We start from the raw sequence: 55,568 nt of genomic DNA, 5'->3' as shown, positions 1-55,568 counted from the left end.
GGTCGCCCAGGACCGGGCGGGCCCGGCGCAGCGCGTCGCGGATCGCCGCGCACTTGCGCATCCACGTCAGGTCGTCGATGGGCAGCCCGCCGCGTCCGGTGACCACAGAAGCATCGGTTCCGCACAGGGCGGCGACGAGCGTCGCCGCGACCGTGGTCCCCCCGACGCTCACGTCCCCCAGGACCACGAGGTCGGTGCCGGAGTCGGCCTCCTCGTCGGCGATCCGCATCCCGAGCCGCAGGGCCGCGTCGGCCTCCTCGAGGGTGAGCGCGTCCTCGATGTCGATCCGCCCGCTGCCGCGGCGTACGCGGTGGCGGACCACGTCCTCGGGCAGCAGCCCGGGCTCGCAGTCCAGGCCGGCGTCCACGATCCGTACGGTGGCGCCGAGGCGCCCGGCGAGGATCGAGACGGGGCTGTTCCCGTCGAGCACGGAGCGCACCAGCTCGTGCGCACTGCCGGCGGCGCGGGCGGAGACCCCCTCGGCGGCGATCCCGTGGTCGGCGGCGAACAGCACGACGCGGGGCCGCTCGATCGGCCGGACGGGCACCCGTCCCTGCGCGGCGGCCAGCCACTCGGCGAGCTCGTCGAGCCGCCCCAGCGCCCCGGCCGGCACGGCCAGCCGCTCACGGCGTTCCTCGGCGTCACGCCGGACGCCCCCGTCGGGGCGTTCGATCAGATCGGAGAAGTCGTCGAGATTCAGCGTGGTCATCTGCCAGAGCGTACAGCGGGTAAGGCCCTCCCCAAGCCCCGTCCGCGCCGCCCGCCGGGCGGGGTGCGGGGTCAGTCCTTCAGGACCACCGCCTGCCCCGCGACCACCATCAGGACGTGCTCGCACTCGGCGGCCACCAGGTTGTTCAGACGCCCCAGTTCGTCGCGGAAGCGCCGGCCGGACGCGGTCGCGGGAACGATGCCCGAGCCCACCTCGTTGCTGACGGCCACCACCGTGCGGCGGGTCGCCCGCACGGCCGCCACCAGCTCCGCCACCCGCTCCCGGAGCTCCTTCTGCCCCTGCGCCGCCCAGACGGCGTCGTCCCAGGCCCCCGCCCGGTCCATCGCGTCGGTCAGCCACAGCGCCAGACAGTCGATCAGCAGCGGCGGCCCTCCCTCCACCAGCAGGGGCGCCAGCTCGCACGTCTCCACCGTGCGCCAGCTGCCCGGCCGCCGCTCCCGGTGCAGGCCGATCCGCGCCGCCCATTCCGCGTCGCCGTCCCGGGAGCCGCCGGTGGCCACGTAGACCACCTCCGGGAAGCTCCCCAGCCGTCGCTCCGCCTCGAAGGACTTCCCCGAACGGGCCCCGCCGAGCACCAGCGTCCGGCGCGGCAGGTCCGGCACCGCGTGGTACTCGCCCACCGTCACCGTCGTCCCGTCCGGCACCGCCCGCGCACCGGCCGCCGCGCACCGGCGCTCCAGCTCCCGGCCCGGCGGGGTGTCGTGGTCCAGGTGCACGGCGATCACGTCGGTGGTCGGCCCGGCGGCGCCGCTCGCCCGCAGCCGCGCCAGCGCCTCCGGCCGGCCCAGCACGTCCGCGAGGACCATGTCGTACGGGCGCTGCCCGGCGGCGCCGTTCGCTCCGGCCGGCGCCCCGCCGGGCGGGAGGTACAGCAGCCGGCTCCCGTCCGGCCCGGTCACCTCGTACCCGGTGCCCGGCGCGTCCATCGGCACCGCCCGCACCCGGTGCCCGCTGATCACCGCGAGCTCCCGCCCGTCCGGCACCCGCCCGGCGGCCGGCAGCCCCGGCGGCAGCTCGACCGGCGGCCCGTCGTGCGGATGGGTGAGCAGGACCTGCCGTACGCCGGCCAGCGAATGCCCCGCGCGTGCGCCGGCCAGCACCGCCCCGGGGGTCAGGTCGAGCAGCAGCGCCCCGTCGACGAGGAGGGACGTCGCGGCGCGCGACCGGGGGCCGACGGAGACCGCGCAGGCCGCGCAGGGACAGCCGGGGCGGGGCAGTCCTTCGGGTGTGCCGGTGCCGAGCAGAGTGAGTTCCACGAGAAGATCCTCCCGCGTCGCCGGGACTGGTGCGCGCCCGGCTACTCTGCGGGCAGACTCAAGACGCACAGCGTGCGAGCAGCGGACGAGCAACGGAGGCGGACATGGCGTGGACGTGGCGGTTCGAGAAGGCCGACGGCACCGAGACGAGCCCGGCGGTCGAGCCGGAGGAGTTCACCACGCAGGGCGACGCGGAGTCGTGGATCGGCGAGGTCTGGAAGGAGCTGCTGGAAGGCGGCACCGAGCAGGTGAAGCTGTCCGACGACAACGGCACCGAGCTGTACACGATGAGCCTGCGTGAGGCTCTGAACGCCTGAGCGGCGGCTGCCGATGCAGGAAGCCCGGACCCCGTACGGGGTCCGGGCTTCTCCGGTCGAGGTGCCGGGGGCGGGTCAGCCCCGTACGCCGCACAGGTGCAGCAGCGCCGCGACCCCGCGGTACGGATCGGTCCGCCCGGCGCGTTCCTCGGCGGACAGCAGCCGCTCCAGCTCCTCGTCCGGGGGAAGTTTCTCCCCGGCCTCGGTCCCGTCGGTGAAGACGCGCACCCCGTACCAGGCCTGCAGCGGTGCGCCGATCCCGGACAGGGTGGCCGTGAGCCCGGCCAGCCGGTCGGCCCGTACGTCCAGGCCCAGCCGGTTCGTGTAGTCGATGCTGTCGAAGGCGGCCAGAGCGGCCTGCCAGTCGGCGTCCAGTCCGGGCCGCATCGCGAGGGCGTCGCCGTTGCGCACCAGCAGGGACAGCAGTCCGCCGGGCGCCAGCATCCGGGCCAGCCCGGCGAGCATGGCGTCCGGCTCGGGCACGTACATCAGCACGCCGTGGCACAGCACCACGTCGAAGCTGCCCGGCAGGAAGTGCGCGCCGGTCTCGCGGCCGTCGCCCTCCATGAGCCGGACCCGGTCCCGGATCCCGGCCGGCTCGGCCGCCAGCGCCTCCTGGGCGACGGCGAGCATCTCCGGGTCCTGCTCCAGTCCGGTGACCTTGTGCCCGGCGCGGGCGAGACGCAGCGCCTGGGTGCCCTGGCCCATGCCTACGTCCAGGACGCGCAGCCGCTGCCCGACCGGGAAGCGGTGCGCGATCTGTTCGTCGACCTGCCGGCCCACGAGTTCCTGGCGGACGGCGTTGCGCAGTCCGCCCAAGCCCTCGAGCCACAGCCTGGCGCCCCCCGCGAAGCCGTCTCCCGACGCTCCGGGCTTCCCTCCGCTCAGGGTCGCTCCCCGCGCTTGACCTGCGGCTTCGGCAGGCGCAGCCGGCGCATCTGGAGGGTGCGCATCAGGCCGTACGCGATGGCGCCGCGGCGCGGCTCGTCGGGGAAGCGCTCGGCGAGGGCCTTGCGCATGCGGAAGCCCATGCCGATCGAGTCGACGATGATCAGCGCGATCACGGCCAGCCACAGGAGCAGCGCGATGTTCTGGATCGAGGGCACCCGCACCATGCTCAGCACCAGGATGATCACTGCCAGCGGCAGGAACATTTCGGCGACGGAGAAGCGGGAGTCCACGAAGTCGCGGACGAACCGGCGGACGGGGCCCTTGTCGCGGGCGGGCAGATAGCGCTCGTCGCCACTGGCCAGCGCCTCGCGCTGCTTGGCCATCTCCACCCGGCGGCGCTCACGGGCACGCTTGGCGTCCTCCTTGCGGTTGCCGGTCGAGGCCACCACGGCCTTGCGCTGCGACTGGGCCACAGCACGCTTCGGCGTCGGGCGGCCCTTCGGGGCCTGCGGGTCACGGGGCTGCGAGAGGTCGGCGGTCACCTTGTCGGTGGCTGCGGCCTTCTCTTCCTTGGAGGAACGGCTACCAAACACAAAACCCAAGCGTACGTGGTTGAGGGCGGGTACCCCACCCCGGCGGGGAACGATCCGGCAACGGCGGGCGTCTTCCCTGTGCAGGGTTCATGCAGCGGGTCGGGCCTTCCCGGACCCCCCGGCGCCCGTCGGGGGAGCACCTACTCCCTACGTCCGACAAGGGCGGGGGCGGAGTCGTCCTGGAGGAGGAGCGCATCCGTACAGGAACAGTGCGGTAATGGAGACAGGGCCCGTACTGTGGGTTCTGATGGTGGTCGGCCCGGCAGGCCGGGGTGACCGCCATGGCTGGTGACCTGGAGCGAAGTCCGTCAGAAGGGGGCGCGCGAAGCCCATGAGCGGTGTCATGAAGCGTATGGGGATGATCTTCCGCGCGAAGGCGAACAAGGCCCTGGACCGGGCCGAGGACCCGCGCGAGACCCTCGACTACTCGTACCAGAAGCAGTTGGAGCTGCTTCAGAAGGTGCGCCGCGGCGTCGCCGACGTGGCGACCTCCCGCAAGCGCCTGGAGCTGCAGCTGAACCAGCTCCAGGGCCAGTCCGCCAAGCTGGAGGACCAGGGCCGCAAGGCCCTCGCCCTGGGCCGCGAGGACCTGGCCCGCGAGGCGCTGTCCCGGCGTGCCTCGCTGCAGCAGCAGGTCAGCGACCTGGAGGTGCAGCACCAGACCCTGCAGGGCGAGGAGGAGAAGCTGACCCTCGCCGCGCAGCGCCTCCAGGCCAAGGTGGACGCCTTCCGTACGAAGAAGGAGACCATCAAGGCCACGTACACGGCGGCGCAGGCGCAGACCCGGATCGCGGAGTCCTTCTCCGGCATCTCCGAGGAGATGAGCGACGTCGGCCTGGCCATCCAGCGGGCCGAGGACAAGACCGCCCAGCTGCAGGCCCGCGCCGGCGCGATCGACGAGCTGCTGGCCTCCGGCGCCCTCGACGACCAGAGCGGCCTCGGCTCCAAGGACGACATCCAGGCCGAACTGGACCGCCTCTCCGGCGGTACGGACGTGGAGCTGGAGCTCCAGCGGATGAAGGCTGAACTGGCGGGCGGCCCGTCGGCCCAGCAGCAGGCCATCGAGGGCGGCGCCCCCGGCAGCGCCCAGCAGCCGCAGACCCAGCACCGGTTCGACAAGCAGTAGGACGGGGCCCGTCATGATTGTCCGCATCATGGGGGAGGGCCAGGTGCGGGTGGCCGACAGCCACTTCGCCGAGCTCAACAAGCTGGACGACGACCTGCTCGCGGAGATGGAGAGCGGTGACGAGGAGGGCTTCCGGCGCACGCTGGGCGCGCTGCTCGAGGCCGTACGGCGGCTCGGCGAGCCCCTGCCGGACGATGCGCTGGAGCCGTCCGAGCTGATCCTGCCCGCGCAGGACGCCTCGCTCGACGAGGTCAGGGAGATGCTCAGCGACGACGGCCTGATCCCGGGCTGAGCCGCCCGGCGGCAGGACACGGATGTGCCGGCGCCCGGCCGGCCCCCTCGCGGGGGCGGGCCGGGCGCCGCTGCGTGGCGGGCCGTACGGGGGCGTCCGTCAGTGCTTCGTGGGCTTCGTGGGCTTGGAGACCGCCGCCCGCTCCGGATCCGGGGTCCCGCCGATGAAGTTCTCGAACCTGCGGCGCGGGGCCGCCCAGCGCCGGTCGTGGTGGAACGCGCGCAGATTGGCCTTGGCGCGGGCCCGCGGGCGTTTCGCGTAGAACCTCTTCGCGTACGGGGAGCCGGGCCGGGCCAGCCGGATCGCCCCGATCAGCGCCACGAAGGGGATGACCGTGCCGAAGAACGCGGTGCGCGCCTTGCCCTTCCACAGGGCGATCAGGGCCAGGAAGAAGTTGGTGGCGGTATTCATGATGATGAGCCCGCGGCTCTGGCGCTCCTCCGCGGTCAGGTCGTTCACGCCGAACGGCAGGAACCCGCCCAGCACCAGCGCCACCAGCGCGGCCGTCAGGACCACGATCTCGACGCTCTTGCGGCCCTGTTCGCTCCAGTAGACGTCGTCGAGGTGCAGGATCAGCGCGAACTCGTCCAGCACCAGGCCGGCGCCCAGCCCGAAGATGACGGCGGAGAGCAGCGCGCCGAAGCCGTAGCGGCCGCTGCCGACGGCCCCGAACCCGCCGATGATCACGAGGACGACCCCCGGCACCACGTGGTGGATGTGCACGCCGCCCGGGGTGATGTTCTTGAACGGTCCCCGCCCGGCCCGGATCAGCCGGGTGATCACGCGGGTGATCAGGAACGACAGGACGAACGAGAGCAGGGCGAGGAGCAGCGGGAGTTTGCCCGGCTCGACGATGTTCCGGTACCACCAGTGACCCATACCGCCGGCTCCCCTGTCGTGGCAGCTCCCCATTTTTCCCGTATGGGGCAATTTACAGCTCACGGTGAGCAGGTAGCGTTCGCGCCGATGAAAGATTCGTTCGACGACCAGCCCCCCGAGCCGCCCCCGACGCCGCCCGACGAGCGAGCCTCGCTGCGCGACGGCGTGCGCTTCGCTTTCGGCACGCTCACCGTGCTGCCCGCCCGCATCACCCGCTGGGACCGGCCCGCGGCCCGCACCGGCATGGCCTGCGCGCCGCTCGCCGGGCTCGTCGTGGGCGTCCTCGCGGCCGTGCCGGGCGTGCTGCTGCTGGTCCTGGGCGGCGGACCGCTGCTCGCGGCGGCCGTCACCGTCGCCGTACCGGCCGCCCTGACGCGGGCCCTGCACCTCGACGGTCTCGCCGACACCGCCGACGGGCTGGGCAGCGCGAAGCCGGCCGCGGCGGCGCTGCGGATCATGAAGCAGTCCGACATCGGCCCCTTCGGGGTGGTGGCGCTGCTGCTGGTCCTGCTCGTCCAGGCCGGGGCGCTGGCGGACCTCTACGCCGAGAGCTGGGTCCACGGGGCCCTGGCGACGGTCATCGCGGCCGTCACCGCCCGGCTGGCCATGACGCTGGCCTCCCGCGACGGCGTACCGCCGGCCCGCCCCGAGGGGCTGGGGGCAGCCGTCGCCGGGGTGCTCCCCAAGGCCTCGGCCGCCTGGCTCGCCGCACTGGTGGCCGCCTCGGCCGGGGTCGCCGCCCTGCCGGTGGGGCCGGGCGCCGCCGTCCAGTGCGCGGGCGCGGTCCTGATCGCCCTGGCGACGGCGGAGCTGCTGCTCCGCCGGTGCGTACGCCGCTTCGACGGGGTCACGGGCGACGTCTTCGGCGCCCTCGCGGAGATCGCGGGGACCACCGCCCTCGTCGTCCTGGCCCTGGGCTGACCGCCCTTCCCCCGGGAGGGAACACGTAGGGTTCGGGGCGTGGAAGAGACGCCGACGACCATCAGGGTGCTGCTCGCCGACGACCAGGCCCTGCTCCGCAGCGCCTTCAAGGTGCTGGTCGACTCCGAACCCGACATGGAGGTCGTCGGCGAGGCCTCCGACGGCGCCCAGGCCTGCGCGCTCGCCCGGCAGACCCGGCCCGACGTGGTGCTCATGGACATCCGGATGCCCGGCACCGACGGTCTCGCCGCCACCCGCATGATCAGCGCGGACCCCGAACTCGCCGCCGTCCGCGTGGTCATGCTGACGACCTTCGAGGTGGACGAGTACGTCGTGCAGTCCCTGCGGGCCGGCGCCTCCGGGTTCCTCGGCAAGGGCGCCGAGCCCGAGGAGTTGCTCAACGCCATCCGCGTCGCCGCCGCCGGGGAGGCGCTGCTGTCCCCGGCCGCCACCAAAGGGCTCATCGCCACCTTCCTCGCCCAGGGCGGCGGCGCCGACCCCGGCCCCGCCGCCGTGCACGCCGAACGGCTCGCCGCGCTGACCGTCCGGGAGCGCGAGGTCCTCGTCCACGTCGCCGCGGGCCTGTCCAACGACGAGATCGCAGGCAGGCTCGAGGTCAGCCCGCTCACCGTCAAGACCCACGTGAACCGGGCCATGGCCAAACTCGGCGCCCGCGACCGGGCCCAACTGGTGGTCATCGCCTACGAATCGGGACTCGTCCGGCCCCGGGCCGACTGAGCGCCCCCGCGACGTGGAGTACGGCCGCGTACTGCGGACGCGGTATGCGGCGCATAAAGACGCGGCACCTTGGGGCGACGCAGCACCGCCCCTGCGTGCGGAAGGCTGAAGGCCCGCGGCCTTCAGGCCCAGCCCCGCGCACGCCACTGAAGAGAGATCCCACACCCATGTCCTGGCTGTCCCGCTTCAGCCTGGCCCAAAGAGCGCTGATCGGCCTCGTGTCGATCACCGCACTGCTCTTCGGCGCCATAGCCATCCCGCAGCTCAAGCAGCAGCTGCTGCCGTCCATCGAACTGCCGATGGTGTCCGTGCTCGCGCCGTACCAGGGCGCCTCGCCCGACGTGGTGGAGAAGCAGGTCATCGAGCCGATCGAGGCCACCCTCAAGGGCGTCGACGGCATCACCGGCATCACGTCCACCGCCAGCGAGGGCAACGCCCTCATCATGGCCAAGTTCGACTACGGCGACAGCGGCACCAAGCAGCTCGTCGCCGACGTCCAGCAGGCCGTGAACCGGGCCCGAGTACGGCTGCCCGCCGAGGTGGACCCGCAGGTCGTGGCCGGCTCCACCGACGACATCCCGACCGTCGTCCTCGCCGTCACCTCGGACAAGGACCAGCAGGCCCTCGCCGACCAGCTCAGCCGCTCCGTCGTCCCCGTCCTCGAGGACATCGAGGGCGTCGGCCAGGTCACCGTCGACGGGGTCCGGGACCTCCAGATCGCCGTCACCCCCGACAACGCCAAGCTCGCGGCGGCCGGCCTCGACGGCGCCGCCCTCGCACAGGGCCTCCAGGCGGGCGGCGCGACCGTCCCCGCCGGCTCCTTCGACGAGGCGGGCAAGAACCGGACCGTCCGCGTCGGCGGCGGCTACACCTCCCTCGCCCAGCTCGAGGACCTGCGCCTGAGCGCCGGCCCCGGCAAGCCGGCCGTGCGCCTGGCCGACGTCGCCACCGTCAAGCAGGAGCCCGCCAACGCCGTCTCCCTCACCCGCACCAACGGCAAGCCCAGCCTCGCCCTCGTCCTCACCATGGACAAGGACGGCAGCGCCGTCGCGATCTCCGACGCCGTCCGGGACAAGCTGCCCGAGCTGCGCACCGCACTCGGCGCCGGCGCCGAGCTGACCGTCGTCAGCGACCAGGGCCCGCCCGTCGCCAAGTCCATCTCCAGCCTCACCACCGAGGGCCTGCTCGGCCTGCTCTTCGCGGTGATCGTGATCCTGGTCTTCCTGGCCTCGCTGCGCTCGACGCTGGTCACCGCGGTCTCCATCCCGCTGTCCGTGGTCCTCGCGCTGATCGTGCTGTGGACCCGAGACCTGTCGCTCAACATGCTGACCCTCGGCGCGCTCACCATCGCCATCGGCCGGGTCGTCGACGACTCGATCGTGGTCCTGGAGAACATCAAGCGCCACCTCGGCTACGGCGAGGAGCGCGAGGCCGCGATCATCGCCGCGGTCAAGGAGGTCGCCGGCGCGGTCACCTCCTCCACGCTCACCACCGTCGCCGTCTTCCTGCCGATCGCCTTCGTCGGCGGCATGGTCGGCGAGTTCTTCGGCCCGTTCTCCCTCACCGTCGCCGCGGCCCTGCTGGCCTCGCTCATCGTCTCCCTGACGGTCGTGCCGGTGCTGTCGTACTGGTTCCTGCGCGCGCCCGAGGGCGTCGACCCGGCGAACGCCGAGAGCGCGACGAAGGCGCGGCGCGAAGCCGAGGAGAAGGAGGCGAAGAGCCGCCTCCAGCGGTTCTACGTGCGGGCCCTGGGCCTGGTCACCCGCCGCCGGATCGCCACCCTCGCCGTCGCGGTCGTGGTGCTCGTCGCCACCTTCGCCATGACCCCGCTGCTGAAGACCAACTTCTTCGACCAGGGCGAGCAGAGCGTCCTGACGGTCAAGCAGCAACTGCCCCCGGGCACCTCGCTGGCCGCCTCCGACGCCGCCAGCCGGCGGGTCGAGAAGGCCCTGACCGAGGTCAAGGGCGTCAAGGACTACCAGGTCACCGTCGGCTCCTCCGGCTTCCTGGCCGCCTTCGGCGGCGGCACGGGCTCCAACCAGGCCTCGTACCAGGTCACCCTGGAGGACTCCGGCGACTCCGAGGGCGTCAAGAAGCGCATCGAGGACGCCCTCGGCAAGCTCGACGGCATCGGCGACACCAGCATCTCGGCCGGCGGCGGCTTCGGCAGCCAGAACCTCAGCGTGGTCGTCAAGGCGGGGGACGCGGCCGTCCTCGCCAAGGCCGCCGAGCAGGTCCGGGCCGAGGTGGCCACGCTCGACGACGTCACCGACGTACAGAGCGACCTGTCCCAGTCCGTGCCCCGGATCTCGGTCACCGCCACCCCGAAGGCCGCCGAGGCGGGCCTGAACCAGGCCGCGCTCGGCGCGATCGTGGCCCAGGCCGTACGGGGCAACCCGGCGGGCAAGGCCGTACTGGACAACACCGAGCGGGACATCGTCATCAAGTCCGCGCAGCCGGCCACCACCCTGGCCGAACTGCAGGCGCTCCCCGTCGGCCCGGTCAGGCTCGGCGACATCGCCGAGGTCAAGGAGGTCCCCGGCCCGGTCTCGATGACCCGGATCGACGGCGCCCGCGCCGCCACCGTCACCGCGAAGCCGGTGGGCGACAACACCGGCGCGATCGGCGCCGCGCTCCAGACGAAGATCAGCGCACTGGACCTGCCCGAGGGGGCCACGGCCACCATCGGCGGCGTCTCCGAGGACCAGGGCGAGGCCTTCGCCTCGCTGGGTCTGGCCATGCTCGCGGCCATCGCGATCGTGTTCATGCTGCTCGTGGCCACGTTCCGGTCGCTGATCCAGCCGCTGATCCTGCTGGTCTCGATCCCGTTCGCGGCGACCGGCGCGCTCGGCCTGCTGCTCGTGACCGGCACCCCGCTGGGCGTCCCGGCGATGATCGGCATGCTGATGCTGATCGGCATCGTCGTGACCAACGCGATCGTCCTGATCGACCTCGTCAACCAGTACCGGGCCCAGGGCCTCGGCGTCGTCGAAGCCGTCGTCGAGGGCGGCCGGCACCGCCTGCGCCCGATCCTCATGACGGCCCTGGCGACGATCTTCGCGCTGCTCCCGATGGCGCTCGGCGTCACCGGCGAGGGCGGGTTCATCTCGCAGCCGCTCGCGGTGGTGGTGATCGGCGGCCTGGTCAGCTCGACCCTGCTGACGCTGCTCCTGGTGCCGACGCTGTACACGATGATCGAGCTCCGCAAGGAGCGCCGCCGCGCGAAGCACGAGGCCAGGCGCACGGCCCGGCTGACGGTGGTCCCGACCCCGCAGCCCGCGGACGAGGAGTCCCCGGCCACGGTCTGACGCACGGTCCGGCGGACGCCGAAGGGCCGCCCCCTCGATCGAGGGGGCGGCCCTTCGGGCGTACGGGAGGGGTTACGGGAGCGCGAGCATGCGTTCCAGGGCGAGCTTCGCGAAGCTCTCCGTCTCCTTGTCGACCTGGATCTGGTTGACGAGGTTGCCCTCGGCCAGGGACTCCAGGGTCCACACCAGGTGGGGGAGGTCGATGCGGTTCATCGTCGAGCAGAAGCAGACCGTCTTGTCGAGGAAGACGACCTCCTTGTCCTGCGCGGCAAATCGATTCGCCAGGCGGCGGACGAGGTTCAGCTCGGTGCCGATGGCCCACTTGGAGCCGGCCGGGGCCGCCTCCAGCGCCTTGATGATGTACTCCGTCGAGCCTACGTAGTCCGCGGCCGCCACGACCTCGTGCTTGCACTCGGGGTGGACGAGGACGTTCACCCCGGGGATGCGGGCGCGCACGTCGTTGACCGAGTCGACCGAGAACCGGCCGTGCACCGAGCAGTGCCCGCGCCACAGGATCATCTTGGCGTCCCGCAGCTGCTCGGCGGTCAGGCCGCCGTTCGGCTTGTGCGGGTTGTAGAGCACGCAGTCGTCCAGGGACATGCCCATGTCGCGGACGGCGGTGTTGCGGCCCAGGTGCTGGTCCGGCAGGAAGAGCACCTTCTCGCCCTGCTCGAAGGCCCACTCGAGGGCCTTCTTCGCATTGGACGACGTACAGATCGTGCCGCCGTGCTTGCCGGTGAACGCCTTGATGTCGGCCGAGGAGTTCATGTACGAGACGGGGACGGTCACGCCCGCTATGCCCGCATCGGTGAGCACGTCCCAGCACTCGGCGACCTGCTCGGCGGTGGCCATGTCGGCCATCGAGCAGCCGGCCGCGAGGTCGGGCAGGACGACCTTCTGGTCGTCCGAGGTCAGGATGTCCGCGGACTCCGCCATGAAGTGCACGCCGCAGAAGACGATGTACTCGGCCTCCGGCTTGGCGGCCGCGTCCTTGGCCAGCTTGAAGGAGTCACCGGTGACGTCGGCGAACTCGATCACCTCGTCACGCTGGTAGTGGTGGCCGAGGATGAAGACCTTGTCCCCGAGCTTCTCCTTGGCCGCGCGGGCGCGCGCGACCAGGTCCGGGTCCGACGGCGAGGGCAGGTCGCCGGGGCACTCCACCCCGCGCTCGCTCTTGGGGTCGGCCTCACGGCCGAGCAGCAGCAGGGCAAGGGGCGTCGGCTGGACGTCCAAAGGCTGGGCGGTGGTCACGACACGCACCCTTTCTGTTCTGCGACAAGGGGAACTTCTGAAGCAGAGCTTCGACTTCTCGTCTATTTGACGCTATCTATGATAGCTGCTTCACGTCACTTTGACGATGCCGATAGTGTCGATGTGACGAATTCCCCTGAGACGAAGCACTCGGTCCGTCGGGGCCGGCCGCCCACGACGGTGTGCGAGCATGAATATCTAAGACATGCGTCGGGTCCGGAATGAATCCGCGACCCCGCTCGTTGCCATCGACGGCAAGAGTCCGACGTTTCCCTGCCTCCGGCGGGGAGCCGCCCACTTCGGGAGTGAATGCAGATGTCCGTACAGGACGACAAGACCACTGTGAGCGACGGCATCCTCCTGTCCGACGCCGCCGCCGAGAAGGTCAGGACCCTGCTGGAGCAGGAAGGCCGCGATGACCTGGCGCTTCGCGTCGCCGTCCAGCCCGGCGGCTGCTCCGGCCTGCGCTACCAGCTCTTCTTCGACGAGCGCTCCCTCGACGGTGACGTCGTCAAGGACTTCGACGGCGTGAAGGTCGTCACGGACCGGATGAGCTCCCCGTACCTGCACGGCGCCTCGATCGACTTCGTCGACACCATCGAGAAGCAGGGCTTCACGATCGACAACCCCAACGCCACCGGCTCCTGCGCCTGCGGCGACTCGTTCAGCTAAGCCCGTCGTCCGGCCGAGCCCGGAGCGAGACGTACGGCGAAGGGCCCCCGGCACCGAGAGGTGCCGGGGGCCCTTCGCCGTACGGGGCTACTGCCGGGGGAGCGGCTTGCCCGAGGTCACGTCGACCACCTTCCGCTCGCCGAGCGGCTGCTGGAGGGTCGTCGACACCGTCATGTCCTGGGCGAGCATGATGCAGGCCCGGCCCGGCTCGTTCGGGGTGTCTGTGATCTTCACCATGACCGACCCGGCCTCCTCCCGCGCCTCCAGGGCGTAGGTGCTGCACACCCCGCCCCAGAAGTTCACGGTCAGCTTCTTGTCGGCCTCCTTGTACGAGAACCCGGGCACCGTCCGCCCGCCCTTGGGGGCCGAAGGCGCGGTGGAGCCGTTCTCACCGGCCGGCTGGACCACGGTGCGCCCGGGCCCGCCGTTGCTGCCCGCCACCTCGAACAGCCAGGCCGGCACCAGGCCGCGGGCGCCGTCCACCGTCCCCGGGGCCAGCCCGAGCACGGCCCCCTTCACCGTCTCGGTCCGCGGCGGCTTCATCGGGCGCGGCTCCGGGTTGCACGGCAGCGTGTCCGAGGGCCCGACCGGGGTGTCCGGGGTCAGCGGGACCGAGGTCGCGCAGCCGCTCGGCCCCGGGTCCGTGCCGCCGGTCCCGGCCGAGGACCGGTTCAGCCGGGCCAGCGCCTCGACGGCCCCGACCACCGGCTGCTCGGCGGCGCGGACGGGCGCCTTCAGCTCGCCGCTGCCCGCCACCACCTGGGAGTCCGCGCCCACGCTGACCTTCGTGGACCAGCCCTGCGTGGGCAGCCCGTCGATCACCGGGTCGGCGCTCACCACGCGGACGGCGCCCTGGACGAGCCCGGCGTCCAGCTTGGCCCCGCTTTGACCGAGGGCCGCGAGCACCGGGGCGGCGGCGGCCTTGGCGGCCTCCTCGCTCACCGGCGTGCCGCCCTTGGCGCCCGCGCCGTCCGCCTCCTGGGCGCCCTGGGGGAGGGTGGCCGGACCGCAGGTGTCCTTGCCGCGCTTGCAGTCGTCACCGGCGCCGCCCGTCCCCTGGAAGCGGGAGAAGTTCCAGGTGCCGGGCGCCTTGCGGTTCACCGTGAGCCGGGGTCCGGCGCCGTCCGCGCTCTCCCCGGCCTGCCAGACGTCGCCGGTCTGCCGCGGGGTGCCCGGGATGCCGAGGGCCGTCGCGAGCCGGGCCACCTCCTCCGAGGTGACCTCGCCCGTCGCGGCGTAGGCGGGCGCGGTCGCCGGGGCCTCGGGAAGGGCGACGTCCGCCCGGTACGTCACCCCGCCGCCGTGCGGATCCGGCTCGCCGGGGGCGATGCCCGGCCCCGAGGGGCCCGGCGCGACGCGGGGCGCCGAGGCCGCGCGCTCACCCGTACGGCCGCCCGGCGTACCGTCGCCGTAGGCCGTCGACGCCCAGTACGCCGTACCGCCGCCGGCGAGCAGCACGGCGGCCGCGATCGAGCCGATGGCCCAGGCCGGCCGCCGCCGTGTGCCGCGTGATGTGTCGGGTTGTTCGCTGGTCACCGCTTGCTCCTTCGCCCGTACCGCAGTGGCTGATGCGGCTGTGACGGAACAGACGGCGAACCGGTTCCGCAGCTCCGCGAGGAAGCTCGCGGAAGACGCGGCCGGAGGACCGGCCCTACTCGCCGTACTCGGCCGTGGAGGCGATCAGGCGGGCCGAGGCCGGCGGAACGCTGATCCCGTGGATCTGGGAGGGCGCCACCCGGTCCGGCCGGGGGTCCGCCGGGACCGTCCAGTGCGGGGCCATCCTGGCGCAGTCACCCAGCAGCCGGGCGAATCCGGGCTGCGTGTCGGCCGTCTTCTCGGCGTGTGAGCCGTTCGCGGCGCACCCGAAACCATCGGTAGAGGTCATGGGGCACGGTAGGCACGGCGCAGCGGGCGAAGAAAGACCTACTACGGGGTAGTTTCGTGCGGTCGGCCGCGGGGCAGCGACCGGGTAGTTTTGAATGTCCCCCTCGCCGTCCCTCGCAGGAGCGTCCACGCCGTGCGTATCGCCATCACCGGCTCCATCGCCACCGACCACCTCATGACCTTCCCCGGCCGCTTCGCCGACCAGCTCGTCGCGGACCAGCTGCACACGGTCTCCCTCTCCTTCCTCGTCGACAACCTCGACGTACGGCGGGGCGGTGTCGGCCCGAACATCTGCTTCGGCATGGGCCAGCTCGGCATCCGCCCGATCCTGGTCGGTGCGGCCGGGTACGACTTCGACGAGTACCGCGCGTGGCTGGACCGGCACGGCGTCGACACCGACTCCGTGCGGATCTCCGAGGTCCTGCACACCGCGCGCTTCGTGTGCACCACGGACGCCGACCACAACCAGATCGGCTCCTTCTACACGGGCGCGATGAGCGAGGCCCGCCTGATCGAGCTGAAGGCGGTCGCGGACCGGGTGGGCGGGCTCGACCTGGTCCTCATCGGCGCCGACGACCCCGAGGCGATGCTGCGCCACACGGAGGAGTGCCGTACGCGGGGCATCCCGTTCGCGGCGGACTTCTCGCAGCAGATCGCCCGGATGGACGGCGACAACATCCGCACCCTGATGGAGGGCGCGACGTACCTCTTCTCGAACGAGTACGAGAAGGGCCTCATCGAGTCGAAGTCCGGCTGGTCGGACGAGGAGATCCTCGCCAAGGTCGGCACCCGGGTGACGACGCTGGGCTCGCGGGGCGTGCGGATCGAGCGCGTCGGCGAGGAGCCGATCGTGGTCGGCTGCCCCGAGGAGACGGCGAAGATCGACCCGACGGGCGTCGGCGACGCGTTCCGCGCCGGGTTCCTGACCGGTCTGGGCTGGGGCGTGGGGCTGGAGCGGGCCGCACAGATCGGCTGCATGCTGGCCACGCTCGTGATCGAGACGCTGGGCACGCAGGAGTACACGCTGGCGCGTGCGCACTTCATGGAGCGCTTCACGAAGGCCTACGGCGAGGCGGCCGCCTCGGAGGTCCGCGCCCACCTGACCGCGTAGCGGCCGGGGCCCGGGTGGGCCGGCGGGGCCGCATCGGCCCCGCCGGCGTCACACCTGCCGGCGGACCGTGTACGCCACACCCACCGGGCGGGGGGCCTCGCCCAGGTAGGCGTGGCCGCGCATCGTGCACCAGGCCGGGATGTCCAGGCGGGCCACCTCGTCGTCCGACAGGACGGTCACGGTCCCGCCGACCGGGACCGCGGCGATGACCCGGGCGAGCTCGATCACCGGCTGCGGGCAGCGCAGGCCCAGCGCGTCGATCTCCAGTGCGTCCGACACCGGCGCCACGGGCACCGGTTCGGCCACGCCGAGCGTGGCGCGGACCCCCGCCACCACCCCGGGCAGGACGTCCAGGAAGCCGTTGACCTCCTGCGCCGTCGTCCCCGGCGGCAGGGAGACCCGTACGTTCCCCTCCGACAGCACGCCCATCGCCCGGAGCACATGACTCGGGGTCAGCGTGGAGCTGGTGCAGGACGAGCCGGAGGAGACGGAGTAGCCGGCCCGGTCCAACTCGTGCAGCAGCGTCTCGCCGTCGACGTACAGGCAGGAGAACGTGACCAGGTGCGGCAGGCGCCGCTCCGGGTCACCGACCACCTCCACGTCCGGCACCAGCCGCGCCACGCGCCGCCGGATGCGGTCCACCAGGATCCGCAGCCGGGCCGCCTCCGCGTCGGCCTCGGCCCGTACCGCCCGCAGCGAGGCCGCCGCCGCCACGATCGCCGGGAGGTTGGTGAAGCCGGGGGAGCGGCCCGACTCCCTTTCGTCCGCGGGGAATTGGGGCGCGAAGCGGACGCCCTTGCGGACGGCCAGCAGTCCGACTCCCGCCGGGCCGCCCCATTTGTGCGCGCTCGCGGTGAGCACCGACCAGCCGCCCTCGACCGGGCCCCAGCCCAGCGACTGCGCCGCGTCCACCAGCAGCGGCACCCCCGCCGCCGCGCAGACCTCGGCCACTTCCGCCACCGGCTGGACCGTGCCCACCTCGTGGTTGGCCGACTGGAGGCAGGCCAGGGCCGTCGTCGCCTCCAGCGCGGAGGCGTATCCGGCCGGGGACACCGCCCCCGTGCGGTCCACCGGGACCTGCGTCACCGTCCCGCCGGCGGCCTCGTGCGACTCCGCCGCATGGAGGACCGAACTGTGCTCGACCGCTGATACGACCAGATGACCGCCGACGCGCCGGCGCCCGGCGAGGGCCCCCGCGACCCCGGTGTGAACCGCGTGCGTCCCCGAAGGAGTGAACACGAGCTCGTCGGGGCGACAGCCGACCGTCTCCGCCGCCGCCTCGCGCGCCGCGTCCAGCAGCAGCCTCGCGCGCCGGCCCTCCCGGTAGAGCCGGGCGGGGTCCGCCCACCCCTCGTCCAGGGCGGCCTGCAACGCCTGCCGGGCCACGGGGTGCAGCGGAGCGGCGGACGCGGTGTCGAAGTAGGGCATCCGGCCACGCTAACCGGCGGCCGGGAGCGTTCGAGGTCAGGGGCCGTCAGATGCCCTCCGGAGGCCGCCATTCAGGGGGTGTTGGGCCGTCCCCCGTACGGCGGATCCATCCCTTCGGGGGCAGTAGCGGCGCGTTGGGCACCCTCCCCGCGCGACCCCAAATAGCGTCCAGTAGGGTTTGGTCCGCATAAACATCCAAACCCCTGCCTGCGTCAGGGCCGGCGACCGACCCGAATACGGCCGCGGCCGGCCGCGCGGGCCGAGACTCTCGGGAAGGCGCTACGTGAGTCCCTACGGCTCCGACCGCTCGCCGCGGCGCCCGATGCGGCGGAAGCTGCTGCAGGCGCTGACTGCGGGCGCGGTCCTGGCGACCGCCACTGGTTGCTCGTACAACTGGCAAGACTTCCCCCGGCTCGGAATGCCCTATCCGGTCACGGAGGAGGCGCCTCGCATCCTGTCCCTGTGGCAGGGGTCGTGGGCAGCTGCCCTCATCACGGGCATCCTGGTCTGGGGCCTGATCATCTGGAGCGTCATCTTCCACCGGCGCAGCCGGACGAAGGTGGAGGTCCCCCCGCAGACCCGGTACAACATGCCCATCGAGGCGCTGTACACCGTGGTCCCGCTCATCATCGTCTCGGTGCTCTTCTACTTCACCGCGCGTGACGAGTCGAAGCTGCTCGCGCTCACCCCGAAGCCTGCGCACACGATCAACGTGGTCGGCTTCCAGTGGAGCTGGGGCTTCAACTACGTCGAGAACGTCGACGGCGATGCGGCGACCCCGAAGGCGGGCGAGGTCCCCAAGGAGCTCGCCAACATCCCGGACCGCTTCACCAAGGAATTCCCCGCGGGCGCCGAGGGCGTCTACGAGAAGGGCGTTCCCGGCGACCGCAACCTGGAGACCGGCAACCCCGGCCCCACGCTGTGGCTGCCCAAGGGTGAGAAGGTCCGCTTCATCCTGTCGTCGAACGACGTCATCCACTCCTTCTGGGTGGTCCCCTTCCTGTTCAAGCAGGACGTGATCCCGGGCCACACCAACGTCTTTGAGGTCGTCCCCTCCCAGGAGGGCACGTTCATGGGCAAGTGCGCCGAGCTCTGCGGCGTCGACCACTCCCGGATGCTCTTCAACGTCAAGGTCGTCTCGCCCGAGGCCTACCGGGCGCACCTCAAGGAACTGGCCGAGAAGGGGCAGACCGGCTTCCTCCCGGCCGGCATCAAGCAGACTGACCCGGCCCGGAATGCGGAGACGAACAAACTGTGAGCATCCTCAACGAATCTCAGGGTGCCGCCGCCGACTCGTATGAAAACGAGCTGCCGGTGCGGCGCAAGCAGCCGGGCAATGTCGTCGTGAAGTGGATGACCACTACCGACCACAAGACCATCGGCACGATGTACCTGGTCACGTCGTTCGTGTTCTTCATCATCGGCGGCCTGCTGGCGCTCCTCATGCGCGCCGAGCTGGCCCGTCCGGGTACGCAGATCATGTCGAACGAGCAGTTCAACCAGGCGTTCACCATGCATGGCACGATCATGCTGCTGATGTTCGCCACCCCGCTCTTCGCGGGCTTCGCGAACTGGATCATGCCGCTGCAGATCGGCGCGCCCGACGTGGCGTTCCCGCGGCTGAACATGTTCGCGTACTGGCTGTACCTCTTCGGCTCGACCATCGCGGTGGCCGGCTTCGTGACGCCGAACGGCGCCGCCGACTTCGGCTGGTTCGCCTACTCCCCGCTGTCGGACGCGGTCCGCTCGCCGGGCATCGGCGCCGACATGTGGATCATGGGTCTGGCCTTCTCGGGCTTCGGCACGATCCTCGGCTCGGTCAACTTCATCACCACGATCATCTGCATGCGCGCTCCCGGCATGACGATGTTCCGCATGCCGATCTTCACCTGGAACGTGCTGCTGACCGGTGTCCTGGTCCTGCTCGCCTTCCCGGTGCTGGCCGCCGCGCTGTTCGCGCTGGAGGCCGACCGCAAGTTCGGTGCGCACGTATTCGACGCCTCGAACGGCGGGGCATTGCTCTGGCAACACCTCTTCTGGTTCTTCGGACACCCAGAGGTGTACATCATCGCGCTACCGTTCTTCGGAATCGTCTCCGAGATCATCCCGGTCTTCTCCCGCAAGCCGATGTTCGGTTACATCGGTCTGATCGGTGCGACGATCGCGATCGCCGGCCTCTCGGTGACCGTGTGGGCCCACCACATGTACGTCACCGGCGGTGTGCTGCTGCCGTTCTTCTCCTTCATGACCTTCCTGATCGCGGTACCGACCGGTGTGAAGTTCTTCAACTGGATCGGCACCATGTGGAAGGGCTCGCTGTCCTTCGAGACCCCGATGCTCTGGACGATCGGCTTCCTGGTCACCTTCACCTTCGGTGGTCTGACCGGCGTCATCCTGGCCTCGCCCCCGATGGACTTCCACGTCTCCGACTCGTACTTCGTCGTCGCGCACTTCCACTACGTCGTCTTCGGCACCGTGGTGTTCGCGATGTTCGCCGGCTTCCACTTCTGGTGGCCGAAGTTCACGGGCAAGATGCTGGACGAGCGCCTCGGCAAGATCACCTTCTGGACGCTGTTCATCGGCTTCCACGGCACGTTCCTGGTGCAGCACTGGCTGGGTGCCGAGGGCATGCCGCGCCGTTACGCGGACTACCTCGCGGCCGACGGCTTCACCACCCTGAACACGATCTCGACGATCAGCTCGTTCCTGCTGGGCATGTCGATGCTGCCGTTCATGTACAACGTCTGGAAGACGGCGAAGTACGGCAAGAAGATCGAGGTCGACGACCCGTGGGGCTACGGCCGTTCGCTCGAGTGGGCGACGTCCTGCCCGCCGCCGCGGCACAACTTCCTCACCCTGCCGCGGATCCGTTCCGAATCCCCGGCGTTCGACCTGCACCACCCTGAGATCGCGGCCCTCGACCACCTCGAGGACCACAGCGTCGCCGCCAAGGCCGTCACCGGTGGCAAGGAGGCCGGCAAGTGAAGATCCAGGGCAAGATGTTCCTCTGGCTCTCCCTCTTCATCCTGATCATGGCCGTCGTGTACGGCGTGTGGTCGAAGGAGCCCGTCGGAACCACCGCGCTCTTCCTGGCCTTCGGCCTGAGCGTCATGATCGGCTACTACCTGGCCTTCACGGCCAAGCGCGTGGACGAGATGGCCCAGGACAACCTGGAGGCCGACGTCGCCGACGAGGCGGGCGAGCTGGGGTTCTTCTCCCCGCACAGCTGGCAGCCGCTCTCGCTGGGCATCGGCGGTGCGCTCGCGTTCATGGGCGTCATCTTCGGCTGGTGGCTCATGTACTTCTCGGCCCCGATCATCATGATCGGCCTGTGGGGCTGGGTGTACGAGTACTACCGCGGTGAGAACCAGAACCAGTAGTACCGCAAGCAGAACGAAGACCAGGGGCCCGGACACCTCCAACGGAGGAGTCCGGGCCCCTCGTTTGCAGTCACCCCGCGCGCAGTAATGGTCATACCTTCATAGCGTTGGCTCCATGAAGCACTCACCGCGTCTTTGGACGGTACTCAGCTGCTCCGTGCTGGTCGCGTCCCTGGGGGCCGGCGCCACCGCCTGCGGGCCCGGAGACAACCCGCTGTCAGCCCGCCCGTACGACGCGGGCGACCAGGTCGTCTTCAACCAGCCCCCGGGCGGTCGGCCCCTCGACCCCGAGAAGCCCCTGGAGATCACCGCCAAGGGGACCGGTGGCAACCGGATCACCGACGTGTCCGCCGTGGACGCCCAGGGCCGCCGGCTCGCGGGCGAGCTGAGCGCCAAGGGCGATCGCTGGCACAGCACCGCCCCGATGGCCGCCGGCGCCCATTACACGGTCCTGGTGAACACCGAGGACGAGCGCGGGGCTCCGGGGCAGCGCAGGCTGACGTTCAAGACCACTCCGGCCAAGCAGGTCCTGAAGGTCGAATTCGGGCCGGACGAGGGCAAGTACGGCGTCGGGCAGCCCATCACGGCCGTCCTGAACGAGCCCATCACGGACAAGGCCGCCCGCGCGATCGTGGAGCGGGGCCTGGTCGTCGACACCCCGCCGGGCGTCGAGGGCGCCTGGCACTGGGTGGACGACAAGAACCTGCACTTCCGCCCGAAGGATTACTGGCCCGCCCACTCCACCGTCTCCGTACGGAGCAATCTGGAGGGCATCAAGATCTCCGACGAGTTCCACGGGGCCGCCAGCAAGCCGCTGAAGCTGGAGATCGGGGACCGGGTCGAGGTCACCACCGACGCGTCCTCGCACTACCTCACGTTCGAGCGCAACGGAGAAGTGATCAACACCATTCCGGTGACCACCGGAAAGCCCGGCTTCTCCACCCGCAACGGGGTCAAGGTGGTGCTCGGCAAGCAGTACTTCGTCCAGATGCGCGGCGACACCGTCGGCATCGGCGGCAGCGAGTACTACAACCTGCCCGTCTACTACGCGACCCGCGTCACCTGGAGTGGTGAATACGTGCACGCCGCGCCGTGGTCCGTGGGCTCGCAGGGCTACGAGAACGTCAGCCACGGCTGCACCGGCATGAGCACGGGCAACGCCGCCTGGTTCTACGAGAACATCACCGAGGGCGACATCGTCCGGGTGATCAACAGTATCGGCGACGAGATGGAGCCGTTCGGCAACGGCTTCGGCGACTGGAACCTGGACTGGAAGGAGTGGCGCGACGGCAGCGCCCTCCTCAAGGGCACCCAGGAAGGCCGCAGCCCGATCGACAAGGCCCGCCTGCGGCCGACTGTCTGAATGGGGTCGGCTTCGCCTCCGGGGCCGCTGGTGTCGGCTCCAGGCGGGCGTGCGTCCTCGAAAACCGCTCGTGCCCCACGGTTTTCTCCGGGCGCTCGCCCGCCTTCGCCGGCGCGGCCCCTTCGGCTCGGCCGACCCGTACAGCCTTCCGCCGGGCACGAGCGGTGGTGTCCCCCGGCGGGAGCCGAGGGGTGCGGTCAGGCCGAGTTGGCGGCGAGGCGGGGGCGCAGCAGGCCCGCCAGGGCGTCCGCGAACTCCACCGGGTCGACCGGCAGGGTCACCGCCGCGTCCGCGCGGCTCCAGGTGGCCAGCCAGGCGTCCTGCGGACGCCCCATCAGCAGCAGTACCGGCGGGCACCGGAAGATCTCGTCCTTGATCTGCCGGCACACGCCCATGCCCCCGGCCGGAACCGCCTCGCCGTCCAGCACGCACGCGTCGATCCCGCCCGCGTCCAGCTCGCTCAGGACGGCCGGGAGGGTGGCGCATTCCACGAACTCGACCGGCGGCAGGTCCGCGGCCGGCCTGCGCCCGGCCGCCAGCCGCACCTGCTCCCGGGTGCTCGCATCGTCGCTGTAGACCAGAACCCGTGCAGTCGACCGCATTTCGTTCCTCCACGGTGCCGTGAATAACGTTGATGTTGCGCGGGATGCTACTCCGTCCGACCCGCTGTCAACATCGGTTCGAACAGCCTCGCCGATGAACGCTCCGGGCCGATCTGATGGGCCGTTCGGGCCTTGCACACGCCCCGGACACTCCGAACGGCACCCCCCGGGGTGAGGGCGGGATAAGCGACCGACATAATGTCGGTCGTGGCGACAGCAACGACAGTAGATACCGGGCACGCGCACCCGACGGTCAACCGGCCGAACCTCGTCAGCGTCGGAACCATCATCTGGTTGAGTTCCGAGCTGATGTTCTTCGCGGCCCTCTTCGCGATGTACTTCACCCTGCGATCCGTGACAGGCGCCGAGTACTGGACAGAGCAGGCTTCGGCCTTGAATCTGCCCTTCTCGGCGACGAACACGACGATCCTGGTGCTCTCCTCCCTCACCTGCCAGCTCGGCGTATTCGCCGCGGAGCGCGGTGACGTGAAGAAGCTCCGGTCGTGGTTCATGATCACGTTCGTCATGGGTGCGATCTTCATTGGCGGCCAGGTGTTCGAGTACACCGAGCTGGTCAAGCACGAGGGCATGAGCCTCTCGTCCGGTCCGTACGGCTCCGTGTTCTACCTGACCACCGGGTTCCACGGTCTGCACGTGACGGGCGGTCTCATCGCCTTCCTGCTGGTCCTCGGCCGGACGTACGCGGCCAAGAGGTTCACCCACGAACAGGCCACGTCGGCCATCGTCGTGTCCTACTACTGGCACTTCGTCGATGTCGTCTGGATCGGCCTCTTCGCGACGATCTACCTGATCAAGTAGCGAACACGTCACCGGGCCAGACCCGGCACTCCATCCAGAAACACCGACGCAGAAGATCCTGACACCGGGGTAATCCGTGAAAAAGCTCTCCGCACGACGACGCCATCCGCTGGCGGCGGTCGTCGTTCTACTCCTCGCGCTGGCGGCCACTGGGGGGCTGTACGCCGCCTTCGCCCCCGCGGGCAAGGCGCAGGCCGATGAAACCGCCCAGTCCCTCGCCATCGAGGAGGGCAAGAAGCTCTACGCCGTGGGCTGCGCAAGCTGCCACGGAACCGGCGGTCAGGGTTCCACTGACGGCCCCAGCCTGGTCGGCGTCGGCTCCGCGGCCGTCGACTTCCAGGTGAGCACGGGCCGCATGCCCGCCCAGCAGCCCGGCGCGCAGGTGCCGAAGAAGCCGGTCATCTACGACCAGGCCCAGATCGACCAGCTCGCCGCCTACATCGCCTCCCTCGGCGCCGGCCCGATCGTGCCGACCGAGAAGCAGTACGACCCGGCGGGCGCCGACATCGCCAGGGGTGGTGAGCTCTTCCGCAACAACTGCGCGCAGTGCCACAACTTCACCGGCGAAGGCGGCGCGCTGACGAACGGCAAGTACGCCCCCAACCTCGAGGGCGTCGAGCCGAAGCACATCTACGAGGCCATGCTCACCGGCCCGCAGAACATGCCCTCCTTCCCGGACAGCACGATGCCGACGAAGGAGAAGAAGGACATCATCGCGTACATCCAGCACGTGAACGGCGAGCAGTCGGTCAGCCCTGGCGGCCTGAAGCTCGGTGGCCTCGGCCCCGTTTCCGAGGGTCTGTTCGGCTGGATCTTCGGTCTGGGTGCGCTGATCGCTGTCGCCGTCTGGGTCGCGGCCCACACCGCTAAGGCCAAGAAGTCATGAGTAGCCAAGACATTCCCGAAGAGAAGCACCTGCCGAGTGAGCAGGGCGACGCGCACCACGGTGGCGTAGCAGTCGCGGACGACCCGTTCGCCGACCCGGGCCTTCCGGTCCACAAGCCCCGTATCCAGGACATCGACGAGCGGGCCGCGAGGCGCTCCGAGCGCACCGTGGCGATGCTGTTCACGCTGTCGATGCTGGCCACGATCGGCTTCATCGCCTCGTACGTGACCATCCCGGTCGACAAGATCGTGTACATCTTCCCCGTCGGGAAGGTGAGCGCGCTCAACTTCGCCCTGGGTCTGACCCTGGGCACCGCCCTCTTCTGCATCGGCGCGGGCGCGGTCCACTGGGCCCGCACCCTGATGTCCGACGTGGAGGTCGCCGACGAGCGCCACGAGATCGCGGCGCCGCCGGAGGTCAAGGCGAAGGTCCTGTCGGACTTCGCCGACGGTGCGAACGAGTCGGGCATCGCCCGCCGCCCGCTGATCCGCAACACGATGCTGGGCGCGCTGGCCATGCTGCCGCTGTCCGCGCTCATGATCATGCGCGACCTGGGCCCGCTGCCCGAGGAGAAGCTGCGCAAGACCGTGTGGGCCAAGGGCAAGCTGCTCATCAACCAGAACACGATGGAGCCGCTGCGTCCCGAGGACGTCCAGGTCGGTTCGCTGACCTTCGTCGTGCCCGAGGGCCTGGAGGAGGAGCAGCACGACTTCCAGACGCAGATCGCCAAGGCTGCCGTGATGATCGTCCGGATCAAGCCGGAGGACATCAAGGACAAGCAGGAACTGGAGTGGTCCCACGAGGGCATCGTGGCCTACTCGAAGATCTGCACCCACGTCGGCTGCCCGATCAGCCTGTACGAGCAGCAGACGCACCACGTGCTCTGCCCGTGCCACCAGTCCACTTTCGACCTCTCCGACGGCGCCCGTGTCATCTTCGGCCCGGCCGGCCACGCGCTTCCGCAGCTGCGGATCGGCGTGAACGGCGAAGGCTTCCTCGAGGCGCTCGGCGACTTCGAAGAGCCCGTCGGTCCTGCATTCTGGGAGCGCGGATGAGCACTGCCACCGATTCGAAGCGCAAAGCGCCGGCCGGCGAGCGGGTAGCCGACTGGGCGGACGGCCGCCTGGGCATCTACAGCCTGGCCAAGTCCAACATGCGCAAGATCTTCCCGGACCACTGGTCCTTCATGCTGGGCGAGATCTGCCTCTACAGCTTCATCATCATCATCCTCACGGGTGTGTACCTGACGCTGTTCTTCCACCCGAGCATGAACGAGGTCGTGTACCACGGCTCGTACGTGCCGATGCAGGGCGTCACGATGTCCGAGGCCTTCGCCTCGACGCTGGACATCAGCTTCGACGTCCGCGGTGGTCTGCTCATCCGGCAGATCCACCACTGGGCGGCCCTGATCTTCGTCGCGGGCATGGTCGTGCACATGATGCGCGTCTTCTTCACCGGCGCGTTCCGCAAGCCGCGCGAGGTCAACTGGATCTTCGGCTTCCTGCTGCTGGTCCTCGGCATGTTCACCGGTTTCACCGGTTACTCCCTGCCGGACGACCTGCTCTCGGGCACCGGTGTCCGCTTCATGGAGGGCGCGATCCTGTCCGTGCCGATCGTCGGCACGTACATCTCGTTCTTCCTCTTCGGCGGCGAGTTCCCCGGCGGCGACTTCGTCGCCCGGTTCTACTCGATCCACATCCTGCTGCTGCCCGGCATCATGATGGGCCTGCTGGTGGCCCACCTGATCCTGGTCTTCTACCACAAGCACACCCAGTTCGCGGGTCCCGGCAAGACGAACAACAACGTCGTCGGCATGCCGCTGCTGCCGGTCTACATGGCCAAGGCCGGAGGCTTCTTCTTCCTGGTCTTCGGTGTCATCGCGGCCATCGCGGCGATCGCCTCGATCAACCCGATCTGGGCGCTCGGCCCGTACCGTCCGGACCACGTGTCCACCGGTGCGCAGCCCGACTGGTACATGGGTATGCCGGAAGGCCTGATCCGTGCCATGCCGGGCTGGGAGATCAACCTGTGGGGCCACACGCTCGTCCTGGGCGTGTTCATCCCGCTGGTGATCTTCCCGGTGGTGCTGGGCGCGATCGCCGTCTGGCCGTTCATCGAGTCCTGGGTCACCGGGGACAAGCGCGAGCACCACATCCTGGACCGCCCGCGCAACGTCCCGACCCGTACGGCCTTCGGCGTCGCCTGGATCGCGGAGTACATCGTGCTGCTGATCGGCGGTGGAAACGACATGTTCGCGCAGTACTTCCACCTCTCGATCAACAACATCACGTGGTTCGTCCGGATCGGCTTCTTCGTCGTCCCGGTCCTCGCGTTCATCGTCACCAAGCGCATCTGCCTCGGCCTGCAGCGCCGGGACCACGACAAGGTGCTGCACGGTCGCGAGACCGGCATCATCAAGCGCCTGCCGCACGGTGAGTTCGTCGAGGTCCACGAGCCGCTCTCGCAGGGCAAGCTGCACACGCTCACCGCGCACGAGCAGTACAAGCCGATCGAGATCGGCCCGACGGTCGACGAGAACGGTGTCGAGCGCAAGGTCGGCCGCATGGAGAAGCTCCGCGCGAAGCTGAGCAAGGGCTTCTACGCCGAGAACAACCAGATTCCGAAGCCCACGGTGGAGGAGTACAAGGAGATCCAGAGCGGCCACGGCCACCACTGATCCCGCTTGAGGGACTGATTTCGGTCAGTCCTGGTGTCGCCACGGCGAGAGCCCCGTCCAGTGTCCGGACGGGGCTCTTTGCCGTCCCCGGGGCTGGATAGGCTGGAGCCCTGCCCATTCGACCTGGACCCCGACACCGGGTGGCCGACCAACAGCAGGAGCGGACCATGAACGTTGTGACCCCGGCAGGCGGCGACAGCGTGGCGGCTCGTGGCTGGCCGGGCGTCCTCGACGCCCTGCTGACCGGCCAGGACCTGCGCGCCGAGGAAACCGCCTGGGCCATGGACCGGATCATGCGCGGGGAGGCCACCGACGCCCAGATCGCCGGCTTCGTGGTGGCGCTGCGGGCCAAGGGGGAGACCGTCGCGGAGATCAACGGCCTCGTACGGTCCATGTACGGGCACGCCAACCTGATCGAGGTGCCGGGCCGGACGGTGGACATCGTCGGCACCGGCGGCGACGGGGCCAAGACGGTGAACATCTCGACGATGTCCTCGATCGTGGTGGCCGGTACGGGCGCCAAGGTGGTCAAGCACGGCAACCGGGCCGCGTCGAGCGCGAGCGGTTCCTCGGACGTGCTGGAGAAGCTGGGGGTCAACCTGGACCTCAGTCCGGCGCGGGTCGTCGAGGTCGCGGAGGAGGCCGGGATCACCTTCTGCTTCGCGGTCAAGTTCCACCCCGCGCTGCGGCACGTGGCCGCGGCCCGCAGGGAGCTGGGCATCCGGACCACCTTCAACTTCCTGGGCCCGCTGACCAATCCGGCGCGGGTACGGGCGCAGGCCACGGGCGTCGCGGATGCGCGGGTGGCGCCCATCGTGGCGGGCGTGCTGGCGGAGCGCGGCTCCTCGGCGCTGGTGTTCCGCGGCGACGACGGCCTGGACGAGCTGACGACCACCGCCACCTCCCGGGTGTGGTGGGTCCGCGACGGCCGGGTGGACGAGCAGTCCTTCGACCCGCGCGACGTGGGCATCGGGCTGGTCGACGTCTCCGCGCTGTCGGGCGGGGACCCCTCGTACAACGCGGACGTCGCCCGCCGCCTGCTGGCCGGCGAGACCGGCCCGGTCCGCGACGCGGTGCTGCTGAACTCGGCGGCGGCCCTGGTGGCCCTGGACCCCGGCACGGGCTCCCTGGAGGAGCAGATCCGCGCCGGCATCGCCCGGGCGGCACAAGCCGTCGACTCGGGCGCCGCCCGCGCGGCCCTGGACCGCTGGGTGGCGGCCAGCAACGCGTAGCGGCCGGCAACGCGCAGCGGTGAACAGAACGGCGTGAAAGAGATGGCCCCGGTCCAGCATGCGGACCGGGGTCTTGCGCGTGAGGGATCTTGTGGCAGGATGCTGACCAGGTCACGAGTGACAGCGTTTAGGCCCCGGCTTGCTGTCCGGCAACCCTCCTTCCGTGGCGGGGTGCCCCGGGTGATGACCAGGTCGTAGGCAGAAAGGCCTACGGCAAGCGCGGATCCCTCGACACCAGGGGTCCTGGTCTCTCGAGGAGCTCTTTCCGTGAGCAAGCGAATGCGATAGGGCGGCTCCGCCCCTTCTTCACCCTCCGCACGGCCCCCAGCCGTCCGTGCGTCGAGGCAACTCCCGTACCCCTGTGCCGCATGCGCGTCCGCGCATCCGCGTACCCGCGTACGGGCCGTCCGAAGCCATTCAGCCTGTCCTGCCGGGAGATACCGCCATGTCCACGTACCCGAACGCCGTCGCCACCGCCGCCGTGCCCGCCCCCGCAGCCCCCCTCGACCCCGCCTGTGCCGAGCCGCTGCCGGTCCTCGGCCGGGACGTCACCGTCCCGCTCGTCACCGGCGGCGAGGTCACCTATGCCGCCCTCGACTACGCGGCCAGCGCACCCGCCCTGCAGCGGGTCTGGGACGACGTCGCCGCGTACGCCCCCTACTACGGCAGCGTGCACCGCGGCGCCGGCTACCTCTCCCAGCTCTCCACCGACCTCTTCGAGCAGAGCCGCGCCACGGTCGCCGGGTTCCTCGACTGCCGCCCCGGCGACCAGGTCGTCTTCACCCGGTCCACCACCGACTCCCTGAACCTGCTCGCCGCCGTACTCCCCGCCGACTGCCAGGTGTTCGTCTTCGAGACCGAGCACCACGCCTCGCTGCTGCCCTGGACGGACGCGCAGGTCACGTACCTCAACGCCCCGCGCACCCCGGACGAGGCCGTCGCCACCCTGGAGCGGGCCCTCGCCGACCGGGAGCTCGGGGAAGGCCCGGCCCTGGTCTGCGTCACCGGGGCGTCCAACGTCACCGGTGAGCTGTGGCCGGTGAAGGAGCTCGCCGCGGCCGCGCACGCCCACGGCGCGCGGATCGTCCTGGACGCCGCCCAGTTGGCCCCGCACCACCCCGTCTCCGTGCAGGAGCTGGACGTGGACTGGGTGGCCTTCTCCGGGCACAAGCTGTACGCGCCGTTCGGCTCGGGCGTGCTGGCCGGCCGCGCGGACTGGCTGCAGCAGGCGGAGCCGTACCTGGCCGGCGGCGGCGCCTCCCGGAAGGTCGCCCGCCGCGCGGACGGCGGCGTCGACGTCGAGTGGCACACCACGGCCGCCCGCCACGAGGCCGGCTCCCCGAACGTCATCGGCGTGTACGCGATCGCCTCCGCCTGCAAGGCCCTGACCGAGGAGGGCTTCGACGGCCTCGTCGCCCGGGAGCGCCATCTGATCGCCAAGGTCCGGGGCGGCCTGGCGGAGGTCCCGGCCGTCCGGATCCTCTCCCTCTTCGGGGACGACGCCCCGCGGGTCGGCGTCATCTCCTTCGTCGTGGACGGCTGGAACAGTTCGCACTTCGCGGCCGCGCTGTCGGCGGAGTACGGGATCGGCGTCCGAGACGGCCTGTTCTGCGCGCACCCGCTGGTCCGCACGCTGCTGGGCAGCGAGCCGCAGACCCAGGGCGAGTGCGGAGCCCCCGAGGCGGCCCCGGGCGAGCGCTCGCTGAACGCGATCCGCGTCAGCTTCGGTGCGGGTACCCCCGACGAGCACGTGGACCGCTTCGTGCGGGCCGTCCGGGAACTGGTGGCGAACGGCGCCAAGTGGCAGTACCGCACGGAGGAAGGCCGCTGCGTCCCGGCCGTGTGAGACGGTACGGATCATGACCTACTGGGACCCGGTACCGACCGCCCGCGCGATGGCGGGCGAGCCGCATCCGCCGTGGCGGGGCGACCGGGTGGGCCGCGACTGGTCCGGGCCGGCGCCCGACGGGTGGGAGCAGCGGGACTGGCGCAGCGTGCCCGGACCCTTCTGCGCGGCCGACTCCGACACCTGCCTCACCGGGCGGCAGTGCGCGCCCGACCACGTCATGTACGAGGACGAGTACGGCAGTGAGTTCGTGTACCGCCGGCCCCGGACGCCCGCGGAGGTCCACGCCCTGGTCTGCGCCGCCGAATGCGAACCCTTCAGCGCGTACGGCGGCGACGGCGACGCCCGCTGGACCCCGGAGCTGGTCCGGGACTGGTGGCGGGACCGGGCCCGGGTACGGGAGTGGGCCGTGGGGGCGGGACCGGGTCCCCGGGCGACCGCCCGGAGCGACTGGATGAACGACGCCGCGGCCGGGGAGAGCCTGCCCGGGCTCTGAGGGGTGGGAGCGCGCAGGTGCTACGCGTCGAGGCCGATGGCGAACGCCGCTTCCAGGTCGTGCTGGGAGTACGTGCGGAACGCCACGTGGGTGTCCGTCGCCTCCACGCCAGGGATCTTGCTGATGCGGCCCGGGATGATGTCCGCCAGGTTCTCGTGGCGGGCCACGCGGACCAGCGCGATCAGGTCGTACGTTCCCGTGACGGAGTAGACCTCGCTGACGTTGTCCAGCGCGGCGATCGACTCGGCGATCTCGGGGATGCGGTCCACGCTGGTCTTGATGAGCACGATCGCGGTGATCACGGCTGGCTGTCTCCCTCGGTGGCCGTCGCTGGTCTCCTCACTCTAGTCGTACGCCGATACCGCACCCACGCGTAGACGAAGCCGAGCGAGAAGCCCACCACATGGGCCAGGTACGCCACCCCCGGGCCGCTGCCCGCGCGGTGCGCCGCCAGCCACTGGAGGCCGAACCAGAACAGCAGGACGATCCAGGCCGGGAAGCGCAGGGGGAGGAACAGGAGGAAGGGGAACAGGCTGGTGACCCGCGCGCGGGGGAACAGGCACAGGAAGGCCCCGAGCACCGCCGAGATCGCACCCGACGCACCGACCAGGGTCTGGGCCGAGGAGGCGTTGGCCGCCGCGTACGCCGCCAGGGCCAGGTAACCCGTACAGACGTAGAACGACAGGAATTCGGGTCGGCCCATCCGCTCCTGCGTCATCACGCCGAAGACGTAGAGGAAGAGCATGTTGCCGAGCAGGTGCAGCCAGCTGCCGTGCACGAACAACGCGGTGAGCGGGGTCAGCAGCGCCCGCGCCGACCCGGTGAAGAGCTCGTCCGGGACCACCCCCCAGCGCCGGAAGTACGCGGTCCCCGTCTCCAGTAACCGCTCGCCCGTGCCGTACGAGGGGTTCAGCCCCGAGGCCGGACCGAGCAGGAACACCACGCAGCAGCCTGCGATCAGCGCGTGGACGACCACCGGGCCCCGCACGGCCTCCCGAAGGGCCTGCCACCTTACGATCATGCGATCGAGCATGACCCAAGCGGACCCACCCGGAGCACCGGCAGGCCGTAGGGTTACGTGCTGCGGTCCGCCGATTGACGCAGACGGCGGCTTTAATTGAAACAGCTACGAAGGAGAGAGCGGCCTGATGACGGTTCCCCTGCCGACCGACACCACCCGGTGGCGCTGCACGCTGTGCGGCAACCTCACGCGTTTCGACGTCACCCGTTCGTCGAAGGTCGTGGAGTACGTCCACCTGGATCTCGCCGGGGAGCCCAAGGTCGAGGAGCGCGAGGTGGTCAATGAGACCATCGAGTCGGTCCGCTGCCGGTGGTGCAACGCGGTGGACCAGATCGAGCTCGTGGACAGGCCGGGCACGGACTCCTGAGGGAGCCGGGCCCACAGGTAGATCACGGTAGGGGTGACGGATTGTGGAGCCAGCAAGCGGCGCTGAGCCGGCCGATGCGGCCGGCGACGCCGCGGAGGTGCTCGACCGCCCGCTGCCGGAAGGCGTGCGGCGCCGGGTCGTCGCGCTCGTCTCGGACGCCTTCGGCGGACTGACGGTCGCGGACCTCCCGGCGCAGCTGCGCCAGTACGCCCGGTTCACCCCGACCCGGCGCGCCAAGTTCGCGGGCAACGCCATGGCCGCGGCCGTGGAGGCGGACGCCGTCTTCCGGGGCCGCGTCGCCGAGAAGCTGCGCGAGGCGCAGGCCGAACTGGCCGGTGCGCTGGAGTCCGGTGCGCCCCCCGCCGCCGCGGACCCGCTGGACGTGGCGGCCGCCGCGTACGTGCTGCGGCCGGTCGGCTGGGTCAAGCTGGTGGCCGCCGCGGGCGAGGAGGCGCAGCGCGCCGACGCCGAGCGGGTGGGGGAGGAGACCCGGCGTGAACTGGACCGGCTCCGCGAGGAACTGGCCCACGCACGGGACCTGCAGCGCCTCGGCGGCGAGCAGGTGCGGGCCGAGCTCGACGCGGCGCGCAAGGAAGCGGAATCGCTTCACCGCAAGCTGCGCAGCGCCCAGAGCGATGTGAAGCGCGGCGAGGCGGCCCTGCGCAAGGTCACCGCCGAGATCGACGGCATCCGGGGCGAGGCGGCCGCACACGTGGCCGCCGCCGAGAGCGAGACCCGGCGGCTCAAGTCCCGCCTCGCAGAGGTCGAGGCGGCGCTGGAGACCTCCCGCCGGGCCACCCGCGAGGGCCGCAGCGTCGAGGACATGCGGTTGCGGCTGCTGCTGGACACCGTGCTGGACGCGGCCCAGGGGCTGCGCCGCGAGCTGGCGCTGCCTCCGGTGTCGACGAGGCCGGCCGACACCGTGGACGCGGTGGAGCCGGGCCGGATGACCCCGAAGGACATCGCGGCGAGGGCCCTGTCGGAGACCGACCCGGCGCTGCTGGACCAGTTGCTGGCGCTGCCCCAGGCCCATCTGGTGGTCGACGGCTACAACGTGACCAAGACCGGCTATCCGACGATGCCGCTGGAGAAGCAGCGGCTGCGGCTGCTGGGCGGGCTGTCGATGCTGGCCGCGCAGACCGGCGCGGAGATGACCTGTGTCTTCGACGGCGCGGAACTGGCCGCCCCGGTGCTGCTCGCACCGCCGCGCGGGGTGCGCGTGCTGTTCTCCAAGCCCGGCGTGACGGCGGACGAGCTGATCCGCCAGCTGGTGCGCGCGGAGCCCCCCGGCCGGCCCGTGGTCGTGGTCTCCACGGACCGCGAGGTGGCCGACGGCGTGGCGAAGGCCGGCGCCCGGCCGGTGACGTCCGCTTTGTTGCTGAAGCGGCTTTCGCGCGTTTCGTAACTCGTCGACGGAATGCCCGATTTGGCATGGCCAACAGGGAACGTACCGTCAAGTGCCCTGCACAGAGCGTGGGCTGTAGGTAAAGAACCTGGTCGGCAAGCGATTTTTTTCTCGACAGGATTTGAACTGATCACAGCCGGGTCACTAGGGTCTGCTCAAACCTTCGTGCGGTAGGTCACTCATTCGGAGTGACGGCGAAGGTGTCGCCGAGTTGCGTTCCTTCGGCGGCTCTAGGAAGAAGGAGCTCGCCTTCGTGGCGTCCCACCGTCGACCCAAGCAGCCGACCCGCACTCGTGTGACCGTGCTCACCGCCACGGCCGCCGCGGCCGTCGCCCTCTCCGCACACGGCGCCTCCGCCGCTCCGGCCCAGCCGAGCAAGGACGAGGTCAAGGCCAAGGTCGACGCCCTCTACGAAGAGGCGGAGCAGGCCACCGAGAAGTTCAACGGGGCCAAGGAGCACCAGGAGAAGCTCGAGAAGGAGATAGGGCAGCTCCAGGACCAGGTCGCCCGCGGCCAGGACGAGCTCAACCAGCTGCGCACCACGCTGGGTTCGATGGCCAGCGCCCAGTACCGCACCGGCGGCATGGACCAGTCCGTGGCCCTCTTCCTCTCCGGTGACCCCGAGACCTACCTCGACAAGGCCTCCACCCTCGAGCAGTTGAGCGGCAAGCAGGTCGAAGCGGTCCAGAAGATCCAGGCCAAGCAGCGCTCGCTCGCGCAGCAGCGCCAGGAGGCCTCCGGCAAGCTCGCGGACCTCGACGCCACCCGCAAGGAGCTCGGCGAGAAGAAGAAGGCCTCGCAGGACAAGCTCGCCGAGGCCCAGGCCCTCCTCAACACCCTGACGGCGCAGGAGCGCGCCTCCCTCAAGGACGAGGACACCCGCGCCAGCCGCGGCGCCAGCGACCGCGCCGACCTCGGCAACGTCAAGGCCTCGGGCCGCGCCGGCGCCGCCCTGGCGGCCGCCAAGACCAAGCTGGGCAGCGCGTACGTCTCCGGCGCCACCGGCCCGAGCGCGTACGACTGCTCGGGGCTGACCCAGTGGGCCTACAAGCAGGCCGGCGTCAGCATCACGCGCACCACCTACACCCAGGCCAACGACGGCACGCGCATCGGCCAGAGCCAGCTGCAGCCCGGCGACCTGGTGTTCTTCTACTCGGACCTGCACCACGTCGCCCTGTACGCGGGCAACGGGATGGTCCTGCACGCCTCGAACCCGCGCGGCGGCGTCAAGTACGAGGCCATCGGCAACATGCCGTTCCAGTTCGGTGTCCGCGTCGGCTGACGCTCCCGGACCTCCTCCCGGATCCCCTACGGGGGACTCCCGCACAGGACGCGCCGCACACCGCCCATCCGGGCGAATTCCGCGGCCCCGCTGTGACCACACGCCCCGCCGGTGACCTGCGTCTGAGGCGGGGCGTCACTGTGTGTGCCCTTCGGCGGTCGTTGGCCGGTGTGTGGCCGCGCGGCTACTGTCTGCCAGCGCGGAACCCGGCACACGGCCGTCCACGGGGGGCGGACCCGGTCCCGCGCAGCGGAAGGGAGCGGTTCCTCGTGGCGTCCCATCGCCGGCCCGGGCTCGGCAGTCTCGACCGGAGCACCAAGGTCACCGTCCTCACCGCCGCCGCGGCCGTGGCAGCCATGGCGGGCGGGGCGGCCGTCGCGGCCCCGGCCCGGCCGCAGGAGCCCCCGGCCGGCGCCCGCGCCCAGGTCGACCGGCTCTTCGAGGAGGCCGAACAGGCCACCGAGCGCTACAACCGGGCGGGCGAGCGGGCCGACCGGCTGCGCACCGAGATCGACCGGGCCCAGGACGCACTGGCCCGCGGCCAGGACCGCATCAACACCATGCGCGGCGTCCTCGGCACGTTCGCCGGAGCCCAGTACCGCTCCGGCGGCATCGACCCCGCCGTCGAGCTGATGCTCTCCGAGGACCCGGACGAGTACCTCGACAAGGCCTCCCAACTGGGCCGGCTGACCGACCGGCAGGCCCGCCGGCTCGACGAACTGCGCAAGGAGCAGCGCCGGCTGGGCCAGCAGCGCCACGAGGCCTCGCAGAAGCTCGCCGAACTCGACGCCGTACGCGCCGACGTGGCCCGCCAGAAGCGCGCCGTCACCGCCAAGCTCGCCGCGGCCCGCCGGCTCCTGGGCGCCATGCCCGCGCAGGAGCGGGCCGACTTCGAGCGGGCCTCGCGCTCGGGCGGGCGCCCCGAAGGCCTGCCCGAACCCAACGCGCTCGGCCCCTCCTCGGGGCGCGCCGCGACCGCCGTGATGGCGGCCCGGGCCGCGGTCGGCCGCCCGTACATCTGGGGCTCCACCGGGCCCTCGGGGTTCGACTGCTCCGGGCTGATGGTGTGGTCGTACCGGCAGGCGGGCGTCTCCCTGCCGCGCACCTCGCAGGCGCAGCGGTACGCGGGCCGCCAGGTCCCGCTCTCGCAGGCACAGCCCGGAGACCTCGTCACGTACCGCTCGGACGCCAGCCACGTCGGCATGTACGTCGGGAACGGGCAGGTGGTGCACGCCCCGTACCCGGGGGCCCGGGTGCGCTACGACCCGGTCGGGATGATGCCGGTGTCCTCGGTGACACGCCCTTGACCCGGCCCCCGGTGCGGCCCGTGCGTACGATCGTCGGATGTCCCCGGTCCGTCGGCTCCTCGTACGCGTCCTGCCGCTCCTGCTGAGCGTGCTGCTCGCGGGCTGCGGGGCGCCCGCGGCGCGCGACGCCGCCGAGCGGGACGTCCGGGAGGCCGTCGCCGCCTGGTCGCGGACGCCGCCCGCGCAGCTCGCCGGGATCCCGCTGGAGGGATGGGCGTACGAGGTCTCGGCGGTCCGGCGGGACGGCGCCGGGGCCACGGCCCGGGCGGAACTGCACTACCGGCTCACCGGCTACGACAAGGCCCCGGCCGGGTCCGCGCGCGAGGTGCGGCTGAGCCGGGACGGCGGACGGTGGCGGGTCACCGGGGACCGTCCCGCACCGGGCGCCCCGCCGCAGCTGTGGGACCAGGGCCCGGTGGAGGTGGTCCGGGGCGCGCACGCGCTGGTGCTCGGCGCCGGCCAGTCCCCGCAGACCCTGTCCGCGATCGCGGCGGAGGCGGACCGGGCGGTGCCCGCGGCGGGCGCCGCCTGGCCGGGTCCGTGGGCGGGCCGGGTGGTGGTGCTGGTGCCCGGCTCCCTGGAGCGGATGGCGGAGCTGCTGGGCCGGCCGGCCGCCGAGTACCGGGGCATGGGGGCCGTCACGACGGGCCGCGTGGGCGCCGCCGCGGCCCCTGCCGACCGGGTCGTCGTCAACCCGGAGGGCTGGGCGGAGCTCAGCGCGGCGGGCCGCGGCGTCGTCCTGACCCACGAGGTCACCCACGTGGCCACCCGCGCCGCGACCTCCGCCCGGACCCCGCTGTGGCTGTCGGAGGGCTTCGCGGACTGGGCGGCGTACCGCGGCGGCGCCACCACCCCGCAGCAGGCCGCGCCCGCACTGGCCCGCGCGGTCCGCCGCGGCGAGCTGCCGGCCGAGCTCCCCGCCGACCGGGCCTTCGCCTTCGGCGGCGACCCGGAGGCACTGGCCCGCGCGTACGAAGGCGCATGGCTGGCCTGCCGGCTGATCGCGGCCAGGTGGGGCGAGGCCACGCTGGTGCGCCTCTACGAGCTGGCAGGCCGCACACCCCTGGCGACGGCCCTGGAGGAAACCATCGGCGGCGATGTGCCCGGCCTGACGCTGGCCTGGCAGGCGAGCCTCCGCGAGGAGCTGGGCGCGCCCCGGGGAGGGTAGGGGTGTCCGGCGGATCAGGGCCGCGCGGGGGCGTCCGGTACTGTCGGCTGGCGATGTACAAGACGCTGATCGTGACCAATGACTTCCCGCCGCGGCCCGGCGGTATCCAGGCCTTCCTGCACAACATGGCGCTGCGGCTGGATCCCGACCGGATCGTCGTCTACGCCTCCACCTGGAAGCACGGGCCCGAGGGCCGCGAGGCCACTGCGGCCTTCGACGCCGAGCAGCCGTTCCAGGTCGTGCGCGACCGTACGACGATGCTGCTGCCGACCCCGCGGGTGACCCGGCGGGCGGTCGGGCTGCTGCGCGAACACGGCTGCGAGTCGGTGTGGTTCGGGGCGGCGGCCCCGCTCGGGCTGATGGGACCGGCGCTGCGCCGCGCCGGGGCGAAGCGGATCGTGGCGACCACCCACGGGCACGAGGCGGGCTGGGCGCAGCTGCCGGCGGCGCGGCAGCTGCTGCGCCGCATCGGCGAGGGCACGGACACGCTGACGTACCTGGGCGAGTACACGCGCTCGCGGATCGCCCCGGCGCTGACGGACCGGGCGGCGGCACGGATGGTGCAACTCCCGCCGGGGGTGGACGAGAAGACCTTCCACCCCGGGTCGGGCGGCGACGAGATCCGGGCCCGGCTGGGGCTGGCGGACCGGCCCGTGGTGGTGTGCGTCTCGCGGCTGGTGCCCCGCAAGGGGCAGGACACGCTGATCGAGGCGATGCCGCGGATCCTGGCCGCGGTGCCGGACGCCGTGCTGCTGGTGGTCGGCGGGGGCCCGTACGAGGCGGACCTGCGGGCGCTGGCCGTCTCCACCGGGGTCGCGGACTCGGTGGTCTTCACGGGCGCGGTCCCGTGGGCCGAGCTGCCCGCCCACTACGGCGCCGGGGACGTCTTCGCGATGCCGTGCCGGACCCGGCGGGGCGGACTGGACGTGGAGGGCCTCGGCATCGTCTACCTCGAGGCCTCGGCGACGGGCCTGCCGGTGGTCGCGGGCGACTCGGGCGGGGCGCCGGACGCGGTGCTGGAGGGCGAGACGGGCTGGGTGGTCCGGGGCGGCGTCCCCGAGGACGCGGCGGACCGTGTGATCGCCCTGCTGCAGGACCCCGAGCTGCGCCGCCGCATGGGCGAGCGGGGCCGGGCCTGGGTCGAGGAGAAGTGGCGCTGGGACCTCCTGGCCGACCGCCTGCGCGAGCTGCTCTGACCGTCCCGGCGGCCCTGCCGGCCACCACCGGCGCGCGGTCCCGTCGGCCGCCCCCGGCGCGCGATTAGGCCGACCAGGGCGGGTCGGGGCCCCGGCCGTGCATGTCCCGCCGGACACGGAAGGCATGTCTGCGGACGTGCACGACCGTGGCGCGCCGGCGAGGAGTGGTGAGGACGATGGACGACGTGCTGCGCGGCACCGTGGCCCTGGTGACCGGCGCTTCGAGCGGGATCGGCCGGGCGGCCGCCCTGGCGCTCGCCGGGCGGGGAGCCACCGTCGCGCTCACCGCACGGCGCGGGGACCGGCTCACGGAACTGGCCGCCCAGATCGAGGCCGGCGGCGGCGCGGCGCTCGTCCTGCCCGCCGACATCGCCGACGAGGCCGAGGCCGCGCGCGTGGTGGAGCGTACGGTCAAGGAGCTCGGACGGCTGGACACCCTCGTGAACAACGCGGGCCTGATGATCCTCGGCTACGCCACCGAGTCGGCCACCGCCGACTGGAAGCGGATGGTGGACGTCAACCTGACCGGCCTGATGCACACCACCCACGCGGCCGTGCCGCACCTCGTGAACGCCGCGGCGGACGGCCCCCGGCAGGTCTGCGACATCGTCAACGTGTCCTCCGTGGCGGGCCGCCAGTCCGGGGCCATGGCCGCGGGGTACTGCGCCACGAAGTTCGGCGTCTTCGCGTTCAGCGAGGCACTGCGCCAGGAGCTGGCGCGGCAGCACGTACGGGTCTCCCTCGTCGAGCCCGGCGCCGTGGACACCGAGTTGCGCGGGCACAACTCCCCGAAGGTGCAGGAGGTGCTGACGCGGATGTTCGGGGGCATCGAGCGGCTGGAGGCGCAGGACATCGCGGACGCGATCGTGTACATCGTCACGCGGCCGCGGCGGGTCGCGGTGGCGGAGATGCTCGTCCGGCCGACCGAGCAGGTCTGAGGCCGGTTCCGGCCCGGCCCGGAGCGGTGCGGTGATCCTCCGCCACATCTGACTGTTCCTCAGAAGTCTGTCAACACCGCCTCTGGGTGGACGGCCGGATTCCGCCCATGATGCGGCCATGACATCTCAGCTGACGCGCCGTCATTTCCTGGGCATCGGCGCCCTCCAGACCGCCGCCGCCCTCGGCTTCACCCGTATAGGCCTGCAATCGGCCGCGGCCGCCGAGCCCGCCGCCGCGCAGTACGCCCCCGCCATCGTCGTGGGATCCGGCTACGGTTCGGCCGTAGCCGCCCTCCGGCTCGGGCAGGCCGGCGTACGGACCGTCGTCCTCGAGATGGGCCGGCTCTGGAACACCCCCGGCCCGGACGGCAAGGTCTTCCCCTCCACCTCCGCCCCCGACCAGCGGTCCATGTGGTTCCGCACCCGCACCGAGGCCCCGCTTGCCCAGTTCCTGTGGCTCGACGTCGTCAACCGCGACATCAGCCCCTACCCCGGAGTCCTCGACCGCGTGAACCACGGCGACATGTCCGTGTACGTCGGCCGCGGCGTCGGCGGCGGATCCCTCGTCAACGGCGGCATGGCCCCGACGCCCCGGCGCTCGTACTTCTCCGAGGTGCTGCCCCAGGTCGACGCCGACGAGATGTACGGCACGTACTACCCCCGGGCCCGCGCCATGCTCGGCGTCAACGACATCGACCCCGGCTGGTTCGAGTCCACGGAGTGGTACCGGTTCGCCCGGATCTCCCGCAAGCACGCCCAGAACACCGGCCTGCGGACCACGTTCGTGCCCAACGTGTACGACTTCTCGTACATGCAGCGCGAGGCCGCCGGCACCGCCACCCGCTCCGCCCTCGCGGGCGAAGTGATCTACGGCAACAACTTCGGCAAGAAGAGCGTCGACAAGACCTATCTCGCTGCCGCGATCGGCACCGGCAACGTCACCATCGAGACCATGCAGCGCGTCGTCGGCGTCCGCCAGGACCCGGCCGGGGGCTACGTACTCACCGTCCACACCAGCGATCTGACGGGAAGGGTCACCCAGGTCAGGGAACTCGGCTGCGCACAGCTCTTCCTCGGCGCCGGCAGCCTCGGCACCACCGAGATCCTGCTGCGCGCCCGCGAGAGGGGCACCCTGCCCGCGCTCAGCGAGAAGGTCGGGCTCGGCTGGGGCCACAACGGCAACATCATGACCGCGCGCGCCAACCACCTGTGGGACACCGTCGGCTGCAACCAGGCCACCATGCCCGCCCTGGGGATCGACGACTGGGACAACGCCGCCAACCCGGTGTTCGCGGAGATCGCCCCGCTGCCCATGGGCTTCGAGCACTGGATCTCGATGTACCTGGCCATCACCAAGAACCCGGAGCGCGGGCACTTCACGTACGACGCGGCCACGGACTCGGCGCGGCTCAACTGGCGCCGCGACCAGAACACCCCGTCGGTCCAGGCGGCCAAGAACCTCTTCGACCGCATCAACCGGGCCAATTTCACGATCTACCGCTACGACCTGTTCGGCGACAACAGGAACTTCGCCGACAACTTCACGTACCACCCGCTCGGCGGCTGCGTCCTCGGCGACGCGACCGACAACCACGGCCGCGCCAAGGGCTACCGGGGGCTGTACGTCGTCGACAGCTCCCTGATCCCGGGCTCGCTCGGGGTGAACCCGTTCGTCACCGTCACCGCGCTCGCCGAGCGGAACATGGCGCGGATCCTGGCAGAGGACCCGCGCTGACCGCGGGCTGCCTCAGCCGCGGTACAGGGCCTCGATCTCGTCCGCGAAGTCCTTCGCCACCACATTCCGCTTCAGCTTCAGCGAAGGCGTGATGTGACCCGACTCCTCCGTGAACTGGGAGGGCAGAATGCGGAATTTCCGCACCGATTCCGCCTTGGAAACCGCCGCGTTGCCGTCGTCCACGGCCTTCTGGACGGCGGCGATGAGGTCCGCGTCCTCGCGCAGCTCCGCCGCCGTGACCCCGGCCGGCTTGCCGTTCTCCGCGGCCCAGCGGCCGAGGAACTCCTCGTCGATGGTGACCAGCGCGGCCACGAACGGCCTCGCGTCGCCGACCACCATGCACTCCGCGACCAGCGCGTGCGCGCGGATCCGGTCCTCGATCACCGCGGGCGCGACGTTCTTGCCGCCCGCCGTGACGATGAGCTCCTTCTTGCGCCCGGTGATCGCGAGGTAGCCGTCCTCGTCGAGGGTGCCGACGTCGCCGGTGTGGAACCAGCCGTCGGTCAGCGCCTCGGCGGTCGCCGCCTCGTTCTTCCAGTACCCGTTGAACACGTGCTCGCCGTGCAGCAGCACCTCGCCGTCGTCGGCGATCCGCACCACGGAGCCCGGCAGCGGCTGGCCGACCGTACCGATCTTCGTACGGTCCCACGGGTTGAAGGCCGTGGCCGCACACGACTCGGTCAGGCCGTAGCCCTCCAGGACCGTGAAGCCGATGCCGCGGAAGAAGTGGCCGAGCCGCTCGCCCAGCGGGGCCCCGCCGGAGATCGCGTACTCGCCGCGCCCGCCGAGGACCGTGTGGAGCTTGCTGTAGACCAGCTTGGAGAACAGCTTGTGCTTCAGCTTCAGGCCGAAGGACGGGCCGCCCGGGGCGTCCAGCGCCCGGCTGTACGCGATCGCCGTCTCGGCGGCCGCGTCGAAGATCTTGCCCTTGCCGTCGGCCTGGGCCTTGGCGCGCGCCGAGTTGAAGACCTTCTCGAAGACGCGCGGCACACCGAGGATCAGCGTGGGCCGGAAGGACTGCAGCTCGTCGGTGAGGTTCTTGATGTCCGGTACGCAGCCCAGGCGGATCGGCGCCAGGACGGCCGCCACCTCCACCAGGCGCCCGAAGACGTGCGCGGCCGGCAGGAAGAGCAGCACGGAACACTCGCCGGTGCGGAACAGCGGGCTCAGGCGCTCCACCACGTTGCCGCACTCGGCGAAGAAGTTGCGGTGGGTCAGCACACAGCCCTTGGGGCGGCCGGTGGTGCCCGAGGTGTAGACGATGGTGGCCGGGTCGTCGGCGTTCGCCAGCGAGCTGCGCCGGTCGACCTCCTCGTCCGCCACGCCCGCGCCGGCGGCCTGCAGCGCCTGGAGCGCGCCCTGCTCGATCTCCCAGACCTCGCGCAGCTCCGGCAGCCGGTCGCGCAGCGAGGCCACGGCCGCGCTGTGCCCCGGGCTCTCCACGACCACCGCGGCCGCGCCGGAGTCGCCGAGGATCCACTGGATCTGCTCGGGCGAGCTGGTCTCGTACACGGGGACGGTGACGGCGCCCGCGCTCCAGATCGCGAAGTCGAAGAGCACCCACTCGTAGCGGGTGCGGGAGATCAGCGCCACGCGGTCGCCGGGCTGGATGCCGGCCGCGATCAGGCCCTTGGCGGCGGCGCGCACCTCGGCGAGGAACTCGGTCGCGGTCACGTCCTGCCACCGGCCGTCGACCTTGCGGGCCATGACGGCGGTGTCGGGATGCTGCGCGGCATTGCGGCGGATGAGATCCGTCAGGTTCCCGTCCGACGGGACCTCGTACAGGGCCGGAAGGCTGAACTCGCGCAAGACTGCTGCTCCTCTGGGCGCCATCGCCACCATGTGGACCGACCGGACGTTACCCATGGGTAGTGGGTTCCGGATAGAGGGAACCGGCCAGATGTTCCGTGCGTCACATGCCACGGCCGTGCCATGCCGACAGTAGTCGACCCCGTTTGCGACTCGGAAGTAACCGCAGGTAGGCCGCCTGTGCCACCCCCTCTACCCGCGGCCCCCGGACCCCCCTAGGGTTAAGCGCATGGGTGGCAGGAAAAGCAGCACGCGGGTCCATGTCGTCAGCGACGTCCACGGCAACGCCGATGCGCTCGCCCGCGCCGGTGAGGGCGCCGACGCCCTGATCTGCCTCGGCGACCTCGTGCTCTTCCTCGACTACGCCGACCACTCGCGCGGCATCTTCCCCGACCTGTTCGGCGTCGAGAACGCCGACCGGATCGTGGAGCTGCGCACCGCGGGCCGCTTCGACGAGGCCCGCGACTTCGGGCGGCGGCTGTGGGCCGGGCTCGACCGGGAACAGCTGATCGAGGGCGCAGTGCGCCGCCAGTACGCCGAGATGTTCGCCGCGTTCCCGCAGCCCACGTACGCCACCTACGGCAATGTCGACATCCCGGGTCTGTGGCCCGAGTACGCCGGACCCGGCACCACCGTCCTCGACGGGCAGCGGGTGGAGATCGGCGGCCTCGTCTTCGGCTTCGTCGGAGGCGGACTGCCCTCCCCGATGCGCACCCCGTACGAGGTCGACGAGGAGGAGTACGCCGCCAAGGTCGAGGCGCTCGGCGAGGTGGACGTGCTCTGCTCGCACATCCCGCCGGAGGTTCCCGAACTCTGCTACGACACGGTCGCGCGCCGGTTCGAACGCGGCAGCGAGGCCCTGCTCGCGGCGATCCGGCGGACCCGCCCGCGGTACGCGCTGTTCGGGCACGTGCACCAGCCGCTGGCCCGGCGCATGCGGATCGGCGGCACGGAATGCGTGAACGTCGGGCATTTCGCCGCCACCGGAAGGCCCTGGGCACTGGAGTGGTGACCGCCGGGCCCCGGAGCGGTGAGCCCCGGGCCATGGAGTGGTGACCTCCGCACGCACGGTAGCCTGCACGCGGCGGCCGCAGGCCGCACACTTCCTCGAACAATCCCTGGAGGGGCGACCGCCATGGCCGAACACACCAGCTCGAGCATCACGATCGAGGCGGCGCCGGCCGACGTGATGGCCGTGATCGCCGACTTCGCCCGCTACCCCGAGTGGACCGGCGAGGTGAAGGAGGCCGAGGTACTGGCCACCGACGCCGAGGGCCGCGCCGAAAAGGTCCGGCTGCTGCTGGACGCGGGCGCGATCAAGGACGACCACACCCTCGCCTACACCTGGAAGGGTACGGACGAGGTCAGCTGGACCCTGGACAAGTCGCAGATGCTGCGCCAGCTCGACGGCTCGTACCGGCTCGCCCCGCTGGAGGGCGGCAAGCGCACCGAGGTCACCTACCAGCTGACCGTGGACGTCAAGATCCCGATGCTCGGCATGATCAAGCGCAAGGCCGAGAAGGTCATCATCGACCGCGCCCTGGCCGGCCTGAAGAAGCGCGTCGAATCGGCCTGACCCATGCGCATCCTGCTGATCACCGGCCCCGGCGGGGCCGGCCGCACCACCGTGGCCGCGGCCACCGCCGTCGCCGCCGCGCGGGCCGGGCAGCGGGTGCTGCTGCTCTCCGGTGACCCCGCGGACCCCCTGCCCGCACTGCTCGGGGAGCCCACGGGGAACCCCGTCGAAGCCGCGCCCGGGCTGACGGCCGTACCCGCCGGCGGAGTCCTCGCGGCCCGCGTGGACTCCGGCGAGGAGTTCCGCGCGGAGCTCGTCGCCCTCCAGGAGCGCGGATCCGCCCTGCTCGGCATGGTCGGGGCCCGCCCGCTCGGGGCCGAGGAGCTCACCGAGCTGCCCGGCGCCGAGCAGTTCGCCCTGCTGCGCGCCCTGCGCGGGGCCGCCGCCGCACCCGGCACCGACCTCGTCGTCGTCGACATGCCCCCGCTCCACCAGACCGTGGCCGCCCTCGCCCTCCCCGCCCAGCTGCGCCGCTACCTGGCCCGGCTGCTCCCGGCCGAGCGGCAGGCGGCCCGCGCCCTGCGGCCCGTACTGGCCCAGCTGGCCGGCGTACCCATGCCCGCGCAGTGGCTGTACGAGGCCGCCGCGCGCTGGGACGAGGAGCTCGCGGCCGTCCAGGCCGTCGTGGAGGCCGCCGCCACCTCGCTGCGGGTGGTCGCCGAGCCGGGACCGGGCGCCGACGCCGCGCTGCGGACCGGGCTGCTCGGCCTCGCCCTCGAGCAGCTGCCGGTCGCCGGGATCGTCGCCAACCGGATGGTGCCGCAGGACTCGCCCGACCCCTGGCTGGCCGGACTCGCCGCCCAGCAGGAGAAGTACGCCGCCCAGTGGGCCGGGGCCGGGTCGCCGAAGGACACGCCCGTGCTGCCGCTGGGGCACCTGGGGCGGGACCCCCAGGGGCCGGAGGACCTGGCACGGCTCACCGGGGCGCAGGCGCTCGTTCCGGCGGCCTCCGGGGAGGCCGCCGACACGGCCCGGGAGCGTACGGCCTGGGTGGTCGAGGACCGCCTCGCCGAGGACGGGGTACTCGTCTGGGTGGTGCCGCTGCCCGGCGCCCACAAGCGCGACCTCGACCTGGTCCGGCGCGGCGACGAGCTGCTGCTCGCGGCCGGCCCGTACCGCAGGATCGTTCCGCTGCCCTCGGCGCTGCGCCGCTGCACGGTCTCCGGCGCCGCCCTCGCCGACGGGGAGCTCCGCATCCGCTTCACGCCGGACCCGGGGCTCTGGCCCCGCAGGCCCTGAACCGGGTACCCCCGTTCGGGTAACGTCGGAGGTAGTACGTACCGCACGCCCAGCAGCTGCCGCAGGAGAGTCCGCCATGAGCGAGGCCACCGACCGTCCCACCGACGACGACGCCTGGGCCAAGGCCTGCGCCGAGGACCTCGCCGCCGAGCAGGAGCGCCGCCGGGCCCGGCAGGGCGGCACCGACGCCGGCACCGGGACCGCCGCCGAGGAGCTCTTCAAGCTGTTCGAGGCCGTCGCCGACAAGGTCTCCGGGCTCAACAACCCGCTGCTCGGCGCCGCGGCCCAGGGCGCGGTACGCCAGTTCGTCAACCAGGCGAAGGCCGCCGCCAAGCCCGTCGTCGAGCGCAACCCCGAGGTCTTCGACCACCTCGCGGCCGCCGGCTCCGAGCTGCTCGCCGCGTACCGCTCGGCCGTCGAGGGCCACGAGCGCCGCTGGACCCGCGACGAGCCCGCCCCCGGCGCTCCCGCGGACCGTCCCTCCGGTGACGGTTCCGACCCGCGCGACGAGGGCGGGAGCGGTCCGACGCAGCGGATCGATCTCGACTGACACGCGGCCGCGCTCGGGTACGGTTGGCCGTGGCGGGGTTTGACCGGAAACCGAGGGACTAATGGGACTCACCATCGGCGTCGACATCGGCGGCACGAAGATCGCGGCCGGCGTGGTCGACGAAGAGGGCACCATCCTTGAGACGTACAAGGTGCCCACCCCGCCGACCGCGGACGGGGTGACGGACGCGATCTGCGCCGCAGTGTCCGAAGTCAGCAGCAACCACACCATCGAGGCCGTCGGCATCGGCGCCGCCGGATACGTGGACGACAAGCGCGCGACCGTACTCTTCGCGCCGAACATCAACTGGCGGCACGAGCCGCTCAAGGACAAGGTCGAGCAGCGCATCGGCCTGCCGGTCGTCGTCGAGAACGACGCGAACTGCGCCGCCTGGGGCGAGTACCGCTTCGGCGCCGGCCAGGGCCACGACGACGTCATCTGCATCACGCTCGGCACGGGCCTGGGCGGCGGCATCATCATCGGCAACAAGCTGCGCCGCGGACGCTTCGGTGTGGCGGCCGAGTTCGGGCACATCCGGGTGGTCCCGGACGGCCTGCTGTGCGGGTGCGGGAGCCAGGGCTGCTGGGAGCAGTACGCCTCCGGGCGCGCGCTCGTCCGGTACGCGAAGCAGCGCGCCAACGCCACCCCCGAGAACGCGGTGGCCCTGCTCGCGCTCGGCGACGGCACCGCCGACGGCATCGAGGGCAAGCACATCAGCGAGGCCGCGCGGGCCGGTGACCTGGTGGCCATCGACGCGTTCCGCGAGCTGGCCCGCTGGGCGGGCGCAGGTCTGGCGGACCTGGCGTCCCTGTTCGACCCGTCGGCGTTCATCGTCGGCGGCGGTGTCTCCGACGAGGGCGACCTCGTCCTCGACCCGATCCGCAAGTCCTTCAAGCGCTGGCTGGTCGGCGGCGCGTGGCGCCCCCACGCGCAGGTGCTGGCCGCGCAGCTGGGCGGCAAGGCCGGTCTCGTCGGCGCGGCGGACCTGGCCCGCCAGGGCTGACCCCGTCCGTTGTCCGAACTGCCCGCCGCGCCCTCTGTGGCACGGCGGGCAGTCTGGCTATGTTGCCGTCCATGCTGCCGAACTCTGTGACGGAACCCGACGGTTCCGCGGTGATCCGCGCCCTCAGCTACAACATCCGCTCGATGCGGGACGACGAGGAGGCACTGGCCAGGGTGATCCGCGCGTGCGCCCCCGACCTGGTGTTCGTCCAGGAGGCGCCGAGGTTCTTCCGCTGGCGCAAGCACGCGGCGCGGCTGGCCGCGAAGACGGACCTGGTGGTGCTGAGCGGCGGCGCCACGGCCGCGGGCCCGCTCCTCCTGTGCTCGCTGCGCGCCTTCGTGGAGCGGACGCAGGACGTACTCCTGCCCCTCACACCGGGCCTGCACCGGCGGGGCTTCGCCACCGCGGTGGTCCGGTTCGGGGCCGCGCGGGTGGCGGTGCTGAGCGCGCACCTGTCGCTGGACGGGGCGGAACGCCGGGCGCAGGCCGAGCTCCTCCTGGACCGTCTCGCCTCCACCGATGCCCCGTACGCCATCGCGGCGGGCGACATCAACGAGACGCCGTCGGGCCCGGCGTTCCGCCGCCTCTCCACCGCCCTCCAGGACTGCTGGACGGTGTCCCCCTGGGGCGGCGAGCACACCTTCGTCCGCTCCGGTCCGCCGAGGCGGATCGACGCGATCTTCGCGACGCCGGGCGTGGAGGTCCTGACCTGCGGCGTCCCCACCGCTCTGCCGGGTATCACGAACGACGACCTCCAGGCGGCCACGGACCACCTCCCGGTCCTGGCCACCCTCCGCCTCCCGGCCGGGAAACCCGGCCCCGCCGGCGGCTGAGGCGTGGGGGTACCCCCGGACGGAGTCTGGGGGAGGGCCCGGGCCGAGCCCTACACCACCGCGCCGCGGCCCGGGTCGTCGTCCTCGTCGTCGCCCTGCGACATCCGGGCCACCAGCGTGGCGAAGCCGCCGAGGAAGCCGCCGATGCCCAGTGTCGTGAGCCACCAGGTCATGTCCCACTGCAGCAGCACGGCGACCAGCAGCAGCACCGGCCCGCCCACCACCGCCAGCCACGCGAACTTCGCCGTCGTGTCCGCGGGCGGGAGCTCCGGCTCCGGCGGGACGAAGTGGCCCTCGTCCTTCTCGTCCGGCTCCGCCGGAGTGTGGTCCCGGGGCCCGGTCCCGGGCCCGGTGCCGCTCACGCCCACCCCCACGCCCGGGGCGAACACCACGGAGCTGCCCAGCGCCGGGGCCGGGGGTTCCTTGTCCGCAGGAGGCTCCGGAGCCGGCTCCACGTCGTCCTCCGGGAGCATCAGGTTCTCGATCGGCCGGAACGGCCTCGACCCCGGCGGGTCCGGCGGCTCCTGCCCGTACCCGGCGACGATCGCCGCCCAGGCCGCCTCCTCGTCCAGCGGGGGGACACCCCCCGGGGACTCCTCGTGCTCAGCCACCGCTGGCCGCCCCCTCCCTGCCGACGCTCTCCGCGAGCCGCCCGACGAACGCATAACTGTCCGCGAAGATCTGCTCCGCGTCGTAGTCCAACGTCGCAACGTGGTAGCTCTGTTCCAGCAGCGTCTCGGTGACGTCCGTCGAGGAGATCCGCGCGAGGATCCGCGCCGAGTCGACCGGCGGTACGACATGGTCCTGCGGGCTGTGCAGCAGCAGCACCGGCTGCGTCACCTGCGGCAGTTCGGTGTCCAGCATCTGCAGGAACTTCCGCAGCGAGTGCGCGGCCCGGGTCGGGACCCGGTCGTACCCGACCTCGTCCGAGCCCGGCTTCGCGATGTCGCTCGCGATGCCCGGGGTCGAGCGGATGAAGTGCTTGGCCACCGGGAGGGCGACGGCCAGCGGGTCGTGCACCTTGTTGGCCGGGTTGACGAGCACCAGCCCCCGGATCGCGTCACCGTGCTTCGCCGCCAGCCGCAGGCTCAGCGCCCCGCCCATGGACAGGCCGAAGACGAACACCTGCGTGCACCGGTCCAGCAGCTCCCGCAGCGCGCGGTCGACCTCCGCGTACCAGTCCTGCCAGCCCGTGAGCTGCATGTCCTGCCACCGCGTCCCGTGCCCGGGCAGCAGCGGCAGCGACACCGTCAGGCCCTGCCCGGCGAGGTACTCGGCCCACGGGCGCAGCGACTGCGGGGAACCGGTGAAGCCGTGGCAGAGGAGGACGCCGACCTCTCCGCCCTCGTGGCGGAAGGGCTCAGCTCCAGGGAGGACGGGCACCAGGGTCTCCTTCGACGGGTGGGGGGTGCGTAGCGCTGTGTGACTTCACCGTACGCGACGGGGATGACACCGACCAGGGTCGTCGACCGCTCACGCACGAGCCAGGGGATATGGTCTGTTCGACAGACACAGGAAGGCTTTCGAGTTGATCTACGGCGCAATGAAGTTCTCCATCGGGGGTTCCCTGAAGCTCGCCTTCAGGCCGTGGGTGGAGGGCCTCGAGAACATTCCCGCCGAGGGGCCGGCGATCCTCGCGAGCAACCACCTGTCGTTCTCCGACTCCTTCTTCCTGCCGGCCGTGCTGGACCGGAAGGTCACCTTCATCGCGAAGGCGGAGTACTTCACCTCCCCGGGCGTCAAGGGCAAGCTGACGGCCGCCTTCTTCAAGGGCGTCGGCCAGCTCCCGGTGGACCGCTCCGGTGCGCGCGGTGCGGGCGAGGCCGCGATCAAGAGCGGCATCGAGGTCATCGAGCGCGGGGAGCTGTTCGGTATCTACCCCGAGGGGACGCGTTCACCCGACGGCCGCCTCTACCGCGGCAAGCCCGGCGGGCTCGCCCGGGTGGCCCTGGCCACCGGTGCGCCGGTGATCCCCGTGGCGATGATCGACACGGAGAAGATCCAGCCGCCCGGCAAGGTCGTCCCGAAGCTGATGCGCCCGGGCATCCGGATCGGCAAGCCGCTGGACTTCAGCCGCTACCAGGGCATGGACAGCGACCGCTTCATCCTGCGCTCGGTGACCGACGAGGTCATGTACGAGATCATGAAGCTGTCCGGCCAGGAGTACGTCGACATCTACGCGACGGCCGCCAAGCGCCAGATCGCGGACGCCGAGAAGGCCGAGAAGGCCGCCAGGGCCGCCGCCGAGAAGAACGCCGGCAAGAGCGCCGAGTAGCGGGGCAGGGCGGGCAGAACGGGCGGCACCGCCCGCACGGGGGTGGGGGAGATGGCGAAACGCGAACGTGTCGTGCGCATGTCGGTCGAGCAGCCGCTGTGGCGCGCCCTGACCGCGTACCGGCTGCTCACCATGGTCTACGCGGCCCTGCTGTTCGCCTCGGCGTACAAGGACTTCGACCGTCCCTGGGTCGCGGCCGGCTACCTCGCCGTGCTCGCCGTCTGGACCGTGGCCACCCACCGCAAGGTGGCGAACGCCGTCAGCTGCACCAAGCGGTTCCTCGGGGCCGACCTCACCGTCGCCCTCGTCGGGATCCTGCTCACCCCGGTCGCGGACACGTACGAGCGCATCGCCGGGGGCGGCCCCACCCTCCCCAGCATCTGGACGGCGGGCTCCGTCCTCGCCTTCGCGATCAAGGGCGGCTGGCGCTGGGCGGGATTCGCCTCCACCTTCGTGGCCGCGGCCAACGTCCTGGTCCACGGCGGCAATCCCACCCGCGACACCCTGCACAACGTGCTGCTGGTCTGGGTCGCCTCCATCGCCATCGGGTACGTCGTCGAGGTCGCCCGGGCCAGTGAGGCCACCCTCGCCCGCGCCCTGGAGATCGAGGCCGCCACCCGCGAACGCGAGCGCCTCGCCCGCGACATCCACGACGGGGTCCTCCAGGTCCTCGCCATGGTCCAGCGGCGCGGCACCGAGCTGGGCGGCGAGGCCGCCGAGCTCGGCCGGATGGCCGGGGAGCAGGAGGTGGCGCTGCGCACCCTGGTCTCCAGCGGGCTGGTGCCCGCCTCCCGGATCAGCCGCGACGAGTCGCTCGGCGCGCTGGTGGACGCGTACGAGGTGGACGAGCCCGGCGCCGACGAGGGCGAGCTGGATCTGCGGACCCTCCTCGCCCCGCACGCCGGATCCCGGGTCAGCTTCGCCGAGCCGGGGACCCCGGTGCTGCTGCCGGTGCCCGCGGCGAAGGAGCTGGCCGCCGCGGTCGGCGCCGCCCTCGACAACGTGCGCAAGCACGCCGGGGACGGGGCCAGGGCCTGGATCCTGGTCGAGGACTGGGGCGACGAGGTGATCGTGACCGTCCGCGACGACGGCCCGGGCATCCCGGCGGGCCGGCTCGACCAGGCCGAGGGCGAGGGCCGGATGGGCGTGGCCCTGTCCATCCGCGGCCGGCTGCGGGACCTCGGCGGCAGCGCCGAGCTGGTGTCCGTCCCGGGGCAGGGCACCGAAGTGGAACTGAAAGTACCGAGGGGGAGAACCCAGTGAGCCAGACCGAAGCGTCCAGGGAGCCGCACGAGCCCGACGGACTCGGCGCGATCAAGGTGATGGTCGTGGACGACCATCCGATGTGGCGGGACGCGGTCGCCCGCGACCTGGCCGCCGCGGGCTTCGACGTGGTCGCCACGGCCGGAGACGGCCCCGAGGCGGTCCGCCGGGCCGTGCCCGCCGCCCCGCACGTCCTGGTCCTCGACCTCAACCTGCCGGGCATGCCCGGGGTGCAGGTCTGCAAGGAGCTCGTCGGCGCCAACCCCGCGCTGCGCGTCCTGGTCCTGTCCGCCAGCGGTGAGCACGCCGATGTCCTGGAGGCCGTGAAGTCCGGCGCCACCGGCTACCTGCTCAAGTCCGCGGGCGCCCAGGAGCTGATCGACGCGGTCCGCCGCACCGCGGCCGGCGACCCTGTGTTCACCCCGGGCCTGGCCGGCCTGGTGCTCGGCGAGTACCGGCGCCTGGCCACCGACCCGGCGCCCGCCGCCCCCGACGAGCCCAAGGCCCCGCAACTGACCGACCGGGAGACCGAGGTGCTGCGGCTGGTGGCCAAGGGGCTCTCGTACAAGCAGATCGCGGAGCGCCTCGTCATCTCGCACCGCACGGTGCAGAACCACGTGCAGAACACGCTGGGCAAGCTCCAGCTGCACAACCGGGTGGAGCTCGTCCGGTACGCGATAGAGCGCGGCCTCGACGACGCGTAACGGGGGACGCGCACGGTGTCGTACGTCGTACTTACGTCCTCGTACGAGTGAACGGGGGGACGCAACGCCTCGTAATTCCACCGGAATTGACCCTTCACGGGCCCTTGCTGTGACCTGAGTCACCACTAGCGTGGCCGTCATGCGGGCTCAGTGGGCCCTGTGGCGAAGGGAAGTTCCATGAAGGTCGGAGTGCTGACGGGCGGCGGAGACTGCCCCGGGCTCAACGCGGTCATCCGCGCCGTCGTCCGCAAGGGCGTCCAGGAGTACGCGTGCGAGTTCATCGGCTTCAAGGACGGCTGGCGCGGCGCGGTCGAGGGGGACACCGTCCCGCTCGGCATCTCCGCCGTCCGCGGCATCCTGCCGCGCGGCGGCACCATCCTCGGCTCCTCGCGGACCAACCCGTTCAAGCAGGAGAACGGGGTCCGGCAGATCAAGGAGAACCTCGCGAAGTACGAGGTCGAGGCCCTCGTCGCGATCGGCGGCGAGGACACCCTGGGGGTGGCCGCCAAGCTGTACGGGGAGTACGGCATCCCGTGCGTCGGCGTCCCGAAGACCATCGACAACGACCTGTCGGCCACGGACTACACCTTCGGCTTCGACACGGCGGTGGGCATCGCCACGGAGGCCATCGACCGGCTGCACACCACGGCCGAGTCGCACATGCGGGTGCTGGTCGTCGAGGTGATGGGCCGGCACGCCGGCTGGATCGCCCTGCACTCGGGGCTGGCGGGCGGCGCCAACGTCATCCTCATCCCGGAGCAGCGCTTCGACGTGGACCAGGTGTGCGCATGGGTGACCTCCCGGTTCAAGGCGAGCTACGCGCCGATCGTGGTGGTCGCGGAGGGCGCCATGCCCAAGGACGGGGAGATGGTGCTGAAGGACGCCACCACCGACTCGTTCGGGCACGTCCGGCTGTCGGGCGTGGGGGAGTGGCTGGCCAAGGAGATCGAGGCGCGGACGGGCAAGGAGGCCCGGACCACGGTGCTCGGGCACATCCAGCGCGGGGGCACGCCGAGCGCGTTCGACCGGTGGCTGGCGACGCGGTTCGGGCTGCACGCGATCGACGCCGTGCACGACGGTGACTTCGGGAAGATGGTCGCGCTGAAGGGGACGGACATCGTGCGGGTGCCGATCGCGGACGCGACGGCGAAGCTGAAGACGGTGGACCCGGCGCTGTACGAGGAGGTCGGGGTGTTCTTCGGCTGAGCCGGAGTGGGTGGACGGACCATGGCCGTTGTCGGACGTAAGGTGCCGAAACGACCATGGTCCGTTTGGTTTTGCACAGCACGGGAGCGAACGTGGAAATCCTGGCATTCGGCGTGCAGGGGGACGAGCAGCCGCTGATCGAGAAGGCGTTCGCGGCCGCGGGGCACCACGAGGTGCGCTGCCTGGACGTGTTCCTCACCGAGGACACCGCCCCCATCGCGGCCGGGTACGAGATCGTCTCGTCGAGCGTGAACGCGGACCTGGGCGGGCGGGTGCTGCGCACCCTGGCCGGGGGCGGGACGAAGATGATCGCCCAGCGTTCCACCGGTTTCAACAACATCGACCTGGGCGTCGCCCGGCAGCTCGGGATGACCGTGAGCCGGGTCTCGTACTACTCCCCCTACTCCGTCGCCGAGTTCGCCTGGACCCTGGCGATGGCGGTGAACCGGCGGATCGTCCGGGCGTCGAACCGGACGCGGGATTTCGACTTCCGGCTGAACGGGCTGATGGGCCGCGACATGCGGGGCCGCACCGTGGGCGTGCTCGGCACCGGCAAGATCGGCGAGGCGTTCACCCGGATCGCCCACGGCTTCGGCATGAACCTGCTGGGCTGGGACGTCGTGCAGAACCCGGCGTGCGTGGAACTCGGCATGAAGTACGTGGACAAGGAGGAACTGCTCACGTCCGCGGACCTGGTCAGCCTGCACGTGCCGCTGCTGGAGGCGACGCACCACATCATCGACGCGGCGGCGCTGCGGATGATGAAGGACGACGCGATCCTGGTGAACTCCAGCCGGGGCGGGCTGATCGACTCGGAGGCGCTGGTGTCCCAGCTGCGGGCGGGGCGGTTCGAGGGGGTCGGGCTGGACGTGTACGAGGCGGAGGCCGGGCTGTTCTTCCTGGACAAGTCCCTGGAAGCCGTCGAGGACGACACCCTGGCCCGCCTGATCACGTTCCCGAACGTGGTGGTCACCTCGCACCAGGCGTACTACACGCACGACGCGGTGGGCCAGATCATCGAGACGACGGTGCGGAACGTGGCGGACTACCTGGCGGGGCGGAGGTCGCAGAACACGCTGGTCCCCGAGTGACGCGAGTTCGCCCCGAGTTCAGACCGCGATCATGCGCGCGGCGCGGTCACAGGACCTAGATTCGCCCCTGTGGACATACCTTCCGCGGCCCGCTGGCTCTTGCTGGCCGCCGCCGCTGCACAGTTCGTGTACGCCGTACGGGCCCTGCGGCCCGCGCTCCGCTCCCGGCCGGGGGAGCGGGTGGACCCGTGGCTGGCCTTCGCGGACCCGGCGGTGGGCGTCCCGGTGTCGCTGGCGCTGGCCTTCGGGAACCTCCCGGCGCTCCTCACCGGCCTGGCGGTGCTGGGCCCGATCCTGACCTGGCAGCTGGTCCGGAGCGTCACGGCCCGCCGCGGCAAACCCGGCAAGCCGACCCCGGCGTAACGACCCCGCCGCGCGGAGCCGCCACGCCGGGCGGCCGGGACGACACACCTAGACCGCGGCCGGTGCCATGCCGAGCAGGAGGTCGCGGAGCAGGGCCGGGCCGTTCAGGGTCAGGACGGACTCCGGGTGGAACTGGACCCCGGCGAAGGCGGGGGCCCGCAGGGCGTGGACCTCGCCCGTCGCCGGGTCGCGGGAGACCTCCACGCCCCGCTCCGCCAGGCGGGCGGCGTGCTCGTCGGGGCAGTGCGCCGTGTACGTGTTGTAGAAGCCCACCACCTCCTCCCTCCCGAAGAAGTCGATCCGCGTCTGCGCCCCCTGCGCCGGCTCCGCCTTGCGGATCAGCGGCAGGCCCAGTTCCGCCGCCAGCAGTTCGTGCCCCAGGCAGACCCCGAGCAGGCCGTGGCGGTGCCCGGCCAGCAGTTCGCCGGCCAGCCCGCGCAGCATCCGCATCTTCGGGTCGGCCGCGTCCGCCGGGTTCCCCGGCCCCGGGCCGAGGACGACCGGGCCGGTCCAGGACAGGGCCGTCTCCCGCAGCCGGG

The 55,568-nt window shown here is 71.7% G+C and carries 55 protein-coding genes and 1 riboswitch (2 of these 56 only partly in view); of the genes, 39 read left to right on the top strand and 16 right to left on the bottom strand.

Translation table 11 applies throughout. The features are described 5' to 3' along the window. Positions 1-709 carry the 5' portion of a nicotinate-nucleotide--dimethylbenzimidazole phosphoribosyltransferase gene (gene cobT / locus ACFYXK_RS01860; RefSeq protein ID WP_389409358.1) on the bottom strand. The gene continues 356 nt to the left of window position 1, outside the view, so only the first 709 of its 1,065 coding nucleotides appear in the window; its start codon is at positions 707-709; the stop codon falls past the left edge of the window. 71 nt (positions 710-780) lie between these two features. Next, positions 781-1,986, bottom strand: coding sequence for a bifunctional adenosylcobinamide kinase/adenosylcobinamide-phosphate guanylyltransferase (locus ACFYXK_RS01855; RefSeq protein WP_389409357.1), 1,206 nt, complete (start codon positions 1,984-1,986; stop codon positions 781-783). A gap of 104 nt (positions 1,987-2,090) precedes the next feature. Here ACFYXK_RS01855 and ACFYXK_RS01850 point away from each other — a divergent pair, with 104 nt between their 5' ends. Then, entirely contained in the window at positions 2,091-2,303 is a 213-nt protein-coding gene (locus ACFYXK_RS01850; RefSeq protein WP_365954864.1) for a hypothetical protein, read from the top strand. Between the two features lie 75 nt (positions 2,304-2,378). Here ACFYXK_RS01850 and ACFYXK_RS01845 read toward each other — a convergent pair whose 3' ends face one another. Then, positions 2,379-3,122, bottom strand: coding sequence for a class I SAM-dependent methyltransferase (locus ACFYXK_RS01845; protein ID WP_389409356.1), 744 nt, complete (start codon positions 3,120-3,122; stop codon positions 2,379-2,381). A 65-nt stretch (positions 3,123-3,187) separates the two neighbouring features. Beyond that, positions 3,188-3,796 (bottom strand): DUF3043 domain-containing protein, encoded by a 609-nt coding sequence (locus ACFYXK_RS01840; protein ID WP_383507943.1) that lies wholly within the window; start codon positions 3,794-3,796, stop codon positions 3,188-3,190. A 322-nt stretch (positions 3,797-4,118) separates the two neighbouring features. Here ACFYXK_RS01840 and ACFYXK_RS01835 point away from each other — a divergent pair, with 322 nt between their 5' ends. Beyond that, positions 4,119-4,913: a PspA/IM30 family protein gene (locus ACFYXK_RS01835; RefSeq protein WP_078987145.1), complete on the top strand. Its 795-nt coding sequence runs from the start codon at positions 4,119-4,121 to the stop codon at positions 4,911-4,913. A gap of 13 nt (positions 4,914-4,926) precedes the next feature. Next, positions 4,927-5,205: a hypothetical protein gene (locus ACFYXK_RS01830; protein ID WP_389409355.1), complete on the top strand. Its 279-nt coding sequence runs from the start codon at positions 4,927-4,929 to the stop codon at positions 5,203-5,205. Positions 5,206-5,304: 99 nt separating this feature from the next. Here the strand turns inward: ACFYXK_RS01830 and ACFYXK_RS01825 are convergent, their stop codons facing one another. Further along, positions 5,305-6,084 (bottom strand): hypothetical protein, encoded by a 780-nt coding sequence (locus ACFYXK_RS01825; RefSeq protein ID WP_389409354.1) that lies wholly within the window; start codon positions 6,082-6,084, stop codon positions 5,305-5,307. Positions 6,085-6,171: 87 nt separating this feature from the next. On the opposite strand from ACFYXK_RS01825, the gene ACFYXK_RS01820 reads away from it, so the two are divergent. The 3 genes from ACFYXK_RS01820 (at position 6,172) to ACFYXK_RS01810 (ending at position 11,051) form a co-directional block, all read left to right on the top strand. After that, a complete protein-coding gene (locus ACFYXK_RS01820; RefSeq protein ID WP_389409353.1) occupies positions 6,172-7,005 on the top strand; it encodes an adenosylcobinamide-GDP ribazoletransferase in 834 nt (277 codons plus the stop codon). A gap of 39 nt (positions 7,006-7,044) precedes the next feature. Next, positions 7,045-7,743, top strand: coding sequence for a response regulator (locus ACFYXK_RS01815; protein WP_389409352.1), 699 nt, complete (start codon positions 7,045-7,047; stop codon positions 7,741-7,743). 167 nt (positions 7,744-7,910) lie between these two features. Further along, positions 7,911-11,051, top strand: coding sequence for an efflux RND transporter permease subunit (locus ACFYXK_RS01810; protein WP_389409351.1), 3,141 nt, complete (start codon positions 7,911-7,913; stop codon positions 11,049-11,051). A gap of 72 nt (positions 11,052-11,123) precedes the next feature. On the opposite strand, the gene nadA is transcribed toward ACFYXK_RS01810, so the two are convergent. Further along, on the bottom strand, positions 11,124-12,311 hold the full coding sequence (gene nadA, locus ACFYXK_RS01805; protein WP_389409350.1) for a quinolinate synthase NadA: 1,188 nt from the start codon (positions 12,309-12,311) through the stop codon (positions 11,124-11,126). A 306-nt stretch (positions 12,312-12,617) separates the two neighbouring features. Between nadA and erpA the strand changes: the two genes are divergently transcribed. Beyond that, positions 12,618-12,974 (top strand): iron-sulfur cluster insertion protein ErpA, encoded by a 357-nt coding sequence (gene erpA / locus ACFYXK_RS01800; RefSeq protein ID WP_030010511.1) that lies wholly within the window; start codon positions 12,618-12,620, stop codon positions 12,972-12,974. Positions 12,975-13,061: 87 nt separating this feature from the next. Here the strand turns inward: erpA and ACFYXK_RS01795 are convergent, their stop codons facing one another. Next, entirely contained in the window at positions 13,062-14,510 is a 1,449-nt protein-coding gene (locus ACFYXK_RS01795; protein ID WP_389409349.1) for a hypothetical protein, read from the bottom strand. Between the two features lie 115 nt (positions 14,511-14,625). Then, positions 14,626-14,859, bottom strand: a complete 234-nt coding sequence (locus ACFYXK_RS01790) for a hypothetical protein (protein WP_389409348.1) — start codon at positions 14,857-14,859, stop codon at positions 14,626-14,628. Positions 14,860-14,991: 132 nt separating this feature from the next. Here ACFYXK_RS01790 and ACFYXK_RS01785 point away from each other — a divergent pair, with 132 nt between their 5' ends. Then, the gene (locus ACFYXK_RS01785; RefSeq protein ID WP_383507977.1) at positions 14,992-15,969 is read left to right on the top strand and encodes a carbohydrate kinase family protein; all 978 of its coding nucleotides are present in this window, start codon (positions 14,992-14,994) and stop codon (positions 15,967-15,969) included. Between the two features lie 48 nt (positions 15,970-16,017). Here the strand turns inward: ACFYXK_RS01785 and ACFYXK_RS01780 are convergent, their stop codons facing one another. Next, a complete protein-coding gene (locus tag ACFYXK_RS01780) occupies positions 16,018-17,397 on the bottom strand; it encodes a cysteine desulfurase/sulfurtransferase TusA family protein (protein ID WP_389409347.1) in 1,380 nt (459 codons plus the stop codon). A gap of 283 nt (positions 17,398-17,680) precedes the next feature. Here ACFYXK_RS01780 and coxB point away from each other — a divergent pair, with 283 nt between their 5' ends. The 4 genes from coxB (at position 17,681) to ACFYXK_RS01760 (ending at position 22,140) form a co-directional block, all read left to right on the top strand. Beyond that, entirely contained in the window at positions 17,681-18,655 is a 975-nt protein-coding gene (gene coxB / locus ACFYXK_RS01775; protein WP_053785146.1) for a cytochrome c oxidase subunit II, read from the top strand. Continuing rightward, positions 18,652-20,382 (top strand): cytochrome c oxidase subunit I, encoded by a 1,731-nt coding sequence (ctaD, locus tag ACFYXK_RS01770; RefSeq protein ID WP_383507983.1) that lies wholly within the window; start codon positions 18,652-18,654, stop codon positions 20,380-20,382. Before coxB ends, ctaD begins: the two co-directional genes overlap by 4 nt. Beyond that, positions 20,379-20,777 (top strand): cytochrome c oxidase subunit 4, encoded by a 399-nt coding sequence (locus ACFYXK_RS01765; protein ID WP_383507986.1) that lies wholly within the window; start codon positions 20,379-20,381, stop codon positions 20,775-20,777. Before ctaD ends, ACFYXK_RS01765 begins: the two co-directional genes overlap by 4 nt. Before the next feature lie 115 nt (positions 20,778-20,892). Further along, positions 20,893-22,140 carry an Ig-like domain-containing protein gene (locus ACFYXK_RS01760; protein WP_389409346.1) on the top strand — a complete coding sequence of 416 codons (1,248 nt, stop codon included), beginning with the start codon at positions 20,893-20,895 and terminating at the stop codon, positions 22,138-22,140. A 197-nt stretch (positions 22,141-22,337) separates the two neighbouring features. Here the strand turns inward: ACFYXK_RS01760 and ACFYXK_RS01755 are convergent, their stop codons facing one another. After that, complete coding sequence (locus ACFYXK_RS01755; RefSeq protein ID WP_053785150.1) at positions 22,338-22,742, bottom strand: response regulator transcription factor; 405 nt, start codon at positions 22,740-22,742, stop codon at positions 22,338-22,340. A 198-nt stretch (positions 22,743-22,940) separates the two neighbouring features. On the opposite strand from ACFYXK_RS01755, the gene ACFYXK_RS01750 reads away from it, so the two are divergent. The 7 genes from ACFYXK_RS01750 (at position 22,941) to ACFYXK_RS01720 (ending at position 30,698) form a co-directional block, all read left to right on the top strand. Next, positions 22,941-23,561, top strand: a complete 621-nt coding sequence (locus ACFYXK_RS01750; protein WP_383507996.1) for a heme-copper oxidase subunit III — start codon at positions 22,941-22,943, stop codon at positions 23,559-23,561. A gap of 76 nt (positions 23,562-23,637) precedes the next feature. Next, positions 23,638-24,447, top strand: coding sequence for a c-type cytochrome (locus tag ACFYXK_RS01745; protein ID WP_389409345.1), 810 nt, complete (start codon positions 23,638-23,640; stop codon positions 24,445-24,447). Beyond that, a complete protein-coding gene (locus ACFYXK_RS01740; RefSeq protein WP_383508003.1) occupies positions 24,444-25,502 on the top strand; it encodes a Rieske 2Fe-2S domain-containing protein in 1,059 nt (352 codons plus the stop codon). The genes ACFYXK_RS01745 and ACFYXK_RS01740 overlap by 4 nt, the downstream gene beginning before the upstream one ends. Continuing rightward, entirely contained in the window at positions 25,499-27,124 is a 1,626-nt protein-coding gene (locus ACFYXK_RS01735) for a cytochrome bc complex cytochrome b subunit (protein WP_389409344.1), read from the top strand. Before ACFYXK_RS01740 ends, ACFYXK_RS01735 begins: the two co-directional genes overlap by 4 nt. 167 nt (positions 27,125-27,291) lie before the next feature. Then, entirely contained in the window at positions 27,292-28,356 is a 1,065-nt protein-coding gene (gene trpD / locus ACFYXK_RS01730) for an anthranilate phosphoribosyltransferase (protein WP_389409343.1), read from the top strand. Positions 28,357-28,465: 109 nt separating this feature from the next. Beyond that, positions 28,466-28,582, top strand: a riboswitch (SAM riboswitch). A gap of 219 nt (positions 28,583-28,801) precedes the next feature. Further along, complete coding sequence (locus ACFYXK_RS01725; RefSeq protein WP_389409342.1) at positions 28,802-30,202, top strand: aminotransferase class V-fold PLP-dependent enzyme; 1,401 nt, start codon at positions 28,802-28,804, stop codon at positions 30,200-30,202. A 13-nt stretch (positions 30,203-30,215) separates the two neighbouring features. Then, positions 30,216-30,698, top strand: a complete 483-nt coding sequence (locus ACFYXK_RS01720; protein ID WP_389409341.1) for a hypothetical protein — start codon at positions 30,216-30,218, stop codon at positions 30,696-30,698. 20 nt (positions 30,699-30,718) lie between these two features. On the opposite strand, the gene ACFYXK_RS01715 is transcribed toward ACFYXK_RS01720, so the two are convergent. Continuing rightward, positions 30,719-31,000: an Lrp/AsnC ligand binding domain-containing protein gene (locus tag ACFYXK_RS01715; RefSeq protein WP_030291798.1), complete on the bottom strand. Its 282-nt coding sequence runs from the start codon at positions 30,998-31,000 to the stop codon at positions 30,719-30,721. Continuing rightward, the gene (locus ACFYXK_RS01710) at positions 30,997-31,719 is read right to left on the bottom strand and encodes a rhomboid family intramembrane serine protease (RefSeq protein WP_389409340.1); all 723 of its coding nucleotides are present in this window, start codon (positions 31,717-31,719) and stop codon (positions 30,997-30,999) included. Before ACFYXK_RS01710 ends, ACFYXK_RS01715 begins: the two co-directional genes overlap by 4 nt. 127 nt (positions 31,720-31,846) lie before the next feature. On the opposite strand from ACFYXK_RS01710, the gene ACFYXK_RS01705 reads away from it, so the two are divergent. From ACFYXK_RS01705 to ACFYXK_RS01670, 8 genes are all read left to right on the top strand, one after another. Continuing rightward, positions 31,847-32,086 (top strand): hypothetical protein, encoded by a 240-nt coding sequence (locus ACFYXK_RS01705; RefSeq protein WP_030291802.1) that lies wholly within the window; start codon positions 31,847-31,849, stop codon positions 32,084-32,086. 40 nt (positions 32,087-32,126) lie between these two features. Continuing rightward, the gene (locus ACFYXK_RS01700; RefSeq protein WP_389409828.1) at positions 32,127-33,491 is read left to right on the top strand and encodes an NYN domain-containing protein; all 1,365 of its coding nucleotides are present in this window, start codon (positions 32,127-32,129) and stop codon (positions 33,489-33,491) included. Positions 33,492-33,744: 253 nt separating this feature from the next. After that, the gene (locus ACFYXK_RS01695; RefSeq protein WP_389409339.1) at positions 33,745-34,773 is read left to right on the top strand and encodes an NlpC/P60 family protein; all 1,029 of its coding nucleotides are present in this window, start codon (positions 33,745-33,747) and stop codon (positions 34,771-34,773) included. A gap of 269 nt (positions 34,774-35,042) precedes the next feature. Then, on the top strand, positions 35,043-36,080 hold the full coding sequence (locus tag ACFYXK_RS01690; protein ID WP_389409338.1) for an NlpC/P60 family protein: 1,038 nt from the start codon (positions 35,043-35,045) through the stop codon (positions 36,078-36,080). A 37-nt stretch (positions 36,081-36,117) separates the two neighbouring features. After that, positions 36,118-37,248, top strand: a complete 1,131-nt coding sequence (locus tag ACFYXK_RS01685; protein ID WP_389409337.1) for a hypothetical protein — start codon at positions 36,118-36,120, stop codon at positions 37,246-37,248. 53 nt (positions 37,249-37,301) lie between these two features. Beyond that, on the top strand, positions 37,302-38,444 hold the full coding sequence (locus ACFYXK_RS01680) for a glycosyltransferase family 4 protein (protein ID WP_389409336.1): 1,143 nt from the start codon (positions 37,302-37,304) through the stop codon (positions 38,442-38,444). Positions 38,445-38,620: 176 nt separating this feature from the next. Next, positions 38,621-39,382, top strand: coding sequence for an SDR family NAD(P)-dependent oxidoreductase (locus ACFYXK_RS01675; protein ID WP_389409335.1), 762 nt, complete (start codon positions 38,621-38,623; stop codon positions 39,380-39,382). A gap of 118 nt (positions 39,383-39,500) precedes the next feature. Next, positions 39,501-41,117 carry a GMC oxidoreductase gene (locus ACFYXK_RS01670; RefSeq protein WP_389409334.1) on the top strand — a complete coding sequence of 539 codons (1,617 nt, stop codon included), beginning with the start codon at positions 39,501-39,503 and terminating at the stop codon, positions 41,115-41,117. 12 nt (positions 41,118-41,129) lie between these two features. Here ACFYXK_RS01670 and ACFYXK_RS01665 read toward each other — a convergent pair whose 3' ends face one another. Further along, positions 41,130-42,926, bottom strand: a complete 1,797-nt coding sequence (locus tag ACFYXK_RS01665) for an AMP-dependent synthetase/ligase (RefSeq protein ID WP_389409333.1) — start codon at positions 42,924-42,926, stop codon at positions 41,130-41,132. Positions 42,927-43,155: 229 nt separating this feature from the next. On the opposite strand from ACFYXK_RS01665, the gene ACFYXK_RS01660 reads away from it, so the two are divergent. The 6 genes from ACFYXK_RS01660 to ACFYXK_RS01635 all read left to right on the top strand — a co-directional run bounded on the left by ACFYXK_RS01660 (position 43,156) and on the right by ACFYXK_RS01635 (position 48,127). Further along, on the top strand, positions 43,156-43,938 hold the full coding sequence (locus tag ACFYXK_RS01660) for a metallophosphoesterase (protein WP_389409332.1): 783 nt from the start codon (positions 43,156-43,158) through the stop codon (positions 43,936-43,938). Positions 43,939-44,061: 123 nt separating this feature from the next. Continuing rightward, on the top strand, positions 44,062-44,502 hold the full coding sequence (locus ACFYXK_RS01655; RefSeq protein ID WP_383508046.1) for an SRPBCC family protein: 441 nt from the start codon (positions 44,062-44,064) through the stop codon (positions 44,500-44,502). 3 nt (positions 44,503-44,505) lie between these two features. Then, the gene (locus tag ACFYXK_RS01650) at positions 44,506-45,741 is read left to right on the top strand and encodes an ArsA family ATPase (RefSeq protein ID WP_389409331.1); all 1,236 of its coding nucleotides are present in this window, start codon (positions 44,506-44,508) and stop codon (positions 45,739-45,741) included. A 76-nt stretch (positions 45,742-45,817) separates the two neighbouring features. After that, positions 45,818-46,291 carry a DUF5304 domain-containing protein gene (locus ACFYXK_RS01645; protein WP_389409330.1) on the top strand — a complete coding sequence of 158 codons (474 nt, stop codon included), beginning with the start codon at positions 45,818-45,820 and terminating at the stop codon, positions 46,289-46,291. Between the two features lie 61 nt (positions 46,292-46,352). After that, entirely contained in the window at positions 46,353-47,294 is a 942-nt protein-coding gene (locus tag ACFYXK_RS01640; protein ID WP_389409329.1) for an ROK family glucokinase, read from the top strand. A gap of 59 nt (positions 47,295-47,353) precedes the next feature. Next, positions 47,354-48,127 carry an endonuclease/exonuclease/phosphatase family protein gene (locus tag ACFYXK_RS01635; RefSeq protein WP_389409328.1) on the top strand — a complete coding sequence of 258 codons (774 nt, stop codon included), beginning with the start codon at positions 47,354-47,356 and terminating at the stop codon, positions 48,125-48,127. A 50-nt stretch (positions 48,128-48,177) separates the two neighbouring features. Here the strand turns inward: ACFYXK_RS01635 and ACFYXK_RS01630 are convergent, their stop codons facing one another. Continuing rightward, a complete protein-coding gene (locus ACFYXK_RS01630; protein ID WP_389409327.1) occupies positions 48,178-48,738 on the bottom strand; it encodes a hypothetical protein in 561 nt (186 codons plus the stop codon). Continuing rightward, positions 48,731-49,510, bottom strand: coding sequence for an alpha/beta hydrolase (locus tag ACFYXK_RS01625; RefSeq protein ID WP_383508064.1), 780 nt, complete (start codon positions 49,508-49,510; stop codon positions 48,731-48,733). The genes ACFYXK_RS01630 and ACFYXK_RS01625 overlap by 8 nt, the downstream gene beginning before the upstream one ends. 160 nt (positions 49,511-49,670) lie before the next feature. On the opposite strand from ACFYXK_RS01625, the gene ACFYXK_RS01620 reads away from it, so the two are divergent. The 6 genes from ACFYXK_RS01620 (at position 49,671) to ACFYXK_RS01595 (ending at position 55,029) form a co-directional block, all read left to right on the top strand. Continuing rightward, on the top strand, positions 49,671-50,402 hold the full coding sequence (locus ACFYXK_RS01620) for a 1-acyl-sn-glycerol-3-phosphate acyltransferase (protein WP_053785173.1): 732 nt from the start codon (positions 49,671-49,673) through the stop codon (positions 50,400-50,402). A 51-nt stretch (positions 50,403-50,453) separates the two neighbouring features. Next, positions 50,454-51,665: a MacS family sensor histidine kinase gene (gene macS / locus ACFYXK_RS01615; protein WP_389409326.1), complete on the top strand. Its 1,212-nt coding sequence runs from the start codon at positions 50,454-50,456 to the stop codon at positions 51,663-51,665. A 59-nt stretch (positions 51,666-51,724) separates the two neighbouring features. Next, positions 51,725-52,369 carry a response regulator transcription factor gene (locus ACFYXK_RS01610; RefSeq protein ID WP_048480546.1) on the top strand — a complete coding sequence of 215 codons (645 nt, stop codon included), beginning with the start codon at positions 51,725-51,727 and terminating at the stop codon, positions 52,367-52,369. A gap of 177 nt (positions 52,370-52,546) precedes the next feature. Then, entirely contained in the window at positions 52,547-53,575 is a 1,029-nt protein-coding gene (locus tag ACFYXK_RS01605) for a 6-phosphofructokinase (protein ID WP_389409325.1), read from the top strand. Positions 53,576-53,667: 92 nt separating this feature from the next. Next, positions 53,668-54,666 carry a 2-hydroxyacid dehydrogenase gene (locus ACFYXK_RS01600; protein ID WP_389409324.1) on the top strand — a complete coding sequence of 333 codons (999 nt, stop codon included), beginning with the start codon at positions 53,668-53,670 and terminating at the stop codon, positions 54,664-54,666. Between the two features lie 69 nt (positions 54,667-54,735). Continuing rightward, positions 54,736-55,029 carry a hypothetical protein gene (locus ACFYXK_RS01595; protein ID WP_389409323.1) on the top strand — a complete coding sequence of 98 codons (294 nt, stop codon included), beginning with the start codon at positions 54,736-54,738 and terminating at the stop codon, positions 55,027-55,029. Between the two features lie 48 nt (positions 55,030-55,077). On the opposite strand, the gene ACFYXK_RS01590 is transcribed toward ACFYXK_RS01595, so the two are convergent. Then, positions 55,078-55,568, bottom strand: partial view of an anthranilate synthase family protein gene (locus ACFYXK_RS01590; protein WP_389409322.1) — the 3' portion only. The gene runs 1,405 nt beyond the window's last position; 491 of the gene's 1,896 nt are visible here — the last part of the coding sequence; its start codon lies off the right edge, out of view; its stop codon occupies positions 55,078-55,080.

The organism is Streptomyces sp. NPDC002209 (genome assembly GCF_042890265.1).
Taxonomy (GTDB): domain Bacteria; phylum Actinomycetota; class Actinomycetes; order Streptomycetales; family Streptomycetaceae; genus Streptomyces.
Note: the sequence above shows the minus strand (reverse complement) of the source record. Positions and strands in the feature narration are given on the sequence as shown.

Excerpts from the sequence above, each read along its gene's own strand:
- ACFYXK_RS01645 (WP_389409330.1), top strand. The coding sequence starts at position 45,818 with ATGAGCGAGGCCACCGACCGTCCCACCGACGACGACGCCTGGGCCAAG.
- ACFYXK_RS01660 (WP_389409332.1), top strand. The coding sequence starts at position 43,156 with ATGGGTGGCAGGAAAAGCAGCACGCGGGTCCATGTCGTCAGCGACGTC.
- ACFYXK_RS01680 (WP_389409336.1), top strand. The coding sequence starts at position 37,302 with ATGTACAAGACGCTGATCGTGACCAATGACTTCCCGCCGCGGCCCGGC.
- ACFYXK_RS01685 (WP_389409337.1), top strand. The coding sequence starts at position 36,118 with ATGTCCCCGGTCCGTCGGCTCCTCGTACGCGTCCTGCCGCTCCTGCTG.
- ACFYXK_RS01620 (WP_053785173.1), top strand. The coding sequence starts at position 49,671 with ATGAAGTTCTCCATCGGGGGTTCCCTGAAGCTCGCCTTCAGGCCGTGG.
- ACFYXK_RS01635 (WP_389409328.1), top strand. The coding sequence starts at position 47,354 with ATGTTGCCGTCCATGCTGCCGAACTCTGTGACGGAACCCGACGGTTCC.
- ACFYXK_RS01675 (WP_389409335.1), top strand. The coding sequence starts at position 38,621 with ATGGACGACGTGCTGCGCGGCACCGTGGCCCTGGTGACCGGCGCTTCG.
- ACFYXK_RS01735 (WP_389409344.1), top strand. The coding sequence starts at position 25,499 with ATGAGCACTGCCACCGATTCGAAGCGCAAAGCGCCGGCCGGCGAGCGG.
- ACFYXK_RS01640 (WP_389409329.1), top strand. The coding sequence starts at position 46,353 with ATGGGACTCACCATCGGCGTCGACATCGGCGGCACGAAGATCGCGGCC.
- ACFYXK_RS01605 (WP_389409325.1), top strand. The coding sequence starts at position 52,547 with ATGAAGGTCGGAGTGCTGACGGGCGGCGGAGACTGCCCCGGGCTCAAC.
- ACFYXK_RS01780 (WP_389409347.1), bottom strand. The coding sequence starts at position 17,397 with ATGCCCTACTTCGACACCGCGTCCGCCGCTCCGCTGCACCCCGTGGCC.
- ACFYXK_RS01710 (WP_389409340.1), bottom strand. The coding sequence starts at position 31,719 with ATGATCGTAAGGTGGCAGGCCCTTCGGGAGGCCGTGCGGGGCCCGGTG.
- ACFYXK_RS01810 (WP_389409351.1), top strand. The coding sequence starts at position 7,911 with ATGTCCTGGCTGTCCCGCTTCAGCCTGGCCCAAAGAGCGCTGATCGGC.
- trpD (WP_389409343.1), top strand. The coding sequence starts at position 27,292 with ATGAACGTTGTGACCCCGGCAGGCGGCGACAGCGTGGCGGCTCGTGGC.
- ACFYXK_RS01750 (WP_383507996.1), top strand. The coding sequence starts at position 22,941 with ATGTCGGTCGTGGCGACAGCAACGACAGTAGATACCGGGCACGCGCAC.
- ACFYXK_RS01655 (WP_383508046.1), top strand. The coding sequence starts at position 44,062 with ATGGCCGAACACACCAGCTCGAGCATCACGATCGAGGCGGCGCCGGCC.
- ACFYXK_RS01610 (WP_048480546.1), top strand. The coding sequence starts at position 51,725 with ATGGTCGTGGACGACCATCCGATGTGGCGGGACGCGGTCGCCCGCGAC.
- macS (WP_389409326.1), top strand. The coding sequence starts at position 50,454 with ATGGCGAAACGCGAACGTGTCGTGCGCATGTCGGTCGAGCAGCCGCTG.
- ACFYXK_RS01850 (WP_365954864.1), top strand. The coding sequence starts at position 2,091 with ATGGCGTGGACGTGGCGGTTCGAGAAGGCCGACGGCACCGAGACGAGC.
- ACFYXK_RS01790 (WP_389409348.1), bottom strand. The coding sequence starts at position 14,859 with ATGACCTCTACCGATGGTTTCGGGTGCGCCGCGAACGGCTCACACGCC.
- ACFYXK_RS01835 (WP_078987145.1), top strand. The coding sequence starts at position 4,119 with ATGAGCGGTGTCATGAAGCGTATGGGGATGATCTTCCGCGCGAAGGCG.
- ACFYXK_RS01825 (WP_389409354.1), bottom strand. The coding sequence starts at position 6,084 with ATGGGTCACTGGTGGTACCGGAACATCGTCGAGCCGGGCAAACTCCCG.
- ACFYXK_RS01755 (WP_053785150.1), bottom strand. The coding sequence starts at position 22,742 with ATGCGGTCGACTGCACGGGTTCTGGTCTACAGCGACGATGCGAGCACC.
- ACFYXK_RS01740 (WP_383508003.1), top strand. The coding sequence starts at position 24,444 with ATGAGTAGCCAAGACATTCCCGAAGAGAAGCACCTGCCGAGTGAGCAG.
- ACFYXK_RS01705 (WP_030291802.1), top strand. The coding sequence starts at position 31,847 with ATGACGGTTCCCCTGCCGACCGACACCACCCGGTGGCGCTGCACGCTG.
- ACFYXK_RS01760 (WP_389409346.1), top strand. The coding sequence starts at position 20,893 with ATGAAGCACTCACCGCGTCTTTGGACGGTACTCAGCTGCTCCGTGCTG.
- ACFYXK_RS01820 (WP_389409353.1), top strand. The coding sequence starts at position 6,172 with ATGAAAGATTCGTTCGACGACCAGCCCCCCGAGCCGCCCCCGACGCCG.
- ACFYXK_RS01720 (WP_389409341.1), top strand. The coding sequence starts at position 30,216 with ATGACCTACTGGGACCCGGTACCGACCGCCCGCGCGATGGCGGGCGAG.
- ACFYXK_RS01650 (WP_389409331.1), top strand. The coding sequence starts at position 44,506 with ATGCGCATCCTGCTGATCACCGGCCCCGGCGGGGCCGGCCGCACCACC.
- ACFYXK_RS01670 (WP_389409334.1), top strand. The coding sequence starts at position 39,501 with ATGACATCTCAGCTGACGCGCCGTCATTTCCTGGGCATCGGCGCCCTC.
- ACFYXK_RS01830 (WP_389409355.1), top strand. The coding sequence starts at position 4,927 with ATGATTGTCCGCATCATGGGGGAGGGCCAGGTGCGGGTGGCCGACAGC.
- erpA (WP_030010511.1), top strand. The coding sequence starts at position 12,618 with ATGTCCGTACAGGACGACAAGACCACTGTGAGCGACGGCATCCTCCTG.
- ACFYXK_RS01725 (WP_389409342.1), top strand. The coding sequence starts at position 28,802 with ATGTCCACGTACCCGAACGCCGTCGCCACCGCCGCCGTGCCCGCCCCC.